This window comes from Cyanobium sp. Copco_Reservoir_LC18, from assembly GCF_009834675.1.
GTDB lineage: Bacteria > Cyanobacteriota > Cyanobacteriia > PCC-6307 > Cyanobiaceae > Cyanobium > Cyanobium minutissimum.
This window is the reverse complement of the sequence record NZ_ASAC01000023.1, coordinates 110,302-164,751: the sequence shown is the minus strand read 5'-3', so window position 1 is coordinate 164,751 and position 54,450 is coordinate 110,302. Positions and strand designations below refer to the sequence as shown.

The following is a 54,450-nucleotide window of genomic DNA, read 5'->3' as shown; positions in this document are numbered from 1 at the left end:
ACGTCCCGGTGAAGCTCGAGATCAGGCCATTGGTATCGATCGTGCCGCCAAGCCTGCTGAGGAAGTAATCGGTGGCGAAAGTGCCGGGCTGGTCAACGATCACCGTGCCGCCCGCCAGCAGGTTGCTGAAGGGGGCACTGGCCGGGGTGGTGGTGCCTGGGGTGACGCCCACCAATCTCACATCCAGGAGAATGGCGTTGTAAGGGGATCCGCAGGGGTTCAGCGCGGGTTGGGCTGTGCACCAGGTCAGCCCCCCATCGGCGCTGATGGCGAAGCCGTTGTAGGTGAATCCATTGAGGCCGATCGGCTCGGTTCCCCCCGCTCCCGTGTTGCCGGTGTTGCCCCACTTCGGCTGGCTGGCCAGGGGGATATCGAGAAAGCCGGTGAGGGTCAGCCCATAGGTGGTGGACGGAAGGAGCGTGAAGGCGCCGACGCTGCCGAGGCTGCTGGCGTCAAAGGTGTACAGCTGCCGCAGGGCATTGATGGTGACCGCCAGGCGCGGAGAGGCAGTCAGTGCCGCCAATGGCAGCGGGCTCGGGCTGCTCGGCGTGGTGGACCAGATCGAGACGCCCAGGCTGGTGGTGAGCGGCAGTGGCGTCGCCACGCTGAAGGGGTTCAGACCCAGCGTCAGCGTGTTGATCTGCGTGGGAAGGCTGCCGGTAGTGAAGATCAGCGATTTGGGGGCGGTGATCAATCCGGAGGCATCAATCAGCGTCGATCCACCATTGGTGCCGTTGGGCGTATTGACGATGACGACGTCGGCTTTGGCCTGCCCTGAGCTGAGGAGAAGCACCCCGCTCCCGATCCCGGTGAGCAGCCTGGGGAGCTTTGCGCGTCGCCTGGTCTGAGGATGGATCATGAAGCTTGACTGAAGGCAAGCATGATCACTGTCTTGGGCTAGAAAGTGTGAATCAGCTTACCATGAATCTCCTGAGAGTCCTTTCGAAAGAAACAGTCTTTCCTGTCTTATGGATCGTCGGTCTGGCCCTCACTTCCCTTCTGCTGCGCCGTGAACCGGCGCCATGTTCTGGCGGGGTTGGTGATTGAGGGATAGTCTGGTGGTCATGGCATGACCCTTGCCAAGTTTTCCTCAAAGCTGGGGGAAGCCCAGCTCATTGTTCTCCTCGCTGGCGATGGCAAGAGCTCTCAAGCCAAAGACATCCAGCATGCCAAGGATCTTGCCCGTCACCTTTAGGGAATAACCCATGACCAAAACCTTAACAACTGTCTGGGATCCAGTCAATCAACTCGGAAAGAGTGAAAACATGGCAGCCTAGCTTGAAGCCGCTTTGCAGGATGGAGATCCACAGCTGTTGGCTGATGGCTTGGGCGATTTGGCTCGTGTCAAGGGCATATCGCAGGTTGCACGGGACGCTGGACTGGGTCGGGAAAGTCTCTACAAGGCTCTCTCCTCAAGCGGTAATCCTGAACTGGCCACTGTCCTGGAGGTCATCTCCGCACTTGGACTTCAACTGCATGCCAGTCCGGCTGTTGGACCGGAGAAGGCGGCCTAGCCATTCCCATGCCTCTGCGCCGCCTCTCAAGGACGCTTGCCAATTGTTCGTTCCCGCCTGCCGGCTTCCCTCCCGTTCATCAGCCGGAAGTACCCGGGGGCACGACACCCCTTAGCAGCGGAGCTTCGGCCAACAAATACGAGCGACGCTTCTTGTTGTTACCTTCTGGGCCCAGCCATTCAGGGGCTCTGGTGGCCATGTCCCAGGGCCTTCCCTCTTGCGGCGGGCAGCGCTGATCCAGGACTGGCCGGGCCTTGTCAGGCTTGTCCATTGCCGCCTGACGCCTCTTGCGCTGCGCTTGTCGCCGGCGTCGCCAGCTGGACAGGCACCGCTGGACTGCTCTGGCATTCCCCTCGACGGCCTCCTGAAGCACTGACTCCTGGTGCCATGGACGCCTTGACCGTCCCCGGGAAGCCTGAACCAGGACCTGCACGCACTCGACCATTCGTGACTGCTGGCCGATCCCCCTGTCCATCGTTAGGTTCTCAACGTGCAGCTCCTGATGTCCAGGAAGTCGCGTAATGGCAACCCCACCAACGCGGATCATGGCTTCCACCCGTTGTGCCCCACATTGCTCGAGGCAAGCCAGATGGCCTTCGTGAATGAAGTCGTCTCAGATGAAGACATTGCCCGATACAACCTGCCCTTCAAGCCTGGCGACGGTCGCTACTGGACCAGGGATCGTGAGCTCGATAGCTATCTGTGGGGTGGGGTTATTCAGAGCTATGCATTTGGATACGATCCAGAAGGGCAGTTTGATTTCTTTCTTCAAGGCACTCTCTTGAGGATTTATCTGAACATGGGCAATGGATCAGAGTCATTTAAGGAGTCTCCGTACCGAATTGTTTGGAAAGAAGTTTCCCATATTCAGCCATTTGACCTTGGCGGTCTGAGCAAGAAAATCGTCCTATCGACCTTGAAAGCTGCGCTTCTCGTCTATGGACTTGACGGCCGCAAGAACGCTTTCGCGCCTGTTCGTCTAGTGTCATTTGAATTCTAGTAAGCCACACAAGTAACACCGCACATTCTTATCATGTTGCTTACTGCTGAGCAGGCGAATGAACTGCTGGATTCTGTGCATACTAAGGAGCAGCTTCTCGAGTTAATCGATCGAGTTGACCACCGAGTTGATGGGCCTGTAACTGTTTTGTATAGTGGATTTACTGGTGAGTTTCAATCAGAGGGGACTCGTCGGCTGCATTCAGGGGCGATTGCAGAAGCCCTTCACCGATCTGGTAACAATGTTCGTACAATAGATCAGTCAGAAGCCGGAAAGTTTCTGAACCAGACTGAAGGAACGCAGTTCTACAATGAAAAGCTGAGAAAAAAGTTTGAAGAAATATTTAGGGATAACCCTGATGAGCTTAGGAGCTTCATGGATGGCGAAAGAATTGGTAACTCAAGAATCAACAATGGGGTTTGGGATCGGCTGTCTGCGAAATACGCTGCCGATGCAGTAGGCGAGGTCGTGACATTTACTGGAAGTGCTGTTGATAATCGAGTTTTCTTCCAAACCGAACTCCCAATAATTCTTAGCAACCCAAATGTCACAAGTATAGATGGCATTCCTATTGAGGCATTCCGGGGGATGACAATCGAGGAAGCATTCTCAGTCATTGTAACTGCTTCTGATGAAAGAGCCTCAAAGCTGAAGATTGCAGTCGATGCAGCTGGCAATCCAGTGATGGTGGATAGGCATTACGTCCTCGACGCGCAAAGCTTCTTTGCGGATTCCAAAGCAATCAATGGAAATGCTCCTCCACCCGATACTCCGATGCGGTCCATGGCGGACTTTATTCCCCAGGAGAGAGTGGCAGCCCATCGTGAATCGCTTAGAGAGATACGAATCGCTCAGGATAATCTGGCTGTTCACTACAAACAGGATTCTCTTCAGCAGACTCCACAGGGTCCTTCGCGTTGGCTTAGGGCCATGGATCAGCTGGGTCACATTGCTGATGTCGTCAGCCTTGCGGCCGTAGCCCATGATGCCAAAGCGGCGATGGATGCGGGCGATCAAGAGGCCGCACAGCGCATCATGACCCAATGGGCACTTGAGAATGCCGGGGCGATTCTTGCTGGACGTTTGGCATCACTGGCGGTGGCACCACTGCTCGCTGCCGGTCCGCTGGGCTGGTTGGCTGCCGGAGGATTGGTGCTGTCTGCCTCCATGCTCGGAAGTGCCTACTCCGACGAGGCTGCAGAGTTCGTGGCCGGTCACCTCGCTGATCTCTGGGACCAGGGGTTGGAGGCATTGAGAACTCAGTTTCAAGCGGCGGAAAGAACCTACTCCTGCCCTCTAGTCCTGGATCTTGACCGCAATGGAGTGATCACGTCAGCGCAACAGAGTTCTGAGGTCTATTTTGATCATGATGTCAATGGTTTCGCTGAACGGACAGGTTGGGTCAGTCCTACCGATGGACTTCTTGTTCGTGATCTTGATGGGAATGGCCTGATTGATCATGGTGGCGAACTATTTGGCAATCACACCGTGCTGCCCAATGGGATGAAGGCAGCAAATGGGTTTGAGGCGCTTAAGGCACTTGATGGAAATGGGGATCGTTGGATCGACCAGCTTGATCCCGCATGGTCGACTCTGAAGATATGGATCGACCGCAACAGCAATGCGGTCGCCGAACAAGGTGAAATGGTGAGCCTCAGCGAGGCAGGTGTACGTCGCCTTGGTGTGACCTATGCCACGTCAGATATCGTGGATCTTCATGGGAACCGACACCTTCAGCTCGGTGAATTCCAGTCGTCGGATGGCACTCTTAAGTCAATGAACGATGTCTGGTTTCAGGTAGACCAGGCACGTACCAGATGGCTGCATACCCTCACGCTTGATGACGATCTCTTGTTGCTTCCAGACCTCAAAGGAATGGGCAAGGTGCCTGATCTTCGTCAAGCCATCGCAGCGGATGAATCTGGAGAACTGCGTCTTCTTCTGGAACGATGGATCCAGGGCAGCACCTTGCAGCGTGAGGCATTGATTGATCCACTGATCTTTCGTTGGGTCGGGGTGTCTTCTGGACAGTCCGTTGCTGGTTCGGATGCGATTGATGGTCGGCTTGTTGTCATGGAGCGCCTGCTCGGTCAGAGCTTTCGCCAGGGCTGGACTGACCCTCGGCCGATTGGGCAGGCGGCAAGGATGCTTCATCTGGCCTATGAGAACTTCCGCCTTCAGCTGGAGAATCTGTTGACTCTGCAGACGGACGCATTGCCGATCCTGAAATGGCTCGTGTCGCCTGATGGTGACATTCATTCGCGGCCATCGGGGCAGACGCTCAAATTGATCGCTGACTATCTTGATACAGGCTTTTTCGAATCATCAGACTACCTCGGGTTGTATCGGCTTACCCGATCACTTCAATCGCTCGGAGAATCTGGCACTTTGGTTCTGGCCGCATTACAGGAATCGTTGATTTCCGAGCCTGTGAAGGGAGGCCTTTTCCGGCGACTTGCTTCTGAGCATCGCCTTCAGCATGGGTCTGACCAGGCCAACCATCTGTCTGGTACCGACGGCCAGGATCTGCTCGATGGCGGAGCGGGTGATGACCTGCTGCATGGGGGAGCGGGCCGTGACTGGCTGGTGGCGGGAAGCGGCAACGACAGCCTGAATGGTGGGATCGGAGATGACGTGTATGTGATCGGCCAGGGCGGAGAGCGGAAGGAGATCAGCGATACGGATTTTGTGAGCGGGAATCGCGATGTGGTCAGTTTTCCGACTCTGCGTTCCCAGGACATCACATCAATCGAGCGGCACGGAAGTCATCTGATTCTGCGCGACTCGCGCGCGGGTCAGTTGAAAGTAGAGAACTATTTTGCCTCAGAGGTCCACCGCATTGAAGCCTTCCGGTTCGCAAACGGTGTGATCTGGGGAGATGGCCATCTCCGTGACCGTGTCGCTGTGAGTGGCGCGACAGCAGGGAATGACACGCTTGGTGGTTTCAATGACATGGCGAACCGAATCAAGGGACTCGATGGCCACGACCTGCTGTATGGAGGCATCTTCAATGATGCGTTGACAGGCGGGAATGGCAATGACACTCTGCATGGAGCCGATGGTGATGACATCCTTGATGGTGGTGCTGGTCATGATGCGCTTCATGGTGGTAGAGGGCGTGATCGTCTCATCTCCGGTTCGGGAAATGACACCCTCGTCGGCGGTGAGGGGGATGACACCTATGTGATTGTTAGGAGTGGTGGTATCAAGACGATCATGGACCATGAACCCAATGCGGTGGTGAACAATGACTTGGTGACCTTCTCCAATCTCAGGTCCACCGACCTTTTGTCAACGCGACGACAGGGTGCTCATCTCGAATTGAGGTTCTCCACCAAGGATCAGCTGATCGTTTCGAATTACTTTCTCTCCAGGGACTACGGGATTGAAGCTTTTCGCTTCTCTAACGGGGTCACCTTCGGCGAAGCGGACATCCATGCCCTTATCCTCCCGTTTTAGGTCTCTTTGCCGCATCCCCCTCATTCGGCCTCGGCCGATAGATCGCCACCCCGATCACATCCTTCACCCGCCCCGCGTAGGCCGCGAAGTTCTCACTGCGGATCACCCCCGCCCCCTCCGCCGCGTGGATCGCATCCACCACCCCGTCGCGTTTCTCCAGGAAGCCCACGTGGGTCACATCCAGCCCCGGCACCTTCGTCACCAGCGCGAAGATGTCGCCGCTGCGCAGCGACGGCAGCACCCCCGGCAGCGCCGCCAGCGGGATGTAGGGCTGCTGTAGCACCAGATCCTTCTCCAGCTCGGTGATGCACTGTTTGTTGCGGGCCACCTGCATCGGCTTGTAGCTGCCCGCGTTGTTGCTCATGAAGTTGAGCGCCACCGTGCGCGTGCTGGCCCCCGGCAGGAACGGGGTGAGGTTCACCACGTAGCCGTTGCGCTCGGCCGCCTCCGCCCAGCGGCTGAAGTAGTGCTGCCGCCGGCAGTAGTCCACCTCGCCGTTCACGTAGCGCAGCCGCCGCACGTGCTGGGTGAAGCGCGCTACTCCCTCATCCTGGGTGTCCACCTTGCGGCTGTTGCTCAGCGCCAGCAGCTGCTCCACGAACAGGAAGCAGTCGAAGTTGGTGAGGTCCAGCTGCAGCCGCTCCTTCGGGCCGCCATCAAGGGAGAACCCCTTGAAGGGATAGTCGAGGAAGCGGCGCGCCAGCTGCACCAGCGCCTGGTTCATCGGCGCCCAGGCGGTGGCATCGATCGCCTCCGCCGCCAGCACCCGCGTCTCCCCCACGAACTTGGGCGTCGGGTCCCCCAGGGCCACCCCCCCCGGCAGGGGAGGCAAGGCGGCCGCCACACGGGGATTGGCGGGGGTGGCATGGCGCAGCAGCAGGTTGGCCGCCGCAAAGCTCGCCCCGGCCGTGATCAGCACCGTCAACACCAGCAGGAGAGTGGGTTTGCGCATCCAGCCGCCACCGCCCCGGCGACCCTACAGCCGCCCTCAGGCGGCGCTGCTCGCCAGCCACTCCGCCAGCGACACCGCCGGTTGCTCGGGGCTGCTGGTGATCTCGATGATGCGGCCGATCGCCGCCGGGCTCTCCACCGCATCCAGGCACACCCGCGCCACCAGCCGCCGCGGAATGCTGTCGCTCTCCTGCTGGTCGGGCCCGCTGAAGCGGATCCCCTCCGCCTCGATCCCTTCTTCTGTTTCCTTCAGCCCCCCCGGGCGCACCACCGTCCACTCCAGGCCGCTGGCTGCCAGCCAGCGTTCCCCCACCCCCTTCCACACCAGGATCAGCCCGAACAGATTCAGCGGATGCAGCCAGCGGCCGCTGCACAGGGAACTCACCAGCACCACCCGCGTCACACCGGCCGCTTGGCAGGCGGCGATCTGGGGCCGCATCGCCAGGGCATCCACCTTCAGCGGCCCGGCCAGATCCACCGACGGCCGCGCCCCGGTGGCGATCACCAGGCCGTCGCAGCCCTGAAGGGCCGCCGTGAGGGCCTCCGTATCCCCCAGCTCCAGCCGCACCAGCTCGGCCCCCTCCAGCCCCGGTGGCACCTCGGAGCTCGGCCGCAGGATCGCCTTCACCCGCCAGCCCCGGCCCAGGGCCTCTGCCACCACCCGCCAGCCCGTCTTGCCTGAAGCTCCGGTCACGGCGAGGCAGGTCATGGCGGGGGGAGGGGCGCAGCGTTGAGGCCCCATTCTCGGCGGCGGCGGCCGGCCGTGGGGCTTCTGGGTAGGCTGCTGGAATGGCCGAAATGGTTCTCGAAGTCAGCCACCTGAGCGTGCGGCGCGAGGGAGTCACGGCCGTGGATGACGTCAGCTTCCAGCTGCGGGCCGAATCCGACACGGCCCTGGTGGGACCCAACGGCGCCGGCAAGAGCACCCTGGTGCAGGCCATCCTCGGCATCCTGCCCCGCCAGGCCGGTGAGGTGCGCTTCCTCGGCTGCAGCCTCGGCAGCCGCGGCCAGCTGCCGCGCGAGCTGCGGGCCCGCCTCGCCTACCTGCCCCAGACCCTGATCCCCCGCGGCCGCTTCCCGCTCACCGTGGCGGAGTTCGTCGGCCTGGGCTGGGATCCCCCGGGCCTGGCCCTGCCCTGGCTGGGCCGCGAAGAGCGCCGCAGCGCTGTCCGTGCCGCCCTGCGCAAGACCCTCTGCTCCGACCTGGCCGACCGCCTGCTCTCGGAGCTCTCCGGCGGCCAGCTCAAGCGCGTGCTGCTGGCCTCCTGCGTGGTGCGCCCCCGCCGCCTGCTGGTGCTGGATGAAGCCCAGGCCGGCCTCGACGCCCGCGCCGCCGAACAGTTCCACACCCTCCTCTATCAGCTCCGCCGCAGCGAGGGCTGGACCATCCTGCAGGTCTCCCACGACCTGGAGATGGTGCGCCGCACCTGCGACGGCGTGCTCTGCCTCAACCGCAGCCTCCGCTGCCACGGCACCCCCGACCACGCCCTCAGCCCCTCCCGGCTCGAGCAGATCTACGGCCTCGGCTTCGTTCCCTACCACCACCGGCACCCTGCTCAGCGGCCCGCACCCCCCGAGGACGCCCCGCCGGCCTGAGCGGGCACCGCTGCCGCCGGCAGGGGCCGGCCGAAGTCGCTGGGCTGGCGGTAGAGCCAGCGAACGGTGGCCCGATCCCGCGGGCTGAGCGCCAGCACCGGCCGGGGCCCCGGCACCGCCGCCATCGCATCGGCCGGGTCGTCGCTGTGGCCCCACAGCCCGAAGGCATGGCCCAGCTCGTGCAGGGCTGTGGCCTCGGTGGCCTCGGGCCGCTGCCCCGGGCTGATCTGCACCCGCACCTGGGGCTCCAGGATCCAGCCCGTGCCCCGGTCCACCGCCAGCACCGCCAGCTCGGCCCGCCCGTGGCTGGCCCGCGTGCGGCCGGAGGCTCCCCTGAGCAGGGGCGGCCGGCGCCGCAGGATCCGCACCTGGGCCGCCGCCGGATCCGCCACCCGGGTGATCGCCAGCTCCTGCCCCCAGGTCCCCAGGGCCCGCTCCACGGCGGCAAGCCAGCGCTCGTCCCACATCCGGGCGGGCCCTTCGCTGGCCGCCGGCTCCACCCAGACGCACCAGTGATCCAGCCGCGCCCAGCCCAGGGGCGTCGGCCGCAGCGCTTGCCGGTAGTCGGTGGCGCCGGCCGGGGTGGTGACGGGCGCCGCCGCGGTGGCGATCGGCGTCGCGGCGGCAGGGGGGCTGGGTTCCATCGGTCGGCTGGCCCGGCCGGGGGCACAAGTGGGGCCGGTGGGGGCAGCGGGGGCCGCCAGGGCCGGCAGCCGCAGCGCCTGCAGCAGCAGGGCCACCGCGGCGCCTCCCAGCACCAGCCGGAGCGGCCAGCGCCGGCCCATCAGCCCGCCAGTCCGACGCCGCGGGCCATCAGGGCGGCCATCAGGGGAATGGCGGCGAAGCCCGCCAGCTCGATGTTCAGCACCCAGCGCAGCCGGTTGGCCAGGGCCTCGCTCACCTTCGGCAACTCCCCCTTGCGCAGGGGGATGGCCCAGAGGATGTAGGTGATGGTGGGGTACAGCGACAGGGCGCCCACCGCCAGGTAGGTGCCCACCTTCCACCAGAACAGGGGGTTCTCGGTGTAGAAGCTGGAGCCCTGGCCGAAGTACAGCACCCGCAGGATGCCGCTGAGCAGCACCCCCAGGGCGGCCAGGCCGTAGGTCACGTCCGTGATCACCATCAGGATCGCGTCCTTGCGGTCAGGGTCGGGCCGGATCAGGCGCCGCTCCAGCACCAGGGCCCCGAAGCAGACCATGAAGCTCAGGTAGTGGACGTAGGCCACTCCGGCGCTGGAGAGCACCTCGGAGGGGATGGAGAGAAGCCCGGCCATCGGCTGGAGTCAGGTGATCGCCCCGGACGGTAGCGGCTGCCTCCCGCTCACCGGGAACCCTGGGCGGCCCTGGAAAGAGGAAATCAGCACAAATTATGGAAACAACGGACGCTGGAGGGCGTCGTATGTGGAAGCCGCAACGGAACACTGAAGGCTTTCTGTTCGTTTCAGGAACATCCAGAAACAACCCTAGGTTCGACACAGCGATTCGGATGCTCCATGGCGAGTTCCCTCAGTGCCTTTCTCGGCGAGATCGGCCGTCACCAGCTGCTGACCCCTGAGCAGGAGCTCACCCTCGGGCGAAAAGTGCAGGCGATGGTGAGCCTCAACGAACGTTGCGCCCAGGCCGGTGGCAGCGGCCCGGCCTGCGAATTCGATGATCTTGAGAAGCGCACCCTGCGCAACGGGGAGCGTGCAAAACAGCAAATGGTGACAGCCAATCTCCGGCTCGTCGTCAACCTCGCCAAGCGTTATCAAGGCAAGGGCCTGGATCTGCTTGATCTCATCCAGGAAGGAACGATCGGTCTGACCCGCGCGGTCGAGAAGTTCGACCCCACCCGCGGTCACCGTTTCAGCACCTATGCCTACTGGTGGATCCGCCAGGGTCTCAACCGCGCCCTCTCCACCCAGAGCCGCACGATCCGCATTCCGGTCAACGTCAACGAGAAACTCACCCGGCTGCGGGCCGCCAAGGCCCGCCACCTCCAGTCCCACGGGTCCTCCCCGAACGCCGCCGAACTGGCCACCGCCATGGGGCTGCCCGTGGCCGAGGTGGAGGATCTGCTGGGCTGCGAGCTGCGCAGCGTCACCGTGAGCCTGCAGGGGGCCGTCCGCTCCAAGGCCGATCCCTCCGAGCTGGTCGATGTGCTGCCCAGCAACGAGCCGGCGCCGATGGAGCGGGCCGAGCAGGCCGAGCGCACCGCCTCGGTCTGGACGCTGCTGGAGAAGTCCAACCTCACCCCCAAGGAACGCACGGTGGTGATGCTGCGCTTCGGGCTCGACGGCAGCCACGAGTGGCGCACCCTGGCCGAGGTGGCCCGCCAGCTGGAGTGCAGCCGCGAGTACTGCCGCCAGGTGGTGCAGCGGGCCCTGCGCAAGCTCCGCAAGACCGGCATCGAGAGCGGCCTGGTGGAGGAGTGAAGGGTGGGGGATCCGTCCCTCGTCCATCACCGGTCATGGCCCACAGAATGACCTGACGCCCTTCCCGTGGCGTGTTCCCCTCCCCGAGCAGATCGCCATGGCTGGTGCCCCTTCGGCCACTGCCTTTGCTGACCAGTCCTTTGCTGACCAGGCCACCTCTCACCAGAGTGGCGCCGGCCAGGACCCCGTCGACGCCGAGGTGCTCGAGAGCTCGGTGGTCGATGAGGCCCTGCTGGTGCGCCTGCTGCGCCGGGCCGGCCGCACCATCGCCCGTCCGGCCTTCGAGTGCCTGGAGCTGCTGCTCGATGGCGCCACGCCGCCCCAGGTGCGGCTGACCGTCCTGGCGGCCCTCACCTACCTGCTGCTGCCCCTCGATGTGATCCCTGATTTCATCCCGGCGGCCGGCTTCAGTGACGACATGGTGGCCCTCACCGCCCTGCTGGGGCTGTGCAGCACCCATCGGACGCCGGCGATCCGCGCCCGGGCCCAGAGCCGGCTCGACCGCTGGTTTCCCCTGTCCCGCCGGCAGGGGTAGGGTCCGGCGATGCCCGCCTCCGCCCCCACCCTCAGCCCGGAGCAGCTCGACGAGCTGCAGAGCCTCCTCAAGGACTGGTTGCGCCTCAGCGGCCGCACCCAGTCCGACCTCCGTCGGGCCCTGCGGGCCGGTTCGATCCGCATGCCGGTGCTGATCGACGAACTGCATCGCACCTACTGCCGCGAGGGGGCGGCCGGTCTGGCGGAACGGCTCTGTGCCATCGAGGCCGGCTGGCTCTGCGAGCAGCCCGGCGGAGCTGCGGATCCCGCTGGAGACGATGGCCTGCTCGAGGATTCGATGGGACAGCTCGACCTGCTGCTGCAGGAGATCCGGGCGGACGGCGGGGCCTGAACGGCCTGGCCATCCATGCTGGCGGGTCAGGCGACCAGCCTCCAGAGTGGGGGCTCAACGCACCCGCGGCCCCAGCCGACGCCCCACCGCCATGAACGCCTCCGCCGTCTCCCGCCGCGCCCTTCCCTGGTCCATGGGGGCCGCCGCCCTGGTCAGCGGTCTGGTCGTCACCACGGCGGCCCAGGCCCAGGTGGAGTCCTTCCTGCTCAAGCGCGGTGGCAATGTGGGCCCGGAAACCCAGATCAAGCCCACCAACTGCGTCACCGGGCCGGATGGCTCCATCAGCTGCGACACGGTGATTGAGAACCCCCCCAGCGACACGCCGGCCCAGCCGACCTTCCAGCCCTTCAAGAACTGATGCGACGTCTGCAGCGGATTTTCCAGGACAAGCCCTTCCTCCACCTGATCGACCGGGGTGAGCGCCTGGTGGCCAAGGTGCTGGCCGCCGTGCTGTTCCTGGTGCTGGCGGTGGCCACCCTCAAATTCTCCTTCGACGTGCTCCTGCAGCTGGCGAATCCCGGCGTGCGCTGGGAGGGCCAGGGGCTCATCGCCGTGCTGGGAGATCTGCTCAACCTGCTGATCGCCATCGAGGTGCTGCAGAACATCACCTCCTATCTGCGCCGCCATGTGGTGCAGATCGAGCTGGTGCTGCTCACGGCGATCACCGCCGTGGCCCGGAAGGTGATCGTGCTGCCTCCGAATGCCGAGAACAAGCCGATGCTGGTGGTCGGCCTCGGGGTGGCGGTGGTTTGTCTGGCGGCGGCCTTCTGGATGGTGCGCCAGGTCAATGAGCGGGAGGCTGATGAGCGGCAGACACCGGCCAGAAGAGGGCCAGCCAGATCGTTCCAGGCGGCGGGTCACTCGCCAGCAGCCGGTGCCGACGGCCCGCACTGATCAGCAGGGCATCACCGCAGGCGAGGGCGCGGGGCTCGGCCTCATCGGCAAACTGGAGCCGGGCACTCCCCTGCAGCAGCACCACCCACTCATGCTCCCGCTGGTCGTACCAGAAGCCCTCGGGGCTGTGGGCGTTGCAGGAGTGGATCCGCTCCAGCCGCAGCTGGGGGGTCTGCAGCAGCACGGTGGTGACCTCCTCCCCGTCGGCCGGGCAGGGGCTCCGCACCAGGGAGGCCCCGCCATCCACCGCGTCGGTCGCGGGCCCCTCGTCCGGCGTCGTCTCCCCCCAGCGGCGGCCGATCTCGAAGCCGCGGGAGCGGGCCAGGGCCACCACCTGATGGTGGTCGCCGCAGTCCCGCAGGGCCTGGCGCAGGGCAGGGTCGGCCTCGCTCAGGGCCACGAAGGCGTTGAGCTGGCGCACCTTCTCCAGGAACTGCTGCAGCTGGGCTTCGGCCATCGGGGGCTGGTGGGCTGGCGTCAGAGCAGATCCTTGCCCATCCGCCAGCGCAGGAACGCCACGCCGCCGAGCGTCACCGTCTCCTCGGCGTCCACCACCCACCCCCGCCGCTCCAGCAGCGGCCGGGAGAGCTGGCTGGCCTCGGTGAGCAGGCGAGTCACCCCCCGCGAGCGGGCGTGCCCTTCCAGGGCCTCCAGCAGGGCGCTGGCCCGCCCCTGGCGACTGGAGCGGCCCCGGCAGTAGAGCAGGGCGAGCCGGTCGACGGGATCGAGAAGGGCAAACGCCTCGATGATCGTGTCGTCATGGTGGGTGGTGCTCACCAACCCATGGCCGCGTAGCAATGACGACCGGAAGTCATCATTGCGACCGGCCTGTTGCGACCAGGCCTCGATCTGCGACGGGCTGTAGAGGTTCCCGGCCTGGCTGATGACCGCTTCGTGATAAACGGCGATCAGCTGCTGGCAATCATCGGGACGGAGCGGACGGATCGGCAGCATCGAGGCGGTGGTTGTGCATTGATGGTGGCCGCTATCGGCGGAAGGCTGATCGCGCTGGTGTATGTTTTACACCTAACCTCACACCTGTCTCCACTTACATACCATGCTGACTGGATCGGAATTGCTGGCCAAGGTCAAGGAGCTCGGCGATGTCGGCAAGTCCGAGATCGTTCGGGCCTGTGGCTATGTTTCCACCAAGAAGGATGGCGCTGAGCGCCTGAACTTCACCGCCTTCTACGAGGCCCTGCTCGAGGCCAAGGGGGTCGAGTTCGGTGCGGCCGGCAAGGTGGGCAAGGGTGGGCGCAAGCTCAGCTATGTTGCCACGGTGCAGGGCAACGGCAATCTGCTCATCGGCAAGGCCTACACCGCCATGCTGGATCTCAAGCCCGGCGATGAGTTCGAGATCAAGCTGGGTCGCAAGCAGATCCGCCTGATCCCCGCCGGCAGCGCCGACGACGAAGATTGATCATCTGGCGTCGGCTGGTGTCGTTTCTGGTGGCTCTGTGGCTGCTCCTGGCCCTGGTTCTGCCGCCGGCCGCCCTCGGCTTTCCCGGGGCGGCTTTCGCTCTGTCAACGCCCCTGTCAACGGCCTCGTCCTCGTCCCCCGGCCCTGAGGCGGAGGTCAGCGAGGGCGGCGTGCTCCAGGTGAGCGTTCTGGAGGCGGGCGGTTCCCTGTTTCTGGCCCACTGCGCCGGCTGCCATTTCCAGGGGGGCAACATCATCCGCCGTGGCAAGACCCTGAAAATGGCGGCCCTGGAGCGCAACGGCGTTGCCTCTCCGGACGCCATCGCCGCCATCGCCGCCGGTGGCATCGGCCAGATGGGTGGCTATGCCCAGTCCCTCGGCGAGGGCGGCCCGGAGGCGGTGGCCGCCTGGGTGTGGCAGCAGGCCCTTGACGGCTGGCCCCGGGCCTGATCCCCCGCGGGTTCAGAAGGCCTGGATCCAGGGGTGGACCTCCACGGCGGTCCAGATCCCCTGCCGCCAGTAGATGTCCCCCTTGACGAGGCTCTCCACCGTCTCCTGGTCATCGGCCTCGTAAAGGCCGAACACGAAGCGGGTGTCGGCCGTGGGGCCCAGGGTGACCAGCACGCCCTCCTCCTTCTGGCGCTTCAGTCCGGCCAGATGCTCCTCCCGGAACGGGGTGCGGCGCTCGAGCACATCGGAGCAGTAGGTGCCCCAGAGGACGAATTTCATGGGCGAACGGCGGCGGCCGCCGGGTCGGGGTGAACGCCCCTCAGCCTTTCATCCCCGGTGCCCCTCGGCGTTCTTCTGAAACACCAGCAGCCGGTTGTTGGCGGGCATCGCCTCATCGGCCTGCAGGTGCAACCCCAGGCCGGCGGCCTCGTGCTGGATCGCCTCGGCGTCGCGCACCCCCATGGCCGGATCCAGCTGGCGCAGGTGGGCATCGAAGGCCTCATTGCTCGTTGCGGTGTGGCGAGCGCCATAGCGGAACGGCCCGTAGATCAGCAGCAGGCCATCCGCCGCCAGCACCCGGGCGCTGCCCGCCAGCAGCTGGGGCACGGCCGCCGCCGGCATGATGTGCAATGTGTTGGCCGTGAACACGGCCTCGAAGGGGCCCACGGGCCAGGCGGGCTGGGTCACATCCAGCACCAGCGGAGCCGCCACCTGTGCCCCCGGGGCCAGTGCGTTGCCGCCCTCGAGGGTGATGCGTGCGGCCAGGCCCCCCAGGGCCTCCTGCCGCTCGCTCGGCTGCCAGCGGATCCCCGGCAGATGGCGGGCCATGTGGATGGCGTGCTGGCCGCTGCCCGAGCCCACCTCCAGCACCCGGCCGCCGGGGGCCAGCCAGCGGCGCAGCAGCGTCAGGATCGGCTCCTGGTTGCGCAGGCAGGCGGGCGAGAACGGCAGGGCATCGACGTCCATCGGCCCATCATGGGGGCAGATGCCCCGTGGCCATGCGTGTTCCTTCCCTGTTCGCCGCCCTGCTGCTGGCGCTGGCCCTGGGCGCCTGCGCCCCTGCCCTCTGAGGCTGGCTCAGAGCGGCTGGTCGAGGGCCGTGCGCAGCTCGGCGACGAAGGCGGCGGCATCGGCGGCCACATCGGTGCCGCTCTGGTGGGCTGCGGCCATGCGCCGGACCAGGGCGCTGCCCACGATGGCGCCATCGGCGCCCCAGCGGCGCACCTGGAAGGCCTGCTCACCGGTGGCGATGCCGAAGCCCACGGCCACCGGCGTGGGGCCCAGCTCCCGCAGCCGCCCCACCAGCGGACCCACCCGGTCCTCCAGGCTGGTGCGCACCCCGGTCACCCCGGTGACGCTCACCAGGTAGGTGAAGCCGCGGCTGGCGGCGTGGATGCGGGCCATGCGTTCGGCCGGGGTGTTGGGGGCCACCAGCAGCACCAGATCCAGGCCGTGGCCGGCGGCGATGGCGGAGAGCTTCTGGGCCTCCTCCAGCGGCAGATCGGGCACCACCAGGCCGGCGGCGCCGGCGGCGGCCGCTTCACGGCAGAAGCTGTCCATGCCCCGGTTGAGCAGGGGGTTGCTGTAGGTGAACAGCACCACCGGCACGCTGAGCCGGCCCCGCAGGGAGGCCAGCATCTCCAGCACCCGGCCTGGCGTGGTGCCGGCGGCCAGGGCACGGCTGGCGGCGGCCTGGATCACCGGGCCGTCGGCCAGGGGATCGCTGTAGGGGATGCCCAGCTCGATCAGGTCGGCGCCGGCGGCCTGCAGTGCCAGCAGGCTGGCGGCCGTGACGGAGAGATCGGGATCGCCCGCCATCAGGAAGGGCATCAGGGCGCAGCGCCCCTGGGCCCTCAGGGCGGTGAAGCGTTCCTGGATCAGGGTGGGGGCGGTGCTGGGGCCGGCGGTGGCGGCGACGCTCATCGGGCCGGAGGGCGGGACGGTGTTCCTGAGCCTATGGGGTCGACCGGGGGCCGCCGGGGGGCTCACATCTCGGCATCGGCCTGGAGCTGGCCCACCTCGGCCAGCAGCTTCGCCTGCTCCTCGGGGCTCATGGCGTCGAACTTGCGCTGCAGCTCCTCGTCGGTGACGGCGTCATAGGCGGCCCGGTAGCGGCGCCGCTGCTCCATGTAGGTCATCTTGCCGCCCACCACCCGCAGCAGGTAGCTGGCGGTCCAGCCCAGCACCACCAGCATGAGCAGCGCCGAGGCGGCGATGCCGGGGGAGAAGCCCTCCAGGCCGCTGGAGCGGAACACCCAGTAGCCACCCCCGCCGATGGCGAACACCACCAGGCCCAGCAGGATCGCCTGTGTGCGGGTCACGGCTCAGGCCTCGCCCTGGCCCGCCATGCGCAGGTTGAGGAAGGGGGCGAACAGGATCAGCCCAGGGAAGAACAGGAACACCAGCCCGTAGACGGCGGTGCGCTCGATCTTGCCCATCACGTACCAGCGCTTGTGCATCCACCAGTAGAGGGCCAGGGGCACCACCAGCAGATAGGCACCGGCCAGGGCCAGGTAGGCGCCGATCACCAGCAGGGTGTCGAGCGGCAGGCTGCTCAGGGCCACCAGGGAGGTCGCGAAGTGGGGCGAATCTAGGATCTAGCCACGGGGGCATGGCGAAACTGGTAGACGCAGCGGACTTAAAATCCGCAGGCCGCAAGGCTGTGGGGGTTCAAGTCCCCCTGCCCCCATGCCGTTGCTTTCGGTCCTGCTGGAGCTGGTGGGACGGCCATGGCTGCACGCCGCCGTCGTGCCCGAGCCCCGGGCCCCCCTGGTGCGGCTGTCCCAGCCACCGCCGGGACGCTACAGGGTGCTGGTGGCGGACTGGGGCCACCACACCTCGATCGTGTTGCAGCAGCCCCCCGGCTGGAGGCTTGGTCCTCCGGGGGCCGAAGCGGCGCCGTTCCTGGAGTTCGCCTGGGGCGACCGGCGCTACTTCCACGGGGGAGAGCGAGGCCCGCTGGCCCTGGTGGGCGCCCTGTTCCTGCCCACCGACGCGGTGCTCTTCCTCGCCGGCCATCCCGATCCGCCGCGGCTGTCGGGTGCGGTCGCCGCCTGGGAGCGACAGGTGGAGGCCCCCACCCTGCAGGCCCTGCTGGGCGCCCTGGAGCGCAGCGCCCGGCGCGACCGCGACGGCGGGCGCCTCCCCGCCCTGCCACGGCGGCCCGGCCAGGGGGGCCGGTTCGTCCCGGCCCATGGCACCTATCTCTGGACCCGCAACTGCAACGGCTGGACCGTGGGGCGGCTCCAGGAGGCCGGCCTCGCCACCGGAGCCACCGGGGTGGTGTTGGCTTCCCAGGTGCCTGGGCGCCTGCTCGGCTTCCGGCCCGTCGCCGAGCCGGACAAAAGTTCATCTCCAACTGTGTCTGTGGCTCTCCACACCCGGCGGTCCCACGGCCTTTCCCTGCCGCACCGCCCGGCCTAGACCGACGTCATCGTGGGATCCCGAAGTTGGCACATGTCGCACCCCTGCTGGCCGCCACCTGTCTGGCCGGTTTCGCCCTGTTGCAGCTGCTGTTCAGCATCGGCACCTGGTGATCCCCTCGGCCCCGTGTCGAGGCCTGCCATGCCGCCGTCCTTGCCCTGGGCTGCCGGCGCCTCTTCACCACCATGACGGTCAACACCCCGACCGACCGCGACCAGAGCCCCGACGACAGCCCGGCCAGCGGGCGGGCCTTGCTGGGCTGAGGCCAGGACAGCTTCCTTTGCGCCGGTGGTGGGACACTGGGCTGGCTTCGAGAGCCAGGGGGCCCGTCGCTGATGTCGCCAGAGCCGCCCACCGGCAGCGCCACCGCCAGCCTGGCCGCCCCCAGGATCGGCAGCTTCGGGATCCTGCTGTTTCCAGGGGTGGAGGAACTCGATGCCGTCGGACCCTGGGAGATGGCCGCCCTGTGGGCGCGCCAGCCCGGTGGCCCTGAACAGTGCCTGATGATCGGCCAGGGGGAGGCCCCGATCACCTGCGCCAAGGGGATGGTGCTGCTGCCCCACGCCAGCTTCGCCACCGCTCCCCCGCTGGATGTGCTGCTGGTGCCGGGTGGCCAGGGCACCCGCACCGAGGTGGCCAATCCCGAGCTGATCGCCTTCCTCCGTCGCCAGTCGGCCGGCTGCCGCGCCCTGCTCTCGGTCTGCACCGGTGCCTTCCTGCTGCAGGCCGCCGGCCTGCTCGGCGGCCGCAGGGCCACCACCCACTGGGCCTCCCTTGATCGCCTGCGGGCCCTTGGCGACGTGGAGGTGGTGGAGGAGCGCTTCACCCGGGACGGGGCCATCTGGAGCGCGGCCGGTATCTCCTCGGGCATCGATCTGATGCTGGCGTTCATTGCAGAAACCGCGGGGGACGATGCCGCTGCAAACGTACAACTGGAGTCGGAATATTTCCCGGCTTCGAAGGTGTATGGCCATGCGGCCAGCAGCGGCCATGGATCCGCTTATTTCAAGACATCATGAAGCGAAGGGATGGGTGTTTGCACTTACCTTGCTGATCAATCCGACGCCTTAGGCTCAAGGAAAGAGAGGAGGAAATCCCATGGCAACCTGTCAACCATCCCGCAACGAAACATCCCGCAGCGTTGCTGCAGCACCTGCCCATGCCAACGCCCATGCCAACGCCACTGAAGCCCTCCACCGAGTGAAGGAACGGGCCCTGCGCGATCCGGTTTTCGCCGCCGCTCTGCGGACATCGGATTCGCCTCAGGCGGCTGCCGATCTGGCGCAGCGGCACGGCATTGAGGTGAGTGCGGCGGCCCTCTGGCGCCACCGCGGCACCCTGGTCCACGGCGGGCTGCCCACCTGGCGCGGTTGAATCCACCCGGAGCCCGGAAGGGCTCCGGGATCAGTGTTCTGGCGGACCCTTGATCTCGATGCTGTTCCCCTCCGGATCCTGCAGGTAAAGGGCCGGGCCCACCCCTTCGGCACCGAAGGTGTGATGGAGGGGGCCGGCATCGATGCCTTGATGGCGCAGATGGGCCCGCAGGGCGTCTTCGTCAAAGGGCTCGAGCCGCAGGCAGATGTGGTCGAGGTTGTGCCCCTCCGTCCCTGGCGCCGCCCCTCCCCGGCGGCCAAGCTCCCCATCGACCGCCGCCAGATCGATCAGGCCGCTGCCGGCCTTCAGGTGGATCAGGCCCAGGGGTTCATTGCGTCGGACCACGGTGCAGCCCAGCACATCGGTGTAGAAGCGCTCCATCCGCTTCAGATCCCTGCAGCGCAGCACCACATGGTCGATGCCGGCGATCCTGATGCTGCCCATGGCGTTCCTGGTCCTCTTGGCGCAGAAATCGGTCTACGTCATGCCTGCAGGAGCAGCAACTCAGAGCACCGGCTGCCAGGTGACGCTGCGTCCTTCGGCGCTGTCCGTGTGGTCGCTGAAGGGGAGCACCTGATTGCGGCCGGTCTGCTTGGCCCGGTACATGGCATGGTCGGCCCTCGAGATGATCTCGTCCGGGTTTTCCCCCGGCCGCACCATGGTCACCCCGATGCTGAGGGTGATCGAGAGGCTGCCGGCACTGGTGGCGATCGGCTCGGCCACGGCCCGGCGGAGCTTTTCGGCGATGGTCACCGCATCGCCCAGCCCCCGCACCCCCTGCAGCACCACCACCATCTCGTCCCCGCCGATGCGGGCGGCCATATCGCCGCTGCGCAGGCCGGTGCGGATCCGGGAGGCCACCGTCCGGAGCAGTTCGTCGCCGGGTACGTGGCCGAAGGTGTCGTTGATCTCCTTGAAGTTGTCGAGATCGCAGAACAGCACGGCGGTGGCGTCCCCTTTGCGCAGCACCCGGCCGGCGATGGCGGTGATGCGCTCCAGGGCCTCATGGCGGTTCACCAGGCCGGTCAGTTCATCGGTGCAGGCCCGGCGGGCCAGTTCCCGCTCGGCGGCCACCTCCTGGTCCACGGTGCGGAAGGAGCCGACGATGCCGTCGAGCCGGCCCTGGGGATCCCGATGGGGACTGGCATGCAGCTCCACCCAGCGATGGCTGTGGTCGTGGGACAGGGCCTGCAGCCGGCGCACCACCGTGCCGCCGGCGGCCAGGGTCCGCAGGTCCCGCTCCAGCACCGGATGCTCGTCGGCGGGGATGAAGCGGCTGAGCGGATGGCCGATCCAGTCCTCCGGCCGCCAGCCCAGCATCGAGGTGAGCGAAGGCGAGATCCAGCTGACCAGCCCCTCCTTGATCAGCAGCACCACGTCGCTGGAGTTCTCCGCCAGCAGTCGGTAGCGCTGCTCCGAGGTGGCCAGGGCGGCTTCCGCCTGCACCATGTCGGTCACGTCGTTGAACTGGGCGATCACGAAGGCCAGGCTTCCATCGGGCCGGCGGCAGCAGGACACGCTGCAGTCGACCCACAGGGGGGGACGCTCCCCCTGCAGGATGCGCTTGCGCAGCCGGTAGCAGCGGCGCCGACCCTCCAGCAGTTCCGCCATCAGCGGGGCTTCGCTGTCCCGGTCCTGCGGCGGTGAGAACGACGGCCAGGTGAGCCCCTCCAGGTCGGCCGGATTCCGATCGAGCAGCCCGCCGCCGGCGGGATTGATGGAGAGCACATGGCCCTCGGCGTCGAGCAGGGCGATGCCGGTGGAGGTGTTCTCCATCGTGAGCCGCAGCCGTTCCTCCGAGGCGGCCAGGGCCGCCTTGGTGCGCTCCTCCGCCAGACGGGCGTCCACCTCGCCCTGGATGTCACGCCAGCTGCCCACCATGCCGCTCACCGCGCCGTCGGGCCCCTGCACCGGCCGCAGGGCCATGGAGATCCAGCGGCCGTCGCCGTCGGCGGCACGGAAGCGCAGATCGCAGCCACTGTTCTGGCCCTGGAGAACCTGGCCGATGGCCCGATCCAGGCGGGCGCGGTCCGGCTCCAGCACCAGCTCGGCGATGCTCCGCTCCCTGAGGTCGCGGGCGTCGTGGCCCAGCAGCTGCCGCACGGAGGGGGACACCCAGGAAATCCGTCCCTGCCGATCACTGCTGAGAACCACGTCGGGGGCGTTCTCGGCCAGCAGCTGGTAGTGATCCTTCAGCTCCCGGTTGCTGCGTTCCTTCTCCCGCAGTTCCCGGGACAGGTGCATCGCGACCCAGGCCATCCCGATCAGGCCGGCCAGCCGCAGCAGCAGCTTCACGCTGGTGGCCTGGGGAGAGAGGAGGGACCAGACGACGGTCAGGATGATCGCCAGGCTCGTGAACCAGCCCACCTGGCGGGGCGTGGCGAACAGGGCCGCGAGAACGACGGGGACCCAGTAGTACGGATACAGGCTGATTCCCAGGCGCCTCGACAGGAGCAGATCCACCAGAAAGAGGCCGATCAAGGCAGCAGCCAGGACGGCTAACCGTGATCGATAGCGACGTTGAAGAGAAACCAAATGGTGGTGACTGACGAATGAAGCTGACAATCACGGAGCCGCCGATCCCACCGGTCTGTCGGTGGTTGCAGGCCTCAGCGGCTGAGGCCTTCCGCCTGGGTCTCGGCGCTGTTCTGGTGCCCCTTGAGGTGCTTCTCACAGGCCAGCGTCGCCGATGCGAACAGCAGGGCCATGGCCAACATCGCCGCCTGAAGCTGGACCTGTCGCAGGAGGGGGGTCATGGCCCAGGTGTCCACGGTAAGAATGATTATAGGTAAGCCTCCCCTGCGTGCCGCACTCCTGGCGGCGGCCGTGCAGCGAATGCGGAGCTGACCAACGCCGCAGCGGTGGCTAGCAAGAAGGCGAGGGAGACCCAAGGCATGACCCGCTCCGCCGCCACAGCCATCCCGACCGCCGCCGCGGGCGACGACGATCCGCGCATCGTCCAGGTGGTCCGTCGCCACGGGGCCCGTGCCGATGCCCTGATCGAGGTGCTGCACCAGGTGCAGGAGATCCACGGCTATCTCTCGCCGGAGTCCCTGCGGGTGGTGGCCGTCGCCATGCGGCTGCCCCTGAGTCGCGTCCATGGCGTGGCGAGCTTCTACCACCTCTTCCGTCTGGAGCCCCCCACCGCCCACCGGTGCGCCATCTGCCTGGGCACCGCCTGCTACGTCAAAGGAGGGGGACAGGTGGCCGCCCGCATCGAGCAGCGACTCGGGGTGCGGCTCGATGACCCGGTCGGGGACGGTGTCTGGGCCCTGCAGCACGTGAGCTGCCTGGGGGCCTGCGGCCAGGCGCCGGTGCTGGTGGTGGACGGGGAGCTGGTGACCCGGCTGCCGGTGGACCAGCCTGAGGAACTGGAGGCGCGGCTGGCGGCCGCCGGCCTGCCTCAGCGCACCACCACCTGATTGGCCCCCAGATCCCTGGATTGGTTCAGGGCCAGTTCCACCCGCGAGAGCATGGCCTGGCCGCTGGCGTCGCTGGCCGCCAGCAGGCTGACCCCCGCGTTCATCGCCAGCCCGGGGGAGGGTGTGTGTCCGGCAGGCAGGGCCATCTCGTTCACGACCCGGCGGATCTGTTCCGCCGTGGTGCGGGCCGATTCGAGCGGCTGATCCCAGAGCAGCACCAGGAACTCACAGCCTCCGATGCTGGAGCAGATCCGTCAGGTGCTCTACACCAATGGCCTCGTCCCGGCCAACACCCCCCTGCCCGCCACGGACGACGCCATCGCCCGGGGCGCCAAGGGCCGGTGAACGGCGCCCCGGCCATTTCCTGGCTAACAGAAGATCAGGCGTTTCCGGTCCTCCATGCCCTCCCCTGTGCAGGTGCGCTGCTGCGATGCCAGCGGCTGCCGGTCCGCCGGCAGCCAGGCCCTGCGCGCCGCCCTGGAGGTCGCCCGTGATGCCGCCGGTCTGGAGGCCTCCGCGCTGACGATCAAGCCGGTGGGCTGCCTGCGTCAGTGCGGCAGCGGCCCCCTGGTGGCCTGCGACCGGCCCGGTCGGACCCGGCTCTTCGGCGGGCTCCCGCCCGAGCTGGCCGGGGCCCTGATCGCGGACGCCCTCGCCGCCGCTGGATCCGGGGACACCGCTCCGGCGTCCAGGGCGGATCCCCTGGCGGCCCATCGCCTTGATCTGGAGGGTCCCTTCTTCGCCCTGCAGCGGCCCGTGGTGCTCGAGGGCTGCGGGCAGGTGAATCCCGAATCCATCGACGACGCCCTGGCGTTCGGCACCTACGCCCAGCTGCAGCGGGTCCTGCAGGAGCTCAGCCCCGAGCAGGTGCGGGACGAGGTGCGCCGCAGCGGCCTGCGCGGTCGGGGCGGCGCCGGCTACCCGACGGGCCTGAAGTGGGACACGGTGGCCCTGCAGCCCCCCGGCCCCCGCTATGTGGTCTGCAACGCCGATGAGGGGGACCCCGGCGCCTTCATGGACCGCAGCGTGCTGGAGAGCGATCCGCACCGGTTGATCGAGGGCATGGCGATCGCCGCCTACGCCGTCGGTGCCGAGCGGGGCTTCGTTTATGTGAGGGCGGAGTATCCCCTGGCGATCGAGCGGTTGCGGCTGGCCCTGCAGCAGGCCCGCAGCCGGCACCTGCTGGGCAACGACATCCACGGCACCCCCTTCAACCTGCGGCTGGAGGTGCGGGTGGGGGCCGGCGCCTACGTCTGCGGTGAGGAGACGGCCCTGCTGCTCTCGATCCAGGGCCAGCGGGGCATGCCCCAGCCCCGGCCCCCCTTCCCGGCTCAGTCGGGCCTCTGGGGGGCGCCCACCCTGATCAACAACGTCGAGACCTTCACCGCCGTGCCGGCGATCCTGCGCCAGGGCGGCGACTGGTACGCCGCCATGGGCACCGAGCACAGCAAGGGCACCAAGGTGTTCGCCCTCTCCGGGGCGGTGGTCAACACCGGCCTGGTGGAGGTGCCGATGGGCACCCCCCTGCGCACCGTGGTGGAGGTGATCGGGGGCGGGGTGCCCGACGGCTCACCGATCAAGGCGGTGCAGACGGGGGGGCCCTCGGGCGGCTGCATCCCAGCCGAGCGGCTCGACACCCCCGTCGACTACGAGAGCCTGCTGGCGCTCGGTTCGATGATGGGCTCCGGCGGCATGGTGGTGATGGGGGAGAGCACCTCCATGCCCGAGGTGGCGCGCCACTTCATGGGCTTCAGCGTGAACGAGAGCTGCGGCAAGTGCATCCCCTGCCGCGCCGGCACCGTGCAGCTGGCCCAGCTGCTGGATCGCTTCGTGGAGCTCCGCGCCACCCCCGAGGACATGGAACGCCTCGATGCCCTCTGCCGGATGGTCAAGGTCACCAGCCTCTGCGGCCTGGGCCAGTCGGCCCCCAATCCGGTGCTCAGCACCCTGCGCTGGTTCCGCCACGAATACGAGGCCGCCTGCCGGGAGCCCGCGCTCTGCGGCGCCCCGGGGGAGGTGCGCTGATGGCGGTCATCACCCTCAACGTCAATGGCCAGGACGTGGCCGTGCCGGCGGGGGCCAGCCTGCTGGAGGCCACCCGGGCGGCTGCGGCCGACGTCCCCACCCTCTGCCACCTCGACGGCCTCAGTCCGGTCTCCTCCTGCCGGCTCTGTCTGGTGGAGGTGGAAGGGTCAGGAAAACTGCTGCCCGCCTGCAGCACCGCCGCCGCTGAGGGGATGGTGGTGCACACCCATACGCCCCAGCTGCGGGAGGTCCGGCGCATGGCGGTGGAGCTGTTCTTCGCCGAGGGGAACCACGTCTGCGCCGTGTGCGTGGCCAACACCCACTGCGAGCTCCAGGACATGGCCGTGACCGTGGGCATGGACCATTCCCGCTTCCCCTACCAGTACCCCCAGCGGTCGGTGGATGCCTCCCACCCCCAGTTCAGCCTCGACCACAACCGCTGCATCCTCTGCACCCGCTGCGTGCGGGTGTGCGACGAGATCGAGGGCGCCCATGTCTGGGACATCGGCAGCCGCGGCGGCCACTGCCACATCGTCGCCGGCCTCGATGAGCCCTGGGGCCAGGTGCAGGCCTGCACCTCCTGCGGCAAGTGCGTCGAGGTGTGCCCCACCGGCGCCCTGTTCCGCAACACCGACACCACCGCCGAGAAGCAGCCCGACGCCGGCCTGCCCGCCCTGCTGCGTGCCGCCCGCGACCAGCACCGCTGGCACAACCAGTGACCGACCCCACCATGACCCCCTCCCCCCCCGCCGCCAAGCTGCGCCTCGCCACCGTCTGGCTGGCGGGCTGCTCCGGCTGCCACATGTCGTTTCTGGACCTCGACGAGTTCCTCTTCGACCTGGCCGAGCAGGTGGATGTGGTGTTCTCGCCGGTGGGCACCGACGTCAAGACCTACCCCGAGGCCGTCGACATCGCCCTGGTGGAGGGGGCGGTGGCGAACGTCGACAACCTGGAGCTGGCCCTGCAGGTGCGGGAGCGCACCGGCCTGGTGATCTCCTTCGGCGACTGCGCCGTGACCGCCAACGTGCCGGGCCTGCGCAACCTGCTCGATGCCGGCCACGACAGCGCCAAGGCGGTGCTGGAGCGCGGCTACCTGGAGCTGGCCGACGCCACCGGCCAGCTGCCCTTCGCCCCCGGCATCGTTCCCGAGCTGCTGCCCCGGGTGCTGCCCCTGCACGAGGTGATCCCCGTGGACCTTTACCTGCCGGGCTGTCCCCCCTCCGCCGAGCGGATCCGGGAGGCGATCACCCCCCTGCTGGCCGGGCAGCGCCCGGCGATGGAAGGGGCCGCCATGCTGCGTTTCGGATGAGGACCTCCCCATGACCCGCACCGTTCTCATCGACCCGGTGACCCGCATCGAGGGCCACGCCAAGATCACCCTCCACCTCGACGACGCCGGCCACCTCACCGACACCCGCTTCCATGTGGTGGAGTACCGGGGTTTCGAGAAGTTCTGCGAGGGCCGGCCCTTCACCGAGATGGCCGGCATCACGGCCCGGATCTGCGGCATCTGCCCGGTGAGCCACCTGCTGGCGGCCGCCAAGACCGGCGACAAGCTGCTGGCCCTCTCGATTCCCCCGGCGGCCGACAAGCTGCGGCGGCTGCTCAACCTGGCCCAGCTCACCCAGTCCCACGCCCTCTCCTTCTTCCACCTCAGCAGCCCCGATTTCCTGCTGGGCTGGGAGAGCGATCCGGCCAAACGTAATGTCTTCGGTCTGATGGCCGCCGACCCCGACCTCGCCCGCGCCGGCATCCGCCTGCGCCAGTTCGGCCAGCAGATCCTGGAGCTCCTGGGCGGCCGCAGGATCCACTCCGCCTGGGCGGTGCCCGGGGGCGTGCGCTCCCCCCTGAGCCAGGAGGCGAAGGACTGGATCCTGGGACGCCTGCCGGAGGCCCGCGCCACCGTGACCCTGGCCCTGGAGCTCTACAAGAAGCTGCTCGATGGCCCGCTGCAGAGGGAGCAGCGCGTCTTCGGCGACTTCCCCAGCCTGTTCATGGGCCTGGTGACCCCCAGCGGGCTCTGGGAGCACATCGAGGGGCGCATCCGCTTCCGCGATGCGAAAGGGGCGATCGTCGCCGACCAGCTCAGCGAGGACGACTACGCCGAGTATCTGGGCGAGGCGGTGGAACCCTGGAGCTACCTCAAGTTCCCCTACTACAAACCCCTCGGCTATCCCGACGGCATCTACCGGGTGGGCCCCCTGGCGCGGCTCAACGTCTGCGACAGCGTCGGCACCCCCTGGGCTGACCGGGAGCTGGCGGAGCTGCGCCAGCGCAGCGGCCAGCCCGTCACCTCGAGCTTCGCCTACCACCACGCCCGCCTGGTGGAGATCGTCGCCTGCCTGGAGGCGATCGAGATCCTCGTGCAGGATCCCGAGCTGATGCATGGCCGCATCCGGCTGCGGGCCTCCCTCAACCGCAACGAGGCGGTGGGCGTCAGCGAGGCGCCCCGGGGCACCCTGTTCCACCACTACAAGGTGGATGACGACGGCCTGCTCACCAGCGTCAACCTGATCATCGCCACCGGCCAGAACAACCTGGCGATGAACCGCACCGTGCACCAGATCGCCCGGGAGTACATCCCCGATCCGGTGCCCGCCGGCACCGAGATTCCCGAGGCGATGCTCAACCGGGTGGAGGCGGGCATCCGCTGCTTCGACCCCTGCCTCTCCTGCTCCACCCATGCCGCCGGCCAGATGCCCCTGCGCCTGCAGCTGCTGGCCGCCGATGGCACGGTGCTGGCCGAGCGCCTGCGGGGATGAGCGACGCCGGCGCCGGCACCGGAGGCGCGCTGCTGATCGGCATCGGCAACCCCCTGAGGGGCGATGACGGGGTGGGCTGGCACCTGGTGGAGGGCCTGGGTCTGCAGCGCCACCAGCTCACCCCCGAACTGGCCGAGGCGGTGGCGGCCGCCGAGCGGCTGCTGATCGTCGATGCCTGGCTGGCGCCGCCCCGGAGCCGCTGCCTGCTGCGGCCCCTGCTGGCCTCAGACGGCTGGGAGCGGGACACGCACCGGGTGGCGCCCGCCCGGCTGCTGGCCCTGGCCGAGCAGCTGTTCGACCGTTGCGTGCCGGCCCACGAGCTGCTGGTGCCCGCCTTCGACTTCTCCTGGGGCGAGTGCTTCTCCCCGCAGCTGCGGCGCCAGCTGCCCCGGGCGCGCCGGCTGCTGCGGGGCTGGCTGCGGGGCATACCGCCGTCCCATGCATGAACTCAGCCTGATGGACGCGGTGCGGCAGAAGGTCCTGGAGCAGGCCGCCCTGCATGGGGCCGGCCGCATCACCGCCATCACCCTGCGGGTGGGCAGCCTGGCGGGGGTGGAGATCGAGGCCCTGCGCCTGGCCCACACGGTGGTGATGGCGGATACCCTCGCCGCCGGCTCCCGGCTGGAGATCGAGGCGGTGGAGGCGGCGTGTTTCTGCGCGGCCTGTGAGCAGCCCTTCACGGCGCACGATGGCTGCTGCGAGTGCCCACGCTGCGGCCGCATCAGCCGGGAACTGCTGCGGGGCCGGGAGCTGCAGCTGGCCTCGATGGAGATCGCCTGACGCGGCTGCAGGGTCTAGGGGGAGCCCTGCCTGTCCGCCCGAACCGATCACCGTCTGGAAATGAAATGTAAATTTGCGCAAGATTTCGCTTTTTCATCACTCTGTGCCAGGCCTTTCGCTGTCCATGAATGACGATTTCCCTTTTTCGCTGGCGTTGAGTGGCATAGGAAAGAGAGGCGTAACCACCATGACATTGATCACCAGAATCGTTCAGCGCAGCGTGGGCGTCGCCGCCACCGGCGGTCTGCTGTTCGGCGGCGCCGCGATGGCGGACGTCCGACCCGCCGATGGTCGCTCCGAGGCGGTGCCGGAGTCCATCTCCGAGCCCATTCCCGCGCCGGCTCCCGTCGCTGAAATCCCTGTCCAGGATCCGAGCCTGATGGGCACGGTCCCGGCGAACCAGGACGCTGCTGATCCTGCTGTCGCTCCCGTCGCCGCTCCCCAGGCCGCCACGGCTGAGGCCACCCTCATCGCCCAGACCTACCCCCAGCCGGTGGTGAAGGAGGTCTATTCCGCCAAGGGGTGGTACCTCACCATCGGCGCCGGTGCCCAGACCCCCAGCGACCAGACGGTCAACAGCAACGGCACGCTCGTTTCACCCTTCTTCACGCCGCTGCTGTTCAACTTCGGCAACAACAACTCCACCAAGCTTGACCTCGGTGGTGGCTTCTCCGGCGACGTCGGCGTCGGTTACGACTTCGGCGCCCTGCGCGCCGAGCTCACCTACGGCTACAGCCGGGCCAGCCTCAATGCCGTTGGTGCCGCCAATCCGATCGGCTTCGGTGCCTTCGGCATCGTGCCCTTCACCAACAACGTCTCCGGCATCATCAACAAGAACGATGTGCTGGCCAGCCTCTACTACGACATCGAGACCAACAGCCGCTGGACGCCCTACATCGGCGGTGGCATCGGGTACACCAACCTGAGCACCCCGAGTTTCAGCCTCAATGGCTTCCCCACCAACAGCGTCAACAAGGGGCTGTTCGGCTGGCAGGCCAAGGTGGGTGTCAGCTACGCCATGAGCTACAACTCCGATGTCTACCTGGAGGGGGTCTATCAAGGTGCTGGCGGCTATTCCTCCGAGAACCTGACCTTCGACGCCTTCAACAGCTTCGGCGGCAAGATCGGCTTCCGCTATCGCTTCGGTGCCCGCCCGGTGGCGGCCGCTCCCGCTCCCACCCCGGAGCCGGAACCGATCATGCAGCCCGCACCGGCTCCCGCGCCGGTCTTCCAGCCCGAACCGGCCCCCGAACCCATTCGCGGTCTCTGGTGATCACGTGGCGGTCGTTGCCACGGCCCCGTCGGAGCGTCGTGCCTAGCCTTCCGGGGTGAGGCCGGGCCCCGGCGGGGCTTTTCCGTGCCGCTCTCCTGTCTGGGGTCGATCCTGCGATGTGTGTCGACTGCAACTGCGGCCAACCGGTCGCCCCCGCCATTGAGGCCCCCCGACACCTGGAGCTGGGCCAGCGCCTGCTGGTGCATAACGATGCCCAGGCGGCGGCCAACCGGGAGCACTTCGCCGCCGCCGGCGTCCGGGTGATCAACCTGCTCTCCTCGCCGGGTTCCGGCAAGACCGCCCTGCTGGAGCGGCTGGCGCGGCACCTGGCTCCCGCCTCCCCGGCGGAGCGCCATCCGATGGCGGTGATCGTGGGCGATCTGGCCACCGACAACGACGCCCTCCGTCTGCGGGCCGCCGGGGTGCCCGCCCTGCAGATCACCACCGGCCAGGCCTGCCACCTGGAGGCGGCGATGGTGCACCGGGCTCTCCATGAGCTGGCCCACCTCGGCCAGCCCCTCGAAGGCCTGGAGCTGCTGGTGATCGAGAACGTCGGCAACCTGGTCTGCCCGGCCGCCTTCGATCTCGGGGAGAGCCAGCGGGTCGTCCTGCTCTCGGTCACCGAAGGGGAGGACAAACCCCTGAAGTACCCGGCCATCTTCCATTCCGCCGATGTGGTGGTGATCAGCAAGAGCGACCTGGCCGGGGCCTGCGGCTTTGACGGACCCCAGGCCCGCCGCCACATCGCCCGCGTCGCCCCCAGGGCCCCCATCGTGGAGGTCTCCGCCCGCACCGGGGAGTGCATTCCTGAGCTGCTGGCGGCCCTGGGCCTGGAGCGGGTGGCCGTGGCCGGCTGACCATGCCACCGCTGGCGGGGCGGGCCCAGCTGCACCTGGAGTGCCGTGGGGTGGTGCAGGGGGTGGGTTTCCGGCCCCTGGTGCACCGTCTCGCCCGGGACCTTGATCTGCACGGCGAGGTGGAGAACGGACCGGGGGCGGTGCGCCTGCGGCTGGAGGGGGAGCGCCCCTCCCTGGAGACGTTCCTGCGGCGCCTGCCGCGCCAGTTGCCCCCCGGGGCCCGGCTGGAGCCGTTGGATCCCGTCTGGTCGGCGGCGGCCACCGACCCGGCGGCGAGTCCGTTCCAGGCGGGGGTACGGATCACGGCCGGCCAGGCCAGGCCGCTGAGCATCGATCTGATCGCGTCGTCGCTGGTGGCCGACCGGGCCCCCTGCCGCGCCTGCCGGGCGGAACTGGCCGATCCCGCCGATCGCCGCTTCGGCTACCCCTTCATCAGCTGCTGTGACTGCGGTCCCCGCTTCAGCATCGCCACGGCAGAGCCCTGGGCCCGGGCCCACACGACCCTGGCACCGTTCGCCCTGTGCCCGGCCTGTCGCCGGGAGTTCGAGGACCCGTCCGACCGCCGCTTCCATGCCGAGACCATCGCCTGCCCGGCGTGCGGGCCGCGGCTGGCGCTCCTCGATGGGGCCGGGGCGCCCCTGGTGGATCCAGGCGGCGACGGCAGCGCGGCCGCCCTGATCAGGGCCTGCTGCAGCCGTCTCGCCGCGGGGGAGATCCTGGCCCTCCAGGGCGTGGGCGGCTTCCAGCTGCTGGTGGATGCCACCAACGCGGAGGCGGTGGCCCGGCTGCGGCAACGCAAGCGACGGCCCGCCAAGCCCTTCGCCCTGCTGGTGGCCGAGGCCGATGCCCTGGCCCCCTTCTGCGTCATCGACGCTGCCGAGCGCCGGGCCCTGGCGGATCCTGCCGCCCCGATCGTGCTGCTGCGCCGCCGGCGGGGGGCCACCGAAGCCCTGCCGGGGGTGGCCCCGGGCAGCCCCTCCCTGGGGGCGATGCTGCCGGCGTCGCCGCTGCACCTCCTGCTGGCGCGCGCCTGCGGCCGGCCCCTGGTGGCCACCAGCGGCAACCCCAGCGGTGAGCCGCTGTGCACGGATCCTGCGGAGGCCGTGGAGCGGCTGGGGGGCGGGGCCGGCTCCCCCATCGCCGATGTCTTTCTGGTGCACGACCGCGCCATCGCCCGGCCCCTGGATGATTCGGTGCTGCAGCTGATCGATGGTCGGCCGGCCCTGCTGCGCCGGGCCCGGGGCCATGCCCCCGAGCCCCTGGCGCTGGCGGCGGGTGGGGGTTGGACTCCCGAAGGCGTGGTGGCGCTGGGGGGGGATCTCAAGAGTGCGCCGGCCCTGGCGCTGGACGGGCGGCTGTGGCTGGCCCCCCACCTGGGGGACCTGGCCGGGGGCCGGCTGCTGTCGCGGCTGGCCGACGGGCTGGCGGCGATCGAGCGGCGCTGGGGCGGGCGGCTGACGCGGATCGCCTGCGATGCCCACCCCGGCTACCTCAGCCACCAGCTCGCCGCCGATCAGCCGTGGCCGCGACGAACGGTGCAGCATCACCGGGCCCACGGCCTGGCCGTGCTGGCCGAGCATGGGCTGTCGTTTCCGCTGCTGGCCGTCACCTGGGATGGGCTCGGCTACGCCCCAGCCCCTGCCGGCGACGGCGGCCCCCAGCTCTGGGGCGGTGAGCTGCTGCTGCTGGGCGGGCCCGGCGCTCCCCCCTGCGAGCGGCTGGTGGCCCTGCGGCCCTTCCCGCTGCCGGGGGGGGAGCGGGCGATGGCGGAACCCCGACGGGCGGCCCTGGGGCTGCTGGCCGCCGCCGGGTCCCGGGCCCTGGATCACCCCGGGGCCCGCCCCAGCCTGGCCGCCTTCACGACAGGCGAGCGCCACCTGCTGCTTCAGGCCATCACCAGCGGCTGCAACGCCCCCCTGAGCACCAGCATGGGCCGGCTGTTCGATGCGGTCGCCTCCCTGCTGGACCTGGTGCAGGTGCAGAGCTACGAGGGGGAGGGGGGTCTGCGCCTGCAAGGGGCCGCCGCCGCCGCTGTCCCGGAGCCTGGGCGCTGGTTCCTTCCCCTCGTGCCGCCCGCGGCCATCAAGGGAGGAACCGCCGCCGGTGGCCCGAGCCTGGGCTGGCTCGACTGGGAACCGCTGCTGGAGGGCCTGCTGACGGCGATCGCCGCCGGCTCGCCGCCGGCCCTCTGCGCCGCCCGGTTCCACCACACCCTGGCGGAGGCCCTGGCCGAAACCGCCGCCCTCGCGGCTGGGGCGATGGCGCCCTCCGGCTCGGCCGGCCGTGGTGGGGTACCGGTGGCCCTGGCGGGGGGCTGCTTCCAGAACCGGCTGTTGCTGGAGGCGGCGATCACGGCGCTGCGGGCCCGGGGTCTGCGGCCGTTCTGGCCGGAGGCCGTGCCCTGCAGCGATGGCGGGCTGGCCCTGGGGCAGGTCTGGGCCGTGGGTGGTCCGTGGGCAGATCCGGCCGGCGGGCCTACAACCAGGGGGAGAGACCACGCGCCGTGATCCGCCCATGTGCCTGGCCGTGCCCGCTCGCATCCTCTCGATCCGGGTCCAGCCGCCGCCGGGAGTGCCTGAGCCCACCGGGGCCGCCAGCGAAGACGCCCCGGATGACGCCACCGCCGACGGCCTCTGGCGCATGGCCGAGGTGGATTTCGGCGGGGTGCGCCAGCAGGTGAGCCTGGCCTGCCTGCCCGAGGCGGCCGTCGGCGATCGGGTGCTGGTGCATGTGGGCCTGGCCCTCAGCCTCGTCGAGGACGACCCGGCATGACCATCACCGTCGATGGCAACGAGGCCGTGGCGCTCGTGGCCTACCGCCTCAACGAGGCCATCGCCATCTATCCGATCACCCCCGCCTCGCCGATGGGGGAGTGGGCCGATGCCTGGAACACCGAAGGCCGCCCCAACCTCTGGGGCACGGTGCCGGCGGTGGTGGAGCTGCAGAGCGAGGCCGGCGCCGCCGGCACCGTCCACGGGGCCCTGCAGGCGGGGGTGCTGACCACCACCTTCACGGCTTCCCAGGGGCTGCTGCTGATGGTGCCCAACCTCTACAAGCTGGCCGGCGAGCTCACCCCCGCCGTGCTGCATGTGGCGGCCCGTTCCCTGGCGGCCCAGGGGCTGTCGATCTTCGGCGACCACAGCGACGTGATGGCCTGCCGCGGCACGGGCTGCGTCATCCTCTGCTCCGCTTCGGTGCAGGAGGCCGGCGACTTCGCCGCCATCGCCACCCGGGCCAGCCTGCTGGGGCGGCTGCCGTTCCTGCACATGTTCGACGGCTTCCGCACCTCCCACGAGATCCAGAAGATCGAGCCCATCGACGACGCGGTGCTCCATGCCCTGATGCCGATGGAGGCGGTGGCGGCCCACCGCCAGCGGGCCCTCTCCCCCGACCACCCGGTGCTGCGGGGCACGGCCCAGAACCCGGACGTCTACTTCCAGGCGCGGGAGTCGGTGAACCGCTTCTACGACGCCCTCCCCGGCCACCTGGTGGAGGCGATGGAACGGTTCGCCCGCCTCACCGGCCGCCAGTACGGCCCCTATGAGTACGTGGGCGCCGCCGATGCCGAGCGGGTGGTGGTGCTGATGGGCTCCGGCTGCGAGACCGCCGAGGAGACCGCCCTGGCCCTGATCGCCGCCGGTGAACGGGTGGGGGTGCTCAAGGTGCGCCTGTTCCGGCCCTTCGTGGCGAGCCTGTTCGCCGCCGCCCTGCCGCCCACGGTGCGGGCTCTGGCGGTGCTCGACCGCTGCAAGGAGCCCGGCTCCGGCGGCGAACCCCTCTACCTCGATGCGGTGGCCGCCCTCAGTGAGGCGTGGCAGTCCTGCCACGGCGATCGCCCCCTGCCGCGGGTGGTGGGCGGCCGCTACGGCCTCTCTTCCAAGGAGTTCACTCCGGCGATGGTCAAGGCGGTGTTCGACAACCTCCTGCTGCCCCAGCCCCGCAACCACTTCACGGTCGGCATCGACGACGACGTCACCCACCGCTCGCTGCCGGTCGCGGCGGACTTCCACGTGGATGGGCCCGACCAGGTGCGGGCCGTGTTCTACGGCCTGGGCTCCGACGGCACGGTGGGGGGCAACAAGGCCACGATCAAGATCATCGGCGAGCAGACCGACCTGTTCGCCCAGGCCTACTTCGTCTACGACTCCAAGAAGTCGGGGTCGGTCACGGTGTCGCACCTGCGCTTCGGCCCCCGGCCGATCCGCGCCCCCTACCTGATCGAGCGGCCCACCCTGGTGGCCTGCCACCAGTGGGATTTCGTCGACCGCTTCGACCTGCTGGCGGGCCTGGACGCCGGTGGGGTGCTGCTGCTCAACAGCCCATTTCCGATCGAGGAGAGCTGGCGGCGGATGCCGGCCGCGCTGCGCTGCGGCATCCGGGAGCGGGGGCTGACGGTGTGGCTGATCAACGCCTACCGGGTGGCGCGGGAGGCCGGCATGGGGAACCACATCAACACGGTGATGCAGGCCTGCTTCTTCGCCGTCAGCGGCGTGCTGCCCAGGGAGGACGCCATCGAGCAGATCCGCGACTCCCTGCGCAAGACCTACGGCCGCAAGGGGGAGGCGGTGGTGGCCATGAACCTGCGCGCCCTCGACGCCAGCCTCGAGCATCTGCAGCTCCTCGACTGGCGGTGCCTGCCGGCGGAGGACGACCTGCCGGCCCCGGCCCCGGCGGCCGACCGGCTCGCCGAGGCGCCGCTGTTCGTGCGGGAGGTGATCGGGCCGCTGCTGGAGCGGCGCGGTGATGCCCTGCCCGTCAGCGCCCTGCCCTGTGACGGCACCTGGCCCACGGACACGGCCCGGTGGGAGAAGCGCAACATCGCCGAGTCCGTGCCGGTGTGGGAGAGCGACCTCTGCGTGCAGTGCGGCAAGTGTGTGATGGTGTGCCCCCATGCGGTGATCCGGGCCAAGGCGGTGGCGCCGGAGGCCCTGGCGGCAGCCCCGGAGGGATTCCGCCAGGCCCCGGCCCGCGATCCGGACCTGGCGGGCCGCAGCTTCACGATCCAGGTGGCCGTCGAGGACTGCACCGGCTGCGCGCTGTGTGTGGAGGTCTGCCCGGCCCGGGACCGCACCGAGCCGAAGCGCAAGGCGATCAACATGGCCCCCCAGCGGCCCCTGCGGGAGGCCGGCCGCGGCCACTGGGACTACTTCCTGGGGCTGCCCGAGATGGCCCGCGGTGACCTCAACCTGCACAGGATCGGCCAGCAGCAGCTGCAGCAGCCCCTGTTCGAGTTCTCCGGCGCCTGCGGCGGCTGCGGCGAGACGCCCTACCTCAAGCTGGCCAGCCAGCTGTTCGGCGACCGGATGCTGGTGGCCAACGCCACGGGCTGCTCCTCCATCTATGGCGGCAACCTGCCCACCACCCCCTGGAGCACCAATGCCGAGGGGCGCGGCCCGGCCTGGAGCAATTCCCTGTTCGAGGACAACGCCGAGTTCGGCCTGGGCATGCGGGTGGCGATCGACCAGCAGCGCCAGATGGCCCTCGAGCTGCTGGACCGGCTGGGGCCGGCGCCGGAGCGGGCCGACCCCCTGCTGCCCGGGGCCCTGGTGGCGGCGATCCGGGACGCCGACCAGCACGATGAGGCCGGCATCGTCGCCCAGCGGCGGCGGGTGGAGGAGCTCAAGCGCCTGCTTCGGGAGGTGGCGGGGGAGGCTCCCGGCGCGTCGCTGAGCCCCCGGGAGACCCAGGCCGTCCGCCTGCTGGACCTGGCCGATGCCCTGGTGAAGAAGAGCGTCTGGCTGGTGGGGGGCGATGGCTGGGCCTATGACATCGGCTTCGGTGGGCTCGACCACGTGCTCGCCAGCGGCCGCGATGTGAATGCCCTGGTGCTCGACACCGAGGTGTACTCCAACACCGGCGGCCAGATGTCGAAGGCCACGCCCCGGGCGGCGGTGGCCAAGTACGCCGCCGGCGGCAAGGCGGCCCCCAAGAAGGATCTGGGGCTGATGATGATGAGCTACGGCACGGTCTACGTGGCCAGCGTGGCCATGGGGGCCCGCGACGAGCACACGGTGCGGGCGTTCCTGGAGGCGGAGAGCTATCCGGGGCCGTCGCTGATCCTGGCCTACTCCCACTGCATCGCCCACGGCATCGACATGGCCCGGGGCATGGAGCAGCAGAAGGCGGCGGTGGATTCCGGTCGCTGGCTGCTCTACCGCTACGACCCCCGCCGCACCGAACGGGGCGAGCACCCGCTGCAGATCGACAGCCGGGGCCAGAAGCGACCCCTGGCCGAGGCGATGGCCACCGAGAACCGCTTCCGCATGCTCTCCTTCAGCCAGCCGGAGCGGGCCCGGGCCCTGGCGCGCCAGGCCGAGCTGGAGGTGGGCCGCCGCCTGGCCATCTACCGGGCCCTCGCCGGCACCACGCCGCCGGTCTCGGCGCCCTCCCAGGGCGAGGTGCCGGCATGACCCGCCCCGATCTTTCCGTCACCTACCTGGGTCTGGAGCTGCGCAGCCCCCTGGTGGTGGGGGCCGCGGCGCCCCTGAGCGAGGACATCGACCAGCTGCTGCGGCTGGAGGAGGCCGGCGCAGCCGCCGTGGTGCTGCATTCGCTGTTCGAGGAGCAGATCGAGCGCGACCAGCTGGAGCTGCACCGGGTGACCCTGCAGGGCGCCGACAGCTACGGGGAGGCGCTCAGCTACTTCCCCGAGCCCTCGATCTTCCACGTGGGCCACGACCTCTACCTGCGCCACCTGGAGCGGGCCCGTTCCCGCCTGTCGGTGCCGGTGATCGCCAGCCTCAACGGTGCCCACCCCGGCCAGTGGGTGCAGGTGGCGCGGCGCATGGAGTCGGCCGGCGCCAGCGCCCTGGAGCTGAACATCTATTCGGTCCCCACCGATCCGGATCTTTCCAGCGCGGCGATCGAGAACCAGGTGCTGGAGATCGTCGCCGAGGTGCGCGCCGAGGTGACGCTGCCCCTGGCGGTGAAGCTCAGCCCCTTCTTCACCAACTTCGGCGCCATGGCCAAGCGGTTGGCCGCCGCCGGCGCCGATGGCCTGGTGCTGTTCAACCGCTTCTACCAGCCCGACATCGACATCGAGGAACTGGAGGTGCGGCCCAACCTGCTGCTGTCCACCCCCCACGACCTGCGGCTGCCCCTGCGCTGGATCGCCCTGCTGCACGGTCGCCACCCCGTGGATCTGGCGGCCACCGGCGGCGTGCACCGTGGCACCGACGTGGTGCGCCTGCTGATGGCCGGCGCCGCCATCACTCAGCTGGTGGCGGCCCTGCTGCGCCATGGCCCCGGCCGGCTGGCGGGGCTGGAGGAGGAGCTGGCCCAGTGGCTGCTGGAGCACGAGCACGCCACCGCCCGGGAGCTGATCGGCTGCATGAGCCAGCAGCGCTGCCCCGATCCCAGCGAGTACGAGCGCTCCCAGTACATGCGCGCCGTCCAGACCTTCCTGCCCGCCGATGCCGCGGCGGCGCCGGGTCCCTGGTGAGTGCTCCGCTGGCGGTGACGGCGGAGGTGGCCGCCGTGGGGGAGCTGGCGGCCGAGCTGGCCGCGATCACCACCCGCCCCTGGACCCTGATGGAGGTGTGCGGCGGCCAGACCCACGCCATCGTGCGCTGGGGGCTCGACCAGCTGCTGCCCCCCGGGCTGCGGCTCATCCACGGGCCCGGCTGCCCGGTCTGCGTCACCCCCGCCGCCACCATCGATGCCGCCCGCACCCTGGCCCGCCGGCCCGAGGTGATCCTCTGCTCCTACGGCGACATGCTGCGGGTGCCGGGCGCCGCCGCTGACGGGGGGCCGGCGGACCTGCTGGGGGTGCGGGCCGAGGGGGGCGATGTGCGCCTGCTCACCTCCCCCCTGGAGGCCCTGGCCCTGGCCCGGCGCCATCCGGAGCGCCAGGTGGTGTTCCTGGCGGTGGGCTTCGAGACCACGGCCCCGGCCACGGCCCTGCTGGTGCGCCAGGCGAGCGCCGCCGGTGTGGCCAATCTTTCCCTGCTGGCGGCCCATGTGCGGGTGCCCCCCGCCATGGCGGCGATCCTGGCGGCCGAGGGCAACCAGGTGCAGGGTTTCCTGGCGGCCGGGCACGTCTGCGCCGTGATGGGCACCACCGAACTGGAACACCTGGCGGATCGGCACCGGGTGCCGGTGGTGGTGAGCGGCTTTGCGCCCCTGGATCTGATGCGGGGGCTGGTGGCCTGCGTGCGCCAGCTGGAGCGGGGCGAGGCCCGGGTGGCCAATGCCTACGGCCGGGGGGGGCGCCAGCAGGGCAACCCGGCCGCCCGGGCCCTGCTGGAATCGGTGTTCGAGCCGGTGGACCGGCCCTGGCGGGGCTTCGGCGTGATCCCGGGGGGCGGCCTGGGGCTGCGGGCCCCCTTCCGCCACCTGGAGGCCGGGGTCCGTTTCGACGACCTGGTCGGTGGGCCCGAGGCCGGTGCGGAGCCGGGGGCCGCGACGGGAGCCGAAGGGGTCTGCATCAGCGGCCGCATCCTGCAGGGGCGCGCCCGGCCCATGGACTGCCCGGCCTTCGGCACCACCTGCACGCCGGAGCATCCGCTGGGGGCGCCGATGGTGTCCTCCGAGGGGGCCTGCGCCGCCTACCACCGTTACGGCCGCCGTGGCTGAACCGGCCCTGCCCGCCACCGCCCGCATCCAGCTGGCCCATGGCGGCGGCGGCACCCTGATGCAGCAGCTGATCGACGCCGAACTGCGCCGCCTCTACGCCGACCCCGACCAGGTGCTGCACGATGCCGCCCGCCTGTCCCTGCCCCACGGCCGGCTCGCCTTCACCACCGACAGCTACGTGGTGCAGCCCCTGGAGTTCGAGGGGGGCGACATCGGCAGCCTGGCGGTGACGGGCACCGCCAACGACCTGGCCATGGCCGGCGCCCGGCCCCTGGTGCTGAGCCTGGGCCTGATCCTGGAGGAGGGGCTCGAGCTGGCGGTGCTGCGCCGCATCGTGGCCTCGCTGGGGGAGGCCGCCCGGCGCTGCGGGGTGACCATCGTCACCGGCGACACCAAGGTGGTGGAGCGGGGCAAGGGGGACGGGGCCTTCCTCAACACCAGCGGCATCGGCCTGCTGCAGGTGGACGAGCCGATCGATCCGCTGGCGATCGCCCCCGGCGACCAGCTGCTGGTGAGCGGCGACCTGGGCCGCCACGGGGTGGCGATCCTGGCCGCCCGCCATGGCCTGGATCTGCAGCCCCCCCTGGCCACGGACTGCATGCCCCTGTGGCCCGCGGTGGAGGCGCTGCTGGCCGCCGGGGTGCGGCTCCACTGCCTGCGGGACCTCACCCGGGGCGGGCTGGCCAGCGCCCTGCAGGAACTGGCGGCCCCCAATGGCCTGGAGCTGCAGATCGAGGAGCAGCGCATCCCGGTGGCCGAGCCGGTGCGGCGCACCTGCGAGCTGCTGGGCTTCGATCCGCTGCACCTGGCCAACGAGGGCCGCTTCCTGGCGGTGGTGCCCGAGGCCGACCGGCGGCGGGCCCTGGAGCTGCTGGCGCCGGCCGGCGGGGCCTGGATCGGCCGGGTGGCGGCGACAGGTCCCGGAACCGGCGGCCGCCGGGGCCGGGTACTGCTGCGCACCCCCTACGGCAGCGAGCGGGTGCTGGTGCCCCTCAGCGGGGAACTGCTGCCACGGATCTGCTGAAGCCTTGCGGCACCTGCCCAGCCTGCCGCCAGTGCTTGTCGAGGGCATCCACCAGGATCACCAGCAGCGGAGCCAGGGCCATCGGCCCCAGCCAGGCCATCGGGAAGGGCCGCATCCCGAACACCGCCGCCACCGGAGCCAGCAGCACCAGGGCGCTGGCCAGCAGCGGTTCGCTGACCAGCCCCAGCCCCAGCCATCGATTGGGCCGGCCGAGCGTCTCCCAGGCCGGCCGGCGTTCGCTGCGGCAGGCCAGCAGGGTGCCCATCTGGCCGGCCACGATCAGGCAGAAGGTGACGGTGGTGGCCTGCTGCTGGATCGCCACCACGCCGGCGTCAGCCGTGTGGTGCAGCAGCTGGGGGGCCAGGAGCCGCAGCTGGCTCCAGCCCACGCCGTTGGCCCGCCAGGTGAGCAGATAGCCCGCCATGGCCACCAGGCCCTCCACCAGTCCCAGCACCAGATAGGCGCGCACCATCACGGCCCGGTTGAGCAGGGGCAGGCCCCTGGGGCGCGGCGCCAGGCGCATCACCCCCGCCTCGGGTGGATCGGCCCCCAGGCCCAGGGCCGGCAGCAGGTCGGTGCCCAGGTCGACCGCCAGGATCTGCAGCACCGTCAGGGCGGCGGGAATGCCGGCGATCACCATCGCCAGGAAGGGCAGCACCTCCGGCACGTTCGAGGCCAGCACGTAGGTGATGAAGCGGCCGATGTTGGTCACCACCGAGCGGCCGTAGCGGACGGCCTCCACGATCGTGGCGAAGTTGTCGTCGAGCAGGACGATGTCGGCGGCTTCACGGGCCACATCCGTGCCGCTGATCCCCATCGCCAGGCCGACATCGGCGGCGCGCAGGGCCGGCGCGTCGTTGACGCCATCGCCGGTGACGGCCACCACCTCGCCGAGGGCGCGGTAGGCCTGCACCAGCCGCAGTTTCTGCTCCGGTGCCATGCGGGCGAACACCAGCCTGTGGCGGTACTTGAGCAGCTGCCGCAGGTGCACGTCGCTGATCTGGGCCAGGGTGGAGCCCTCGATCACCCGCACCGGGTCGGCGCTGGCCTGCTGCTGCGCCGTTGATCGGCCCGGGAACCCGGGGGGGTCGAGCAGACCGATCTGCCGGGCGATCGCCTGGGCCGTGAGCCCGTAGTCGCCGGTGACCATCGTCACCTTGATGCCCGCTTCGCGGCACTGGCGGATCGCGTCGGGCACCTCCGGCCGTGGCGGGTCGTAGAGACCCAGCAGGCCGAGGAACATCTGGCCGCTCTCCAGGGCCTCCGCCGGGGCGTCGCCGCAGCCCCCGTCGCCCCGTCGAAGCGCCACGGCGATGACCCGGTAGCCCCGGGCGGCCAGCCCATCGTTGGCGGCCACCACCTGCTGGCGCAGCTCGGCGGGCAAGGGGGCGTCGCCACTGGAGGACAGCCAGCTGGTGCACTGCGCCAGCACTTCCTGGGGGGCCCCCTTGGTGATCAACAGGGAGCCCCCCGTGACGATCGGCAGATCGTCGGCATGGTCGCGCCAGTCCACCAGCACGGTCATGCGGCGGCGGAGGGAATCGAAGGGAATCTCCCGGCGCCGTGGATGCCGGCCCGGCAACGCCTCCGGCTCCAGCCCGGCTTCCGCGGCGGCCACCAGCATCGCCGTTTCGGTGGGATCCCCCACCCCCAGCCGCGGCTGGGCGGCGCCACCAGCCCCAGCCACCGCCACCTCGAGACGGGCGTTGGAGCACAGGGAGGCGGCGCGCAGCAGCAGCCTCTCCAGCCCCCCGGCGGGCAACGGCAGCCAGGTGCTCTCCACCGCCATGCGGTTGCCGGTGAGCGTACCCGTCTTGTCGGAGCAGATCACACTCACCGAGCCCAGGGCTTCCACCGCCGAGAGACGGCGAACCAGGGCCTGGCGGCTCGCCATGCGCTGCACCGCCATGGCCAGGGCCAGGGTGACCGTGGGCAGCAGCCCTTCGGGCACGTTGGCCACGATGATCCCCGTGGCGAACACCACGCTCTCCAGCGGGGCCATCCCGACCAGGAGGACGCTGAGGCCGAAGGCGACCACCCCCATGGTCACGGCGATGGTGCAGATCGTTTGCACGATCCGGCTCACCTGCAGCTCCAGGGTGCTGGCGCCGCGCGTGGTGCCGGCCGCCAGCCGGGCCACCTGCCCGAATTCCGTCTCCGCGCCCGTGGCATAGACGAACGCCTCCCCCCGTCCCGAGGCCACGGTGCTGCCGGCCATCACCAGGTTGGCCCGCTCACCGGTGCTGACCCTCGCCTGCTGCAGGCGGCCTTCGATGGCCCCGCTCCGGCGCGCCACCGGCAGGGATTCGCCGGTGAGCACTGACAGATCCAGATAGAGCCCATGGGCCTCGCTCAGCCGGCAGTCGGCCGGGACCCGATCCCCCTCCTCGAGCCGAACCCGATCGCCCGCCACCAGCGCCTCCGCCGCCAGAAAGCCCAGCTGCCCGTCGCGCCACACCTGCACCTGGCTGGGCAGGGCGCGGGTGAGGGCGGCCAGGGTGCGCTCGGCCTGGAACTCCTGCCAGAAGGAGAAGACGCCGTTGATCATGACCACCGCCCAGATGGCCCAGCCCAGCTGGGGTGTGCCGACGGCGAAGGCCAGACCCCCGGCGACCCACAGCAGCAGGGCCATGAAGTGAACCATCTGGTCCAGGAAGCGCAGGGCCAGGGGCCGGCGCCGGGCGGGCGGCAGGCGGTTGGGGCCGAAGCGCGCCAGCCGCCGCTCGGCTTCCGCGCTGCCGAGGCCCTCCGGTGTGGTCTGCAGGGCCCGGTGGACGTCTTCCAGGGGCAGCGACCAGATCGGCTGGGAGGCGGCGAGCAGCACGGACCGGCAGCGGGGGCCAGGATCAGCATGATCAGCTTGTGGAGCCGCGAAGCGCCCTCGCTAGCGTCGGTCTGTCCGTGGATGCCGCAGCCCATGCCCGCGCCGGCGCTGCGCCGCCCCCTGGCCGTGCTGGCCCTGCTGCTGGCGCCCGTTTCAGCGGCGGCGGCTGTTCCAGCGGCTGCCGAGGTCGGCACCCTCTGGCGGGTGCGGGACGGCGCCGGCACCGTGTTCATCGCCGGCTCCCTGCACCAGCTGCGCCGCGACCGGGCCGGGCTCCCTCCGTCCTATGGCCTGGCCTACGGGGAGGCGGAGCGGCTGGCCATGGAGCTCGACATGGATGCCCTCAGCCCGACGGCCCTGGCCGGTGAGCTGGCGGCGCGGGCCCTCGATCCCGACGGCCGCTCCCTGCGCGAGGGCCTGCCGGCGGCGTCCTGGCGCACCCTCCAGCCGCGCCTGGCGGCCCTGGGGCTGCCGGAGGTGGCGATCGAGCGTTTCGAGCCCTGGGCCGTGGCCCTGCTGCTGGCCTCCGCCGCGTTTCTGCAGCAGGGCTACAGCCCGGGCAGCGGGGTGGAGGGCCAGCTCCAGGCCAGGGCGGCTGCCGACCGCAAGCCCATCGACGGCCTGGAGACCCCGGCCGAGCAGTTCGAGCTGTTCGACGGGCTGCCCCGGACCGACCAGCTGCAACTGCTGGAGGTGACCCTGAAGGAGCTGGACGGCCTCGGCCCCCGGCTGGACGCCCTCGAGGGGGCCTGGCGGGCCGGCGACCTGCCCCGTCTCGAGGCCCTGCTGCTCGACGACTACCGCCAGCGGCCGGATCTCCTCGAGCGGCTGGTGGTCCGGCGCAACACGGCCTGGGTGGCTCCGGTGCGGGGGTTCCTGCGGCGCCCCGACGACACCCTGGTGGTGGTGGGGCTGATGCACCTGCTGGGGGACCGGGGGCTGATCGCCCTGCTGCGGCAGCAGGGGCTGAAGCCGGAGCGCTTCGTGGATGGGGGGTGGCGACCGGAGCCCTAGGCCTGTTCGGCCCGGCGGCCATGGCCGCCGCCCAGGCTGAGCTCCCATCCCTTGACGATCCGGTAGAGGGTGGGGACCAGGAACAGGGTGAGAACGGTCGCCACCAGCAGCCCGAAGAACACCACCGTGCCGATGCTGATGCGGCTGGCGGACCCGGCGCCGGTCGCGAACAGCAGGGGCAGGAAGCCCGCCAGGGAGGAGAAGGCGGTGAGCAGGATCGGCCGCAGACGGGCGACGGCGGCGCCGTGGACGGCCTCATCGAGCGGCATCCCCTCCGCCAGCCGCTGGTTGGCGAATTCGACGATCAGGATGGCGTTCTTCGCCGCCAGGGCCACCAGCACCAGCAGGCCCATCTGGCCGTAGACGTCCAGGGGCAGGCCCCGCAGGGCCAGACCCAGCACGCCGCCGAGCACCCCCATCGGCACCGTCGCCAGGATGATGAAGGGATCGGCGAAGTTCTCGTAGAGGCCGGCCAGCACCAGCAGCATCACCAGCACCGCCAGGGCGAACACCTGCAGATTGCCGCCCCCGGCCCTGGCCTCCTCCCGGGCCAGGCCCGCCCATTCCAGGTCGGTGGCCGTGCTGGCGCGGTCGCTCTGCAGCTGCTCCAGCAGGGCGATGGCCTGGCCGCTGCTCACCCCCGGGCCCGGCTGGGCCCGGATGCTGATCGAGCGCACCAGGCGGGTGTGGTTGATGGTGGTGGGGCCGGTGCCGGCCTCCACCTGCACGATCTGGGCCAGGGGGATCAGCTGGCCGGTGCGGTTGCGCACCTGAAGGGCCAGCACGTCATCGGCATCCCGCCGGGCCTCGCCCTCGAGCTGGACGATCACCTTGCGCACCTGGTCGCCTTCGAAGCTGTCGTTGACGTAGTCGCTGCCGAAGCTGGCCCCGAGCACGCTCACCAGTTCATCGAGATCCACCTGGAGTGAGGCCATGCGCAGCCGGTCGGGGATGAGCCGCAGCAGGGGGGCGTCGGCACTGAAGCGGGTGCCCACCTGCTCGAAGGCGCCCGTCTGCCGGGCCGCGGCGATGAAGGCCTCGGCCTCCTGCTGGAACTCGCCGAGGCTGAGGCGGCCGCCGCTGGTGTCGAGCAGGTCGAACTCCAGGCCGCTCTCACTGCTGAAGCCCCGCACGGTGGGGGATTCGCTGACGATCACCGTGGCATCGCTGATCCTCTGGCGCAGGCGCCGGTTGAGCCGTTCGGCCACCGCGGCGGCGCTCTGGTCGGCCCCGGGGCGCTCCTCGATCGGCTTGAGCCGCAGAAAGAAGATCCCCTTGTTGGGAGAGCTGTCGCCGAAGGAGCGGCCGGCATAGAAGTTGGCGAAGCGGATCAGAGGCTCCTGGTCCATCACCTCCCGCACCTGCTCCATCACCTGCTGGGTGCGGGGCAGGGCGATGCCGTCCTGGAGCAGCACCACGCCCCGCAGCTGGCCGCTGTCCTCCTGGGGGATGAAGGCCTTGGGCCGCTGCTCGAACGCCAGGCCCGTCAGCAGCAGACCGACCAGCAGGCCGGCCACCACGCGACGCCGCCAGCCCAGAACGCGGCTGAGCAGCCGGTCGTAGGGGCGCTCCAGACGCTCCAGGGCCCGCCGGGGCGGATCGATCCAGCGCAGCAGCCAGGCCGGCTCCCGGCGATCGGCATGCAGCAGCCGGCTGGCGGCCACCGGGGTGAAGGTGAGGGCGTTGAAGGTGGAGAACACGATCGTGCCGCCGATCGTCAGGGCGATGGGGGCGTAGAGACGGCCCAGGCTGCCCCCCAGGGTGAGCACCGGCAGGAACACCACGATCAGCACCAGGGAGGTGGCGATCACGGCGCCCCCCAGTTCCGCCATGGCTTCGCGGGCGGCCTCCAGGGGTGGGCGGCCGTTCTCCAGACGGCGGCCGATGTCCTCGCTGACCACGATGGCGTCGTCCACCACCAGTCCGCTGGCCAGCACCATGCCGAACAGGGTGAGGGTGTTGATCGAATCGCCGCTGAGCCGGAGCACGGCCAGCGAACCGATCAGGGCCACCGGCACCGCCGAGGCGCTGATCAGGGCCAGGCGGCTGTTCCCCAGCCCCAGCAGCAGCACCAGGAACACCAGCAGCACCGCCTCCCGCAGGCTCGCCGTGGTCCGGTCGATGCTGGTGCGGATCGAGGCCGCCTCGTCGACGATCACCTGGAGATCCACCCCCGGTGGAAAGCGGGGCCCCAGCTCCTGGAGGGCCTGGTCAATGCCCTGACTCACCTCCAGGGCGTTGCTGCCGTCCCGCTGGAAGATCCCCACGGCCACCGCCGTCTTGCCGGCCAGGTCGGTGGCGATCGATTCGTAGTTCTCGCTGCCCAGGCTGACCCGGCCCACATCCTTCAGCAGGGTGACGCCCCCGTTGGCGCTGCGGTCGACCACCAGGGACTCGAACTCCTGGGCGGTGCGCAGCCGTCCCTCCATGCGCAGCGGCAGGGTGACGAGCTGGTCGTCGGGGGAGGGGGCCACCCCGGCCTGGCCGAGGGCGGCCAGCACGTTCTGCTCCTCGAGGGCATCGCGCACCTCGCTGATGGTGAGATTGCGCTCCTCGAGCCGCAGCGGATCCAGCCACAGCCGGAAGGCGAGCGAACTGCCCCCGAACAGCCGCACCTCGCCGACGCCGGGCACCCGCTGCAGCCGGTCGCGGATCACCTGGTCCACCCAGCCGCTCAGGAAGGTGTCGTCGTAACGGTCGCGGCTGGCACTGAAGCTCAGCACCATCAGCAGGTCATCGGAGGTGCGCCGCACCTGCACCCCGAAGCGCGCCACCTGGGCGGGCAGCTGGCGGCTCACCACCGCCGCCTCGTTCTGGGTGTTGATCTGGTTGATCTCGGGGTTGCCCCCCTCGAAGCCGAGGGAGATGCTGCTGCCGTTGGCCGAGCTGGTGGATCGGATCGAATCCAGCCGCTCCAGGCCGTTGAACTGTTTCTCCAGCAGGGTGGTCACCCCCTGCTCCACCACCTCCGGACTGGCGCCCGGGTAGCTGGCGCTCACCGACACCCGGCCCGGGGCGATCGGAGGCAGGTTCTCGACCTTGAGGCCGGGCAGGCTGATCAGGCCGCCGAGGAGCACCAGCAGGCTCAGCACCAGCGTCAGCACCGGCCGGCGCAGGAAGGGGTCGGAGATCGACTTCACGGAAACGCCTGGGTGGGCACCGACCCTGATCGCCGACCGATCCTGGCAGGAGTGGGGGGCGCCCCGCGATCAGCGCAGGTCGCGCTTCAGAACGGCATAGAGGTAGTCCGGGGACTTGTAGCGGCTCGGCAGGCAGATGTGCAGTTGCTCCAGCCGGCTCCAGCAGACCGTGCGCTGGATCGCCTCCATCGTCCGGCCCTCCTTGAGCAGCAGCCGCATCGCCTTGCAGTACAGGGAGTATTTCGCCTCAAGCTCGCCGATCGTGGGGGGCTGACCCTGGACCTGGGGCATGGCGGAAGGGGGCACCCGGGTTTTGCAGGGGTGCCCGGCCACTCTACGAGCTGGCCAGTATCCCCTCGACGCCTGGGGTCCGGGCCGGAGGGCCATGGCCGAGGGTGGCGGCCTGGTCATCGCTGAGCCGGCCGGCCGCATGCAGCACGGCGGTGATGCGGGCGATGTCGAGCACGGCGTGGCAGCGGTAGCCCGCCCGGGTGAGCCGCTGGCGGGCGCTGGTGTCGGCCCGGCCGCCGTGGTCGATGAACACCACCACGTCCTCCACCTCCAGGCCGGAGCTTTCCAGCTTGGCGATTCCCTCGAGCACGCTGGTGCCGGTGATCAGGATGTCGTCCACCACCACCACCCGGTCGCCCTCCTCGAAATCGCCTTCGATCAGGCGGCGGGCCCCGTGGGCCTTCACCTCCTTGCGGGGGTAGAGCAGGGGCTTGTGCAGCTGCAGCGACAGCCCGGTGGCGGTGGGCAGGGAGCCGTAGGGAATGCCGGCGATGCGGTCGAAGACCAGCTCGCCGAGCTGGCCGGCGTAGGCATGCAGCACCCGGTGGAACAGGTTGGGATCGGAGATGATCTGGCGCAGGTCCACGTAGTAGTTGAAGACGGCGCCGGAGGCCTGCACGTAGTCGCCGAACAGCAGGCAGCCGATGTCGAACAGATCGAGGATCAGGCTGGCCATGGGGTCGCCCGAGGCCTCGCTGTCCGCCCCGGCCCCGGTCCCGGCGCTGCCCTCCGGGCGACGCTCCGGCAGCCACAGGCTGCAGGTCTCGCCCTGGTCCGGTGCCCGCCGCTCCAGCCAGCGGTCGCGGCGCTCACTGATCCGCTGCTTGAGGGCGGCGGCGCGGACGGCGATGTCGTCCTCCACCAGCAGGTTCTGGGGCAGGGGCATCAGCAGCCCGTCGGCGGCCGGACTCAACCCGGCCTCCAGCAGGGCGTCGAGCCGGTCCTCCTCGCCCCAGAGGCTGCGCAGGATCAGGAACCGCTCCGGGGCCTCCTGGCGCACCCGGGCCAGGATCGCCGGGTCACTGGTGCCCACCTCCAGCAGCAGCTGGTCGGGGGTGGCCCAGAGCTGGCATTCCCGCACGATGCGCAGGTAGAGGGGATCGCTCTCGTCGGGGTGGTGCTGCAGCACCCTGGCGGCCGCATTGGAGCTGTGGCAGGTGATCACCACCGCCTTGTCGGGATAGAGCAGGAACGGCGCGGCGATGTCCTGGCCGGCCAGGGGCGAAAGGGTGACGCCATCGGCGCCGAGTTCACGGAAAAGGTAATGGGCCAGTGCCGAGGAGCTGTTCAGGTCCCCGTGCTTGGTGTCGATGATCAGGGGGATGTCCAGCGGCACCAGCTCCCGCACCTCCCGCAGCAGTTCCAGTCCCACCGGGCCGAGGGCCTGGTAAAAGCCCAGGCTGGGCTTGTAGGCGCAGACGTGGTCGGCGGTGGCCTCCACCACCGCCTTGATCCAGTGGCGGGCCTGGGAGAGAAACGAGCGGCCGCCCATGCCGCGGCGATGGGCCCAGGCCTGCAGCATCTCCGGGTTGGGATCGAGGCCGGTGACCAGCAGCGACTGACGGGCGGCGATGGCGTCGGTGAGCTGGACGAAGAAGCCCATCGCGCAGGAGGTTGGTGCCCAAGGTGCTAAGGCGAGGGCCGGCGCCTGCGCGAGGGGGTGACACAGGACTTATTGATCCCCCTGCCCCAGCGGCTGTCTCAGCCCTGCAGTTCGGTGTATTCAGGGCTCCAGCGGCAGGCCTCCAGGCGTGCGATGGCGGCCTCGGCGGTGGCGGCCCGGCGGGCCAGTCCCTCCCGCACCGCCTGGATCGCCACCGCTTCGGCCACGGCCCGCGACACCGCCTGAACGGCCGAAAGGGGCGGCATCAGGGGAGCGTCGGGATCGGTCGCGGCCGGGATCACCCCGGCCAGGGCTTCAATGCTGGCATCGATCATGGCGTCGCTCACCTCCGTGGCCCCCACCGCCACGGCGCCGTAGCCCAGGCCCGGGAACACGAAGCAGTTGTTGCACTGACCGATCACCCGTTCGTTCGGAAGGCCGTCGCTGCCGGTGCCGACCACCGGCGGGAAGGGGCTGCCGGTGGCCACCAGGGCCTGGCCCCGGCTCCAGCGCAGCAGGTTCTCCGGGGTGATCTCCGCCAGGGGGGTGGGATTGGAGAGGGGCAGAACGATCGGCCGACCGCCGTCGGCGCAGAGGGCCTCCACCACCGCCTGATCGAAGGCCCCGGCGGCGGTGGAGGTGCCGATCAGCACCCCCGGCCGCACCGCCTCGATCACCGCCAGCAGGCCCGGGCCCGGCCCCTCGGCAGGGGCCGCCGCCCCGAAGCGTGCCGCCAGCGCCTCCGGTGCCTTGGCGAACGGCCGGGCGCCGCCGGAAAGGCCCGGGGTCCCGGTGTGGATCAGGCCGTCGCGGTCGATGAGCCAGAGGCGGTCGGCGGCCTCGGCGGCCGAGAGCCCCTGGCGCTGCAGCAGGCGCCAGAGCCGCTCGGCGATGCCGCAGCCGGCGCTGCCCGCCCCGAAGATCACGATCGGCTGGTCGGCCAGGCCTCGCCCGAGGCCCCGCAGGCCGGCCAGGATCGCCGCCGCGGCCACGCTGCTGGTGCCCTGGATGTCGTCGTTGAAGCTCGGCACCCGGTGCCGGTAGGCCTCCAGCACGGGGCGGGCGTGGGCGGCGCCGAAGTCCTCCCAGTGCACCAGGGCGCCGGGGCAGACCGCCTGCACGGCGGCAATGAAGCGGTCGAGGAAGGCGGTGTAGGCCTCCCCCTGCAGCCGGGGCCGGCGCAGGCCGGGATAGCAGGGGTCGGCCAGCAGTTCGGGCCGGTCGGTGCCCACATCAAGCATCACCGGCAGGCCCCGGGCCGGATCGAGTCCGGCGCAGAGGGTGTAGACCGCCAGCTTCCCCTGGCAGATCTGGATGCCCCCCACCCCCTGGTCGCCGATGCCGAGGATCCCCTGGGCGTCGGTGACCAGGAGCAGGTCCGGCGTCTGGCCGGAGGTGCCCCCGCAGGCCTGGGCCAGCAGCTCCTCGAGCCGCTCCTGCTGGGTTGCCGCCAGGTAGATCCCCTGGCTGGGGCTGCGGTAGGTGTGGCTGAAGTGCTGGATCGCCTGCCCCACCGTGGGGGTGTACACGATCGGCATCGCCAGCTCGATGTGGTCGGCGAGGAAGCGGTGGAAGAGGGTGACGTTCCGCTCCCTGAGGGTCTGGAGATAGGCGTAGCGCTCCAGGTCGCTGCCCATGGCGTGGAAGGCCAGGCGGCAGCGCTCCACCTGGGCCTCGATGGTCTCCACCTGCCAGGGGAGGAGGGCCTCCAGCCCCAGGTCCCGTCGCTCCGCCCGACTGAAGGCGGTGCCCTTGTTGAGCAGCGGATCATTGAGCAGCTCGGCGCCCCGGAGGGTGGTGCTCCGCTGGCGACGGGGTTCGGCGACCACGGCGTGCTCCTGGTTCCGCTGGTGCCCCCATCATCCACGGGCCCACGGGCCAGAGTGGTCGCCGCGGGAGCCGCGAGACCTTCAGGCGCTCCCGGCAGATCCTCCAGGCAGCCCCCCTGCAGCCCCCCGTGACGCCGCCATGAAGCCCCAATGAAGATCGTGCGCTACGAGGATCCGGCCGGCGCCATTCAGCTCGCCTGCCGCCATCCCGACGGCCGCCTGGAGCGCCTGGCGGGTGACCTGTTCGGTGCTCTGGAGCCCACGGGCGAGCCGGCCGCGGCCCGCAGGATCCTGGCCCCCCTGGAGCCGCGCGCGATCCTCTGCATCGGCCTCAACTACCGCCGCCATGCCGCCGAGACCGGCGCCGCGATCCCCACCTGGCCGGTGCTGTTCATGAAGGTGCCGGGGGCGGCGCAGCATCCGGAGGCGCCCATCACCCTGCCCACCACCCTGGCCAGCCACCAGGTGGACTACGAGGGGGAGCTCGCGGTGGTGATCGGCCGCACCTGCCGCAACGTGCCCCGCTCCGAGGCGCTGGGGGTGGTGCTGGGCTACACCTGCGCCAACGACGTCAGCGCCCGTGACTGGCAGAAGCGGCCCCAGCTCGGCGGCGGCCAGTGGTGCCGCGGCAAGAGCTTCGACACTTTCGCGCCCCTGGGCCCCTGCCTGGTGACCGCCGCGGCGATCCCCGATCCCCAGGCCCTCCGCCTCCAGACCCGCCTCAACGGCCAGACGGTGCAGGCGGCCAGCACCGCCGACATGATCTTCACCGTGGCGGAGATCATCGAATTCCTGAGCGCCAGCACCACCCTGCCGGCCGGCACCGTGATCCTCACCGGCACCCCCAGCGGCGTCGGCATGGCCGCCGATCCGCCCCGCTGGCTGCGCCGCGGCGATACGGTCGAGGTGGAGATTGAAGGCATCGGCGTGCTGCGCAATCCGGTGCTGGAGGAGTCCACCCCCCAGCCGGTCCGCTGAGGGCCGTTGCCCACCCCGCCCGATGAAGCTCTCCGTCGCCTGGACCTGCCAGCCCTCCAGGGCCGCCGGCTGCGGTGGCTATCGCCACTTCGCCCTGCTGGGCCAGCGGGGTAGGGGCCGGGAGCGCACCGTGGAGCTCCAGGCGGTGCTGGACCCCGGCTTCCGGCTGCTGGTGCCCCAGCGGGAGCTGCGCGACCGCGCCGCTTGGCTGCCCGGCTGGCAGCGCCTGCCCCGTCAGGAGGAACCGTCCGTAAACTTCGGCATCTCCACCGTCGACCTGTGACCTTCAACGGAACTCTGGAGGAACTCCAGTCGCTGCTCGAGGGCCTGGGCTGTTCCGGTCACTGGGTGCACGAGGGCGCCTTTGAGATGCTCGTCATCGAGGACGGTGAATCGAATCTGCGCCTCAACTGGTGGCCCGGCACCGGCACCCTGATGCTGGTGGGGGATCCGGCCCAGCGCGGCGAGCTGGAGGGACGGTTGAAGGAGGCCCTGGCCGCCCGCGCCTGAGCGCCGCCCCCACCGGGTTCAGTCCTTGACCAACAGCTCCGTGGTGCCGCTGCGGCGCAGCAGGTCGCCCAGCACCAGCAGGTCGTTGCCGTGGATCAGGCCGATGCAGCCGTCGGTGCCGCTGCCCCTCCCCCGGCCGGCGCTGGGGTCGTGGTGGATCCCCAGGCCGCGCCGGTCGGTGGGGAACGCCGGCTCCAGGCCGATCCACAGGAAACGGCCGAGCTCCACGTCATCGGTGGGCGCGACGGGGGTGATCTCGGTGACGGCATAGCGCCCCCGCGGCAATGGGGCCTTGCTGCCCAGGCGATGGCGGTCGGCCTCCTGGCGTCGCATCCGGCCCACCAGGGCCTCGTAGGACCGCGCCGGCTGGCCCGGCAGCAGCAGTTGCAGTTCCCAGATCGGATCGCCGGTGACGGGCAGCTGGCGCTCGGTGCGCACCAGCACCATCCGGCCGCCACCGGCGGCCACGGCCTGGGCGGCCCGGGCCGATGGGGCGGGAGCAACCAGGACCAGGCCCAGGGCCCAGGCGATGACCAGCGGGAGCTGGCCGGAGGAGCGCTTCATGGACAGCACGGGACCAGCGCCCGTGTTACTGCCCGGGCGCGGGTGCCACAAGGGCGGGGGTGCCGGTCGCCGCGGGATCAGGCCCGTTCGTCCCCGTCCCGGCTGATCGTCACCAGCGCCGGGGCGAACAGAAACACCGTGTCCCCCAGCCGCTCGGACTGACCGTCCAGGGCGAAGACGCCGCCGGAGACGAAATCGATCGTGCGCTGGGCCTCCTCCGGTGCCATGGCACTGAGATGCAGCACCACCGTCTTGAACTGCTGCACCGCCAGCACCGCCTCCACGGCCTCCTCGAAGCGGCCCGGTGTCATCACCACCACCTCGTGAAACCAGGTGCCGAACGGGGTCTCCATCCTTCCAGGTTGCCGCAGTCCGTCTCTCCCAGCCAGCGGAACGGCGTGAGCCTCCGGTGAGAACCGGCTCAGGGGACGAGGGCGATGGCGTCGATCTCCACCCGGGCGCCCCTGGGCAGGGCCGCCACCTGCACACAGGCCCGGGCCGGCGCGACGCCCTCGCTGAAGAGACCGGCGTAGAGGGCATTCACCCGGGCGAAATCGCCGAGGTCGGCCAGGTACACCGTGGTGCGCACCACATGGTCCGGGCGGCAGCCGGCGGCCGCCAGCACCGCCTGAAGATTGCTCAGCACCTGGCGGGTCTCGGCCTCCACGTCGCCCTCTCCCACCAGCACCCCGCTCACCGGGTCGAGGGCGATCTGGCCGGAGCAGTAGAGGACCCCGCCGGCGAGCACGGCCTGGTTGTAGGGGCCGACCGGGGCGGGGGCGTCCGGGGTGTTGACCGGATGAGACAGGGGGCTGTGCCTTTGGTCACCTCCGCCGGCGCTGGAACTCATGACGGGTAAAAATGCGGGACTGGGATCTTATGGCCTACTCCAACACCATCACCACGCCGTCCACCGCAACCGCCACGGCCCGCACCCCCGGGGACGGGGCCGGGCCCGGCGCCCATGTGCGCATCGAGGACCTCTGGTACCGCTACCCGGGCCGGGACGTCGCCTCCTGGACCCTCCAGGGGATCGACCTCGTCCTCGGGGCCGGCGAGCTGGTGGGTCTGCTGGGCCCCTCCGGTTGCGGCAAGACCACCCTGCTGCGGCTGATCGCCGGCTTCGAGCGTCCCGGCCGCGGCCGCATCAGCATCGGCGGCCGGCAGGTGGCGGGTCCCGATCGCCTGTTGCCCCCCGAGCGGCGGGGCGTGGGCATGGTCTTCCAGGACGATGCCCTCTTTCCCCATCTCGATGCCTGGCGCAACGCCTGTTTCGGCCTGCGTCGCGGCCAGGACACCGCTCGCGTGGCCTGGCTGCTTGACCTGCTGGGTCTGGGCGGGCTGGAGCGCCGCTACCCCCACGAGCTTTCCGGCGGCCAGCGTCAGCGCCTGGCGATGGCCCGTGCCCTGGCTCCGTCGCCCTCGGTGGTGCTGCTCGATGAGCCCTTCTCCAATCTGGATGTGGAGGTGCGGCTGCGGCTGCGCAGCGAGCTGCCCGCCGTGCTGGCCCGCTGCGGCGCCAGTGGCCTGATGGTGACCCATGATCCGGAGGAGGCCCTGGCGATCTGCGACCGGGTGGGGGTGCTCCGCGACGGTGTGCT

General features: G+C 69.9%; 59 protein-coding genes and 1 tRNA gene (2 of these 60 cut by a window edge). 36 read left to right on the top strand and 24 right to left on the bottom strand.

Features of this window, described 5'->3' with window-relative positions; genetic code table 11:
* Positions 1–523 carry the beginning of an autotransporter outer membrane beta-barrel domain-containing protein gene (locus tag L107_RS13615; protein WP_159819677.1) on the bottom strand. It extends 1,841 nt beyond the left edge of the window, so only the first 523 of its 2,364 coding nucleotides appear in the window; its start codon is at positions 521–523; the stop codon falls past the left edge of the window.
* On the opposite strand from L107_RS13615, the gene L107_RS13610 reads away from it, so the two are divergent.
* The 4 genes from L107_RS13610 (at position 483) to L107_RS16945 (ending at position 5,973) form a co-directional block, all read left to right on the top strand.
* Positions 483–848 (top strand): hypothetical protein, encoded by a 366-nt coding sequence (locus tag L107_RS13610; RefSeq protein ID WP_159819675.1) that lies wholly within the window; start codon positions 483–485, stop codon positions 846–848. The genes L107_RS13615 and L107_RS13610 overlap by 41 nt on opposite strands.
* 441 nt (positions 849–1,289) lie before the next feature.
* Positions 1,290–1,514: an addiction module antidote protein gene (locus L107_RS16715; protein WP_255451619.1), complete on the top strand. Its 225-nt coding sequence runs from the start codon at positions 1,290–1,292 to the stop codon at positions 1,512–1,514.
* Between the two features lie 502 nt (positions 1,515–2,016).
* On the top strand, positions 2,017–2,514 hold the full coding sequence (locus L107_RS13600) for a hypothetical protein (RefSeq protein WP_159819673.1): 498 nt from the start codon (positions 2,017–2,019) through the stop codon (positions 2,512–2,514).
* 33 nt (positions 2,515–2,547) lie between these two features.
* A complete protein-coding gene (locus L107_RS16945) occupies positions 2,548–5,973 on the top strand; it encodes a calcium-binding protein (protein ID WP_159819671.1) in 3,426 nt (1,141 codons plus the stop codon).
* Here L107_RS16945 and L107_RS13590 read toward each other — a convergent pair.
* Together L107_RS13590 and L107_RS13585 are read right to left on the bottom strand one after the other, a co-directional pair.
* Positions 5,957–6,925, bottom strand: a complete 969-nt coding sequence (locus L107_RS13590; RefSeq protein ID WP_159819669.1) for an N-acetylmuramoyl-L-alanine amidase-like domain-containing protein — start codon at positions 6,923–6,925, stop codon at positions 5,957–5,959. The genes L107_RS16945 and L107_RS13590 overlap by 17 nt on opposite strands.
* Positions 6,926–6,961: 36 nt before the next feature.
* Entirely contained in the window at positions 6,962–7,633 is a 672-nt protein-coding gene (locus L107_RS13585) for an SDR family oxidoreductase (RefSeq protein ID WP_159819667.1), read from the bottom strand.
* Between the two features lie 80 nt (positions 7,634–7,713).
* On the opposite strand from L107_RS13585, the gene L107_RS13580 reads away from it, so the two are divergent.
* Positions 7,714–8,520 (top strand): metal ABC transporter ATP-binding protein, encoded by an 807-nt coding sequence (locus L107_RS13580; protein WP_159819665.1) that lies wholly within the window; start codon positions 7,714–7,716, stop codon positions 8,518–8,520.
* Here L107_RS13580 and L107_RS16400 read toward each other — a convergent pair.
* Both L107_RS16400 and L107_RS13570 read right to left on the bottom strand, forming a co-directional pair.
* Entirely contained in the window at positions 8,481–9,305 is an 825-nt protein-coding gene (locus L107_RS16400) for a peptidase (RefSeq protein ID WP_201295899.1), read from the bottom strand. The two genes, L107_RS13580 and L107_RS16400, sit on opposite strands and share 40 nt — an antisense overlap.
* Positions 9,305–9,793 (bottom strand): DUF2214 family protein, encoded by a 489-nt coding sequence (locus tag L107_RS13570; RefSeq protein ID WP_094584798.1) that lies wholly within the window; start codon positions 9,791–9,793, stop codon positions 9,305–9,307. The genes L107_RS16400 and L107_RS13570 overlap by 1 nt, the downstream gene beginning before the upstream one ends.
* 219 nt (positions 9,794–10,012) lie before the next feature.
* Here L107_RS13570 and L107_RS13565 point away from each other — a divergent pair, with 219 nt between their 5' ends.
* The 5 genes from L107_RS13565 (at position 10,013) to L107_RS13545 (ending at position 12,713) form a co-directional block, all read left to right on the top strand.
* The gene (locus tag L107_RS13565; RefSeq protein WP_015110837.1) at positions 10,013–10,933 is read left to right on the top strand and encodes a sigma-70 family RNA polymerase sigma factor; all 921 of its coding nucleotides are present in this window, start codon (positions 10,013–10,015) and stop codon (positions 10,931–10,933) included.
* Positions 10,934–11,030: 97 nt separating this feature from the next.
* The gene (locus L107_RS13560) at positions 11,031–11,468 is read left to right on the top strand and encodes a YkvA family protein (RefSeq protein WP_236550696.1); all 438 of its coding nucleotides are present in this window, start codon (positions 11,031–11,033) and stop codon (positions 11,466–11,468) included.
* Between the two features lie 9 nt (positions 11,469–11,477).
* Entirely contained in the window at positions 11,478–11,819 is a 342-nt protein-coding gene (locus tag L107_RS13555) for a hypothetical protein (RefSeq protein ID WP_159819663.1), read from the top strand.
* 91 nt (positions 11,820–11,910) lie between these two features.
* Positions 11,911–12,177, top strand: a complete 267-nt coding sequence (locus L107_RS13550; RefSeq protein WP_159819661.1) for a hypothetical protein — start codon at positions 11,911–11,913, stop codon at positions 12,175–12,177.
* Positions 12,177–12,713: a phosphate-starvation-inducible PsiE family protein gene (locus L107_RS13545; RefSeq protein ID WP_159819659.1), complete on the top strand. Its 537-nt coding sequence runs from the start codon at positions 12,177–12,179 to the stop codon at positions 12,711–12,713. The genes L107_RS13550 and L107_RS13545 overlap by 1 nt, the downstream gene beginning before the upstream one ends.
* Here L107_RS13545 and L107_RS13540 read toward each other — a convergent pair.
* Together L107_RS13540 and L107_RS13535 are read right to left on the bottom strand one after the other, a co-directional pair.
* Positions 12,604–13,170, bottom strand: a complete 567-nt coding sequence (locus L107_RS13540; protein WP_159819657.1) for a Nif11 domain/cupin domain-containing protein — start codon at positions 13,168–13,170, stop codon at positions 12,604–12,606. The two genes, L107_RS13545 and L107_RS13540, sit on opposite strands and share 110 nt — an antisense overlap.
* Positions 13,171–13,190: 20 nt before the next feature.
* Positions 13,191–13,667, bottom strand: coding sequence for a GNAT family N-acetyltransferase (locus L107_RS13535; protein WP_159819655.1), 477 nt, complete (start codon positions 13,665–13,667; stop codon positions 13,191–13,193).
* Positions 13,668–13,770: 103 nt separating this feature from the next.
* Between L107_RS13535 and L107_RS13530 the strand changes: the two genes are divergently transcribed.
* Together L107_RS13530 and L107_RS17045 are read left to right on the top strand one after the other, a co-directional pair.
* A complete protein-coding gene (locus L107_RS13530) occupies positions 13,771–14,133 on the top strand; it encodes an AbrB family transcriptional regulator (RefSeq protein WP_015110844.1) in 363 nt (120 codons plus the stop codon).
* A complete protein-coding gene (locus L107_RS17045) occupies positions 14,130–14,582 on the top strand; it encodes a c-type cytochrome (RefSeq protein ID WP_370515492.1) in 453 nt (150 codons plus the stop codon). Before L107_RS13530 ends, L107_RS17045 begins: the two co-directional genes overlap by 4 nt.
* A 12-nt stretch (positions 14,583–14,594) precedes the next feature.
* Here L107_RS17045 and L107_RS13520 read toward each other — a convergent pair whose 3' ends face one another.
* From L107_RS13520 to L107_RS13500, 5 genes are all read right to left on the bottom strand, one after another.
* Entirely contained in the window at positions 14,595–14,861 is a 267-nt protein-coding gene (locus L107_RS13520; protein ID WP_159819653.1) for a YciI family protein, read from the bottom strand.
* A 48-nt stretch (positions 14,862–14,909) separates the two neighbouring features.
* Positions 14,910–15,548 carry a DUF938 domain-containing protein gene (locus L107_RS13515; protein WP_159819651.1) on the bottom strand — a complete coding sequence of 213 codons (639 nt, stop codon included), beginning with the start codon at positions 15,546–15,548 and terminating at the stop codon, positions 14,910–14,912.
* Between the two features lie 111 nt (positions 15,549–15,659).
* A complete protein-coding gene (gene trpA, locus L107_RS13510; protein ID WP_159819649.1) occupies positions 15,660–16,505 on the bottom strand; it encodes a tryptophan synthase subunit alpha in 846 nt (281 codons plus the stop codon).
* A gap of 62 nt (positions 16,506–16,567) precedes the next feature.
* Entirely contained in the window at positions 16,568–16,903 is a 336-nt protein-coding gene (locus tag L107_RS13505; RefSeq protein ID WP_159819647.1) for a DUF3007 family protein, read from the bottom strand.
* A gap of 3 nt (positions 16,904–16,906) precedes the next feature.
* A complete protein-coding gene (locus tag L107_RS13500; RefSeq protein WP_159819645.1) occupies positions 16,907–17,146 on the bottom strand; it encodes an NAD(P)H-quinone oxidoreductase subunit L in 240 nt (79 codons plus the stop codon).
* A gap of 41 nt (positions 17,147–17,187) precedes the next feature.
* On the opposite strand from L107_RS13500, the gene L107_RS13495 reads away from it, so the two are divergent.
* From L107_RS13495 to L107_RS13480, 4 genes are all read left to right on the top strand, one after another.
* Positions 17,188–17,271, top strand: a tRNA-Leu gene (locus L107_RS13495).
* Complete coding sequence (locus L107_RS13490) at positions 17,271–18,005, top strand: DUF2459 domain-containing protein (RefSeq protein ID WP_159819643.1); 735 nt, start codon at positions 17,271–17,273, stop codon at positions 18,003–18,005. Before L107_RS13495 ends, L107_RS13490 begins: the two co-directional genes overlap by 1 nt.
* A gap of 335 nt (positions 18,006–18,340) precedes the next feature.
* Entirely contained in the window at positions 18,341–19,024 is a 684-nt protein-coding gene (locus tag L107_RS13485) for a DJ-1/PfpI family protein (protein WP_159819641.1), read from the top strand.
* Positions 19,025–19,205: 181 nt separating this feature from the next.
* Complete coding sequence (locus L107_RS13480) at positions 19,206–19,379, top strand: hypothetical protein (RefSeq protein WP_159819639.1); 174 nt, start codon at positions 19,206–19,208, stop codon at positions 19,377–19,379.
* 30 nt (positions 19,380–19,409) lie between these two features.
* Here L107_RS13480 and L107_RS13475 read toward each other — a convergent pair whose 3' ends face one another.
* The 3 genes from L107_RS13475 to L107_RS13465 form a co-directional block, all read right to left on the bottom strand.
* Entirely contained in the window at positions 19,410–19,823 is a 414-nt protein-coding gene (locus tag L107_RS13475) for a VOC family protein (protein ID WP_159819637.1), read from the bottom strand.
* A gap of 60 nt (positions 19,824–19,883) precedes the next feature.
* Complete coding sequence (locus tag L107_RS13470) at positions 19,884–21,860, bottom strand: bifunctional diguanylate cyclase/phosphodiesterase (RefSeq protein ID WP_159819635.1); 1,977 nt, start codon at positions 21,858–21,860, stop codon at positions 19,884–19,886.
* A 128-nt stretch (positions 21,861–21,988) separates the two neighbouring features.
* Positions 21,989–22,135, bottom strand: coding sequence for a hypothetical protein (locus tag L107_RS13465; protein WP_159819633.1), 147 nt, complete (start codon positions 22,133–22,135; stop codon positions 21,989–21,991).
* Between the two features lie 138 nt (positions 22,136–22,273).
* Between L107_RS13465 and L107_RS13460 the strand changes: the two genes are divergently transcribed.
* Positions 22,274–22,801 carry an NAD(P)H-dependent oxidoreductase subunit E gene (locus L107_RS13460; RefSeq protein WP_236550695.1) on the top strand — a complete coding sequence of 176 codons (528 nt, stop codon included), beginning with the start codon at positions 22,274–22,276 and terminating at the stop codon, positions 22,799–22,801.
* Here the strand turns inward: L107_RS13460 and L107_RS13455 are convergent.
* Positions 22,783–23,019 (bottom strand): hypothetical protein, encoded by a 237-nt coding sequence (locus tag L107_RS13455; RefSeq protein WP_159819631.1) that lies wholly within the window; start codon positions 23,017–23,019, stop codon positions 22,783–22,785. The two genes, L107_RS13460 and L107_RS13455, sit on opposite strands and share 19 nt — an antisense overlap.
* Before the next feature lie 181 nt (positions 23,020–23,200).
* Here L107_RS13455 and L107_RS13450 point away from each other — a divergent pair, with 181 nt between their 5' ends.
* From L107_RS13450 to hypE, 14 genes are all read left to right on the top strand, one after another.
* Positions 23,201–24,826, top strand: a complete 1,626-nt coding sequence (locus L107_RS13450; protein WP_159819629.1) for a NuoF family protein — start codon at positions 23,201–23,203, stop codon at positions 24,824–24,826.
* Complete coding sequence (hoxU, locus tag L107_RS13445; RefSeq protein ID WP_159819627.1) at positions 24,826–25,545, top strand: bidirectional hydrogenase complex protein HoxU; 720 nt, start codon at positions 24,826–24,828, stop codon at positions 25,543–25,545. The genes L107_RS13450 and hoxU overlap by 1 nt, the downstream gene beginning before the upstream one ends.
* 11 nt (positions 25,546–25,556) lie before the next feature.
* Positions 25,557–26,135, top strand: coding sequence for an oxidoreductase (locus L107_RS13440; protein WP_159819625.1), 579 nt, complete (start codon positions 25,557–25,559; stop codon positions 26,133–26,135).
* A gap of 10 nt (positions 26,136–26,145) precedes the next feature.
* Positions 26,146–27,588: a Ni/Fe hydrogenase subunit alpha gene (locus L107_RS13435; protein ID WP_159819623.1), complete on the top strand. Its 1,443-nt coding sequence runs from the start codon at positions 26,146–26,148 to the stop codon at positions 27,586–27,588.
* Positions 27,585–28,034 carry a hydrogenase maturation protease gene (locus L107_RS13430; RefSeq protein ID WP_159819621.1) on the top strand — a complete coding sequence of 150 codons (450 nt, stop codon included), beginning with the start codon at positions 27,585–27,587 and terminating at the stop codon, positions 28,032–28,034. The genes L107_RS13435 and L107_RS13430 overlap by 4 nt, the downstream gene beginning before the upstream one ends.
* Positions 28,027–28,368 carry a hydrogenase maturation nickel metallochaperone HypA gene (hypA, locus tag L107_RS13425; RefSeq protein WP_159819619.1) on the top strand — a complete coding sequence of 114 codons (342 nt, stop codon included), beginning with the start codon at positions 28,027–28,029 and terminating at the stop codon, positions 28,366–28,368. The genes L107_RS13430 and hypA overlap by 8 nt, the downstream gene beginning before the upstream one ends.
* Before the next feature lie 187 nt (positions 28,369–28,555).
* Positions 28,556–29,641 (top strand): outer membrane protein, encoded by a 1,086-nt coding sequence (locus tag L107_RS13420; protein WP_159819617.1) that lies wholly within the window; start codon positions 28,556–28,558, stop codon positions 29,639–29,641.
* Positions 29,642–29,757: 116 nt separating this feature from the next.
* Positions 29,758–30,498 carry a hydrogenase nickel incorporation protein HypB gene (gene hypB / locus L107_RS13415; protein WP_159819615.1) on the top strand — a complete coding sequence of 247 codons (741 nt, stop codon included), beginning with the start codon at positions 29,758–29,760 and terminating at the stop codon, positions 30,496–30,498.
* A 2-nt stretch (positions 30,499–30,500) separates the two neighbouring features.
* On the top strand, positions 30,501–33,005 hold the full coding sequence (hypF, locus tag L107_RS13410; protein ID WP_159819613.1) for a carbamoyltransferase HypF: 2,505 nt from the start codon (positions 30,501–30,503) through the stop codon (positions 33,003–33,005).
* A gap of 19 nt (positions 33,006–33,024) precedes the next feature.
* Entirely contained in the window at positions 33,025–33,270 is a 246-nt protein-coding gene (locus L107_RS13405; RefSeq protein WP_236550694.1) for a HypC/HybG/HupF family hydrogenase formation chaperone, read from the top strand.
* Entirely contained in the window at positions 33,267–36,908 is a 3,642-nt protein-coding gene (gene nifJ, locus L107_RS13400; RefSeq protein ID WP_159819609.1) for a pyruvate:ferredoxin (flavodoxin) oxidoreductase, read from the top strand. The genes L107_RS13405 and nifJ overlap by 4 nt, the downstream gene beginning before the upstream one ends.
* Positions 36,905–37,939 carry a dihydroorotate dehydrogenase-like protein gene (locus tag L107_RS13395; protein WP_159819607.1) on the top strand — a complete coding sequence of 345 codons (1,035 nt, stop codon included), beginning with the start codon at positions 36,905–36,907 and terminating at the stop codon, positions 37,937–37,939. The genes nifJ and L107_RS13395 overlap by 4 nt, the downstream gene beginning before the upstream one ends.
* A complete protein-coding gene (gene hypD / locus L107_RS13390; protein ID WP_159819605.1) occupies positions 37,936–39,072 on the top strand; it encodes a hydrogenase formation protein HypD in 1,137 nt (378 codons plus the stop codon). Before L107_RS13395 ends, hypD begins: the two co-directional genes overlap by 4 nt.
* Complete coding sequence (gene hypE / locus L107_RS13385) at positions 39,065–40,096, top strand: hydrogenase expression/formation protein HypE (RefSeq protein WP_159819603.1); 1,032 nt, start codon at positions 39,065–39,067, stop codon at positions 40,094–40,096. Before hypD ends, hypE begins: the two co-directional genes overlap by 8 nt.
* On the opposite strand, the gene L107_RS13380 is transcribed toward hypE, so the two are convergent.
* Positions 40,065–42,920 (bottom strand): cation-transporting P-type ATPase, encoded by a 2,856-nt coding sequence (locus L107_RS13380; protein WP_159819601.1) that lies wholly within the window; start codon positions 42,918–42,920, stop codon positions 40,065–40,067. The two genes, hypE and L107_RS13380, sit on opposite strands and share 32 nt — an antisense overlap.
* A gap of 93 nt (positions 42,921–43,013) precedes the next feature.
* On the opposite strand from L107_RS13380, the gene L107_RS13375 reads away from it, so the two are divergent.
* The gene (locus L107_RS13375; RefSeq protein ID WP_159819599.1) at positions 43,014–43,934 is read left to right on the top strand and encodes a TraB/GumN family protein; all 921 of its coding nucleotides are present in this window, start codon (positions 43,014–43,016) and stop codon (positions 43,932–43,934) included.
* On the opposite strand, the gene L107_RS13370 is transcribed toward L107_RS13375, so the two are convergent.
* The 4 genes from L107_RS13370 to L107_RS13355 all read right to left on the bottom strand — a co-directional run bounded on the left by L107_RS13370 (position 43,931) and on the right by L107_RS13355 (position 50,797).
* Complete coding sequence (locus L107_RS13370; RefSeq protein WP_159819597.1) at positions 43,931–47,074, bottom strand: efflux RND transporter permease subunit; 3,144 nt, start codon at positions 47,072–47,074, stop codon at positions 43,931–43,933. The genes L107_RS13375 and L107_RS13370 overlap by 4 nt on opposite strands.
* 69 nt (positions 47,075–47,143) lie before the next feature.
* Positions 47,144–47,365, bottom strand: coding sequence for a DUF3136 domain-containing protein (locus L107_RS13365; RefSeq protein WP_015110915.1), 222 nt, complete (start codon positions 47,363–47,365; stop codon positions 47,144–47,146).
* A gap of 43 nt (positions 47,366–47,408) precedes the next feature.
* Entirely contained in the window at positions 47,409–48,968 is a 1,560-nt protein-coding gene (locus L107_RS13360) for a bifunctional orotidine-5'-phosphate decarboxylase/orotate phosphoribosyltransferase (RefSeq protein ID WP_159819595.1), read from the bottom strand.
* A gap of 98 nt (positions 48,969–49,066) precedes the next feature.
* Entirely contained in the window at positions 49,067–50,797 is a 1,731-nt protein-coding gene (locus L107_RS13355) for an NAD-dependent malic enzyme (RefSeq protein ID WP_159819593.1), read from the bottom strand.
* Between the two features lie 150 nt (positions 50,798–50,947).
* Here L107_RS13355 and L107_RS13350 point away from each other — a divergent pair, with 150 nt between their 5' ends.
* From L107_RS13350 to L107_RS13340, 3 genes are read left to right on the top strand one after another with little or no spacing between them, the layout of a single operon-like run.
* Complete coding sequence (locus L107_RS13350) at positions 50,948–51,775, top strand: fumarylacetoacetate hydrolase family protein (protein ID WP_159819591.1); 828 nt, start codon at positions 50,948–50,950, stop codon at positions 51,773–51,775.
* Between the two features lie 22 nt (positions 51,776–51,797).
* On the top strand, positions 51,798–52,058 hold the full coding sequence (locus L107_RS13345; RefSeq protein WP_159819589.1) for a TIGR02450 family Trp-rich protein: 261 nt from the start codon (positions 51,798–51,800) through the stop codon (positions 52,056–52,058).
* The gene (locus L107_RS13340) at positions 52,055–52,285 is read left to right on the top strand and encodes a hypothetical protein (RefSeq protein ID WP_159819587.1); all 231 of its coding nucleotides are present in this window, start codon (positions 52,055–52,057) and stop codon (positions 52,283–52,285) included. The genes L107_RS13345 and L107_RS13340 overlap by 4 nt, the downstream gene beginning before the upstream one ends.
* Before the next feature lie 18 nt (positions 52,286–52,303).
* On the opposite strand, the gene L107_RS13335 is transcribed toward L107_RS13340, so the two are convergent.
* The 3 genes from L107_RS13335 to L107_RS13325 all read right to left on the bottom strand — a co-directional run bounded on the left by L107_RS13335 (position 52,304) and on the right by L107_RS13325 (position 53,699).
* The gene (locus L107_RS13335) at positions 52,304–52,849 is read right to left on the bottom strand and encodes a L,D-transpeptidase family protein (RefSeq protein WP_159819585.1); all 546 of its coding nucleotides are present in this window, start codon (positions 52,847–52,849) and stop codon (positions 52,304–52,306) included.
* 77 nt (positions 52,850–52,926) lie between these two features.
* The gene (locus L107_RS13330) at positions 52,927–53,202 is read right to left on the bottom strand and encodes a cell division protein SepF (RefSeq protein WP_106221433.1); all 276 of its coding nucleotides are present in this window, start codon (positions 53,200–53,202) and stop codon (positions 52,927–52,929) included.
* Positions 53,203–53,270: 68 nt separating this feature from the next.
* The gene (locus L107_RS13325) at positions 53,271–53,699 is read right to left on the bottom strand and encodes a RidA family protein (RefSeq protein ID WP_159819583.1); all 429 of its coding nucleotides are present in this window, start codon (positions 53,697–53,699) and stop codon (positions 53,271–53,273) included.
* Between the two features lie 29 nt (positions 53,700–53,728).
* Between L107_RS13325 and L107_RS13320 the strand changes: the two genes are divergently transcribed.
* Positions 53,729–54,450 carry the 5' portion of an ABC transporter ATP-binding protein gene (locus L107_RS13320; protein WP_236550693.1) on the top strand. It continues 463 nt past the right edge of the window, so the window shows 722 of its 1,185 coding nt (coding positions 1–722); it begins with the start codon at positions 53,729–53,731; its stop codon lies off the right edge, out of view.

Excerpts from the sequence above, each read along its gene's own strand:
- L107_RS13610 (WP_159819675.1), top strand. The coding sequence starts at position 483 with ATGGTGACCGCCAGGCGCGGAGAGGCAGTCAGTGCCGCCAATGGCAGC.
- L107_RS13600 (WP_159819673.1), top strand. The coding sequence starts at position 2,017 with ATGTCCAGGAAGTCGCGTAATGGCAACCCCACCAACGCGGATCATGGC.
- L107_RS16945 (WP_159819671.1), top strand. The coding sequence starts at position 2,548 with ATGTTGCTTACTGCTGAGCAGGCGAATGAACTGCTGGATTCTGTGCAT.
- L107_RS13590 (WP_159819669.1), bottom strand. The coding sequence starts at position 6,925 with ATGCGCAAACCCACTCTCCTGCTGGTGTTGACGGTGCTGATCACGGCC.
- L107_RS13585 (WP_159819667.1), bottom strand. The coding sequence starts at position 7,633 with ATGACCTGCCTCGCCGTGACCGGAGCTTCAGGCAAGACGGGCTGGCGG.
- L107_RS13580 (WP_159819665.1), top strand. The coding sequence starts at position 7,714 with ATGGCCGAAATGGTTCTCGAAGTCAGCCACCTGAGCGTGCGGCGCGAG.
- L107_RS16400 (WP_201295899.1), bottom strand. The coding sequence starts at position 9,305 with ATGGGCCGGCGCTGGCCGCTCCGGCTGGTGCTGGGAGGCGCCGCGGTG.
- L107_RS13570 (WP_094584798.1), bottom strand. The coding sequence starts at position 9,793 with ATGGCCGGGCTTCTCTCCATCCCCTCCGAGGTGCTCTCCAGCGCCGGA.
- L107_RS13565 (WP_015110837.1), top strand. The coding sequence starts at position 10,013 with ATGGCGAGTTCCCTCAGTGCCTTTCTCGGCGAGATCGGCCGTCACCAG.
- L107_RS13560 (WP_236550696.1), top strand. The coding sequence starts at position 11,031 with ATGGCTGGTGCCCCTTCGGCCACTGCCTTTGCTGACCAGTCCTTTGCT.
- L107_RS13555 (WP_159819663.1), top strand. The coding sequence starts at position 11,478 with ATGCCCGCCTCCGCCCCCACCCTCAGCCCGGAGCAGCTCGACGAGCTG.
- L107_RS13550 (WP_159819661.1), top strand. The coding sequence starts at position 11,911 with ATGAACGCCTCCGCCGTCTCCCGCCGCGCCCTTCCCTGGTCCATGGGG.
- L107_RS13545 (WP_159819659.1), top strand. The coding sequence starts at position 12,177 with ATGCGACGTCTGCAGCGGATTTTCCAGGACAAGCCCTTCCTCCACCTG.
- L107_RS13540 (WP_159819657.1), bottom strand. The coding sequence starts at position 13,170 with ATGGCCGAAGCCCAGCTGCAGCAGTTCCTGGAGAAGGTGCGCCAGCTC.
- L107_RS13535 (WP_159819655.1), bottom strand. The coding sequence starts at position 13,667 with ATGCTGCCGATCCGTCCGCTCCGTCCCGATGATTGCCAGCAGCTGATC.
- L107_RS13530 (WP_015110844.1), top strand. The coding sequence starts at position 13,771 with ATGCTGACTGGATCGGAATTGCTGGCCAAGGTCAAGGAGCTCGGCGAT.
- L107_RS13520 (WP_159819653.1), bottom strand. The coding sequence starts at position 14,861 with ATGAAATTCGTCCTCTGGGGCACCTACTGCTCCGATGTGCTCGAGCGC.
- L107_RS13515 (WP_159819651.1), bottom strand. The coding sequence starts at position 15,548 with ATGGACGTCGATGCCCTGCCGTTCTCGCCCGCCTGCCTGCGCAACCAG.
- trpA (WP_159819649.1), bottom strand. The coding sequence starts at position 16,505 with ATGAGCGTCGCCGCCACCGCCGGCCCCAGCACCGCCCCCACCCTGATC.
- L107_RS13490 (WP_159819643.1), top strand. The coding sequence starts at position 17,271 with ATGCCGTTGCTTTCGGTCCTGCTGGAGCTGGTGGGACGGCCATGGCTG.
- L107_RS13485 (WP_159819641.1), top strand. The coding sequence starts at position 18,341 with ATGTCGCCAGAGCCGCCCACCGGCAGCGCCACCGCCAGCCTGGCCGCC.
- L107_RS13475 (WP_159819637.1), bottom strand. The coding sequence starts at position 19,823 with ATGGGCAGCATCAGGATCGCCGGCATCGACCATGTGGTGCTGCGCTGC.
- L107_RS13465 (WP_159819633.1), bottom strand. The coding sequence starts at position 22,135 with ATGACCCCCCTCCTGCGACAGGTCCAGCTTCAGGCGGCGATGTTGGCC.
- L107_RS13460 (WP_236550695.1), top strand. The coding sequence starts at position 22,274 with ATGACCCGCTCCGCCGCCACAGCCATCCCGACCGCCGCCGCGGGCGAC.
- L107_RS13450 (WP_159819629.1), top strand. The coding sequence starts at position 23,201 with ATGCCCTCCCCTGTGCAGGTGCGCTGCTGCGATGCCAGCGGCTGCCGG.
- hoxU (WP_159819627.1), top strand. The coding sequence starts at position 24,826 with ATGGCGGTCATCACCCTCAACGTCAATGGCCAGGACGTGGCCGTGCCG.
- L107_RS13440 (WP_159819625.1), top strand. The coding sequence starts at position 25,557 with ATGACCCCCTCCCCCCCCGCCGCCAAGCTGCGCCTCGCCACCGTCTGG.
- L107_RS13435 (WP_159819623.1), top strand. The coding sequence starts at position 26,146 with ATGACCCGCACCGTTCTCATCGACCCGGTGACCCGCATCGAGGGCCAC.
- L107_RS13430 (WP_159819621.1), top strand. The coding sequence starts at position 27,585 with ATGAGCGACGCCGGCGCCGGCACCGGAGGCGCGCTGCTGATCGGCATC.
- hypA (WP_159819619.1), top strand. The coding sequence starts at position 28,027 with ATGCATGAACTCAGCCTGATGGACGCGGTGCGGCAGAAGGTCCTGGAG.
- L107_RS13420 (WP_159819617.1), top strand. The coding sequence starts at position 28,556 with ATGACATTGATCACCAGAATCGTTCAGCGCAGCGTGGGCGTCGCCGCC.
- hypB (WP_159819615.1), top strand. The coding sequence starts at position 29,758 with ATGTGTGTCGACTGCAACTGCGGCCAACCGGTCGCCCCCGCCATTGAG.
- hypF (WP_159819613.1), top strand. The coding sequence starts at position 30,501 with ATGCCACCGCTGGCGGGGCGGGCCCAGCTGCACCTGGAGTGCCGTGGG.
- nifJ (WP_159819609.1), top strand. The coding sequence starts at position 33,267 with ATGACCATCACCGTCGATGGCAACGAGGCCGTGGCGCTCGTGGCCTAC.
- L107_RS13395 (WP_159819607.1), top strand. The coding sequence starts at position 36,905 with ATGACCCGCCCCGATCTTTCCGTCACCTACCTGGGTCTGGAGCTGCGC.
- L107_RS13375 (WP_159819599.1), top strand. The coding sequence starts at position 43,014 with ATGCCCGCGCCGGCGCTGCGCCGCCCCCTGGCCGTGCTGGCCCTGCTG.
- L107_RS13365 (WP_015110915.1), bottom strand. The coding sequence starts at position 47,365 with ATGCCCCAGGTCCAGGGTCAGCCCCCCACGATCGGCGAGCTTGAGGCG.
- L107_RS13360 (WP_159819595.1), bottom strand. The coding sequence starts at position 48,968 with ATGGGCTTCTTCGTCCAGCTCACCGACGCCATCGCCGCCCGTCAGTCG.
- L107_RS13350 (WP_159819591.1), top strand. The coding sequence starts at position 50,948 with ATGAAGATCGTGCGCTACGAGGATCCGGCCGGCGCCATTCAGCTCGCC.
- L107_RS13345 (WP_159819589.1), top strand. The coding sequence starts at position 51,798 with ATGAAGCTCTCCGTCGCCTGGACCTGCCAGCCCTCCAGGGCCGCCGGC.
- L107_RS13335 (WP_159819585.1), bottom strand. The coding sequence starts at position 52,849 with ATGAAGCGCTCCTCCGGCCAGCTCCCGCTGGTCATCGCCTGGGCCCTG.
- L107_RS13330 (WP_106221433.1), bottom strand. The coding sequence starts at position 53,202 with ATGGAGACCCCGTTCGGCACCTGGTTTCACGAGGTGGTGGTGATGACA.
- L107_RS13325 (WP_159819583.1), bottom strand. The coding sequence starts at position 53,699 with ATGAGTTCCAGCGCCGGCGGAGGTGACCAAAGGCACAGCCCCCTGTCT.